Annotated in this window: 41 protein-coding genes and 1 pseudogene (1 of these 42 only partly in view); 25 read left to right on the forward strand and 17 right to left on the reverse strand. The window is 71.6% G+C overall.

The window, feature by feature from the left end; all coding sequences use genetic code 11:
• Nucleotides 1-1126, forward strand: partial view of an asparagine synthase (glutamine-hydrolyzing) gene (asnB, locus tag PUR53_RS17335; protein WP_329900298.1) — the 3' portion only. 719 nt of this gene lie to the left of the window's left edge; only the last 1126 of its 1845 coding nucleotides appear in the window; the start codon falls outside the window, past its left edge; it ends in the stop codon at nucleotides 1124-1126.
• A 75-nt stretch (nucleotides 1127-1201) separates the two neighbouring features.
• On the opposite strand, the gene PUR53_RS17340 is transcribed toward asnB, so the two are convergent.
• Both PUR53_RS17340 and PUR53_RS17345 read right to left on the reverse strand, forming a co-directional pair.
• Nucleotides 1202-2620 carry a cation:proton antiporter gene (locus PUR53_RS17340; RefSeq protein WP_329908799.1) on the reverse strand — a complete coding sequence of 473 codons (1419 nt, stop codon included), beginning with the start codon at nucleotides 2618-2620 and terminating at the stop codon, nucleotides 1202-1204.
• A gap of 25 nt (nucleotides 2621-2645) precedes the next feature.
• The gene (locus tag PUR53_RS17345) at nucleotides 2646-3251 is read right to left on the reverse strand and encodes a response regulator transcription factor (RefSeq protein ID WP_329900300.1); all 606 of its coding nucleotides are present in this window, start codon (nucleotides 3249-3251) and stop codon (nucleotides 2646-2648) included.
• 1077 nt (nucleotides 3252-4328) lie between these two features.
• Between PUR53_RS17345 and PUR53_RS17350 the strand changes: the two genes are divergently transcribed.
• The gene (locus PUR53_RS17350; protein WP_329908800.1) at nucleotides 4329-5033 is read left to right on the forward strand and encodes a DUF5134 domain-containing protein; all 705 of its coding nucleotides are present in this window, start codon (nucleotides 4329-4331) and stop codon (nucleotides 5031-5033) included.
• Nucleotides 5034-5341: 308 nt separating this feature from the next.
• Here PUR53_RS17350 and PUR53_RS17355 read toward each other — a convergent pair whose 3' ends face one another.
• The 6 genes from PUR53_RS17355 to PUR53_RS17380 all read right to left on the reverse strand — a co-directional run bounded on the left by PUR53_RS17355 (nucleotide 5342) and on the right by PUR53_RS17380 (nucleotide 8675).
• Nucleotides 5342-5710: a BlaI/MecI/CopY family transcriptional regulator gene (locus PUR53_RS17355; protein WP_329900303.1), complete on the reverse strand. Its 369-nt coding sequence runs from the start codon at nucleotides 5708-5710 to the stop codon at nucleotides 5342-5344.
• 97 nt (nucleotides 5711-5807) lie between these two features.
• Nucleotides 5808-6257 carry a hypothetical protein gene (locus PUR53_RS17360; RefSeq protein WP_329900304.1) on the reverse strand — a complete coding sequence of 150 codons (450 nt, stop codon included), beginning with the start codon at nucleotides 6255-6257 and terminating at the stop codon, nucleotides 5808-5810.
• Complete coding sequence (locus tag PUR53_RS17365) at nucleotides 6241-6741, reverse strand: RNA polymerase sigma factor (RefSeq protein ID WP_329900305.1); 501 nt, start codon at nucleotides 6739-6741, stop codon at nucleotides 6241-6243. The genes PUR53_RS17360 and PUR53_RS17365 overlap by 17 nt, the downstream gene beginning before the upstream one ends.
• A gap of 62 nt (nucleotides 6742-6803) precedes the next feature.
• Nucleotides 6804-7442 carry a class F sortase gene (locus tag PUR53_RS17370; RefSeq protein ID WP_329900306.1) on the reverse strand — a complete coding sequence of 213 codons (639 nt, stop codon included), beginning with the start codon at nucleotides 7440-7442 and terminating at the stop codon, nucleotides 6804-6806.
• Nucleotides 7439-7813: a sortase-dependent protein gene (locus PUR53_RS17375; protein WP_329900307.1), complete on the reverse strand. Its 375-nt coding sequence runs from the start codon at nucleotides 7811-7813 to the stop codon at nucleotides 7439-7441. The genes PUR53_RS17370 and PUR53_RS17375 overlap by 4 nt, the downstream gene beginning before the upstream one ends.
• Before the next feature lie 187 nt (nucleotides 7814-8000).
• Complete coding sequence (locus PUR53_RS17380; RefSeq protein ID WP_329900308.1) at nucleotides 8001-8675, reverse strand: DUF6010 family protein; 675 nt, start codon at nucleotides 8673-8675, stop codon at nucleotides 8001-8003.
• A 273-nt stretch (nucleotides 8676-8948) separates the two neighbouring features.
• On the opposite strand from PUR53_RS17380, the gene PUR53_RS17385 reads away from it, so the two are divergent.
• Together PUR53_RS17385 and PUR53_RS17390 are read left to right on the forward strand one after the other, a co-directional pair.
• Complete coding sequence (locus PUR53_RS17385; protein WP_329908802.1) at nucleotides 8949-10280, forward strand: sensor histidine kinase; 1332 nt, start codon at nucleotides 8949-8951, stop codon at nucleotides 10278-10280.
• Entirely contained in the window at nucleotides 10277-10879 is a 603-nt protein-coding gene (locus PUR53_RS17390; RefSeq protein WP_329900310.1) for a response regulator transcription factor, read from the forward strand. Before PUR53_RS17385 ends, PUR53_RS17390 begins: the two co-directional genes overlap by 4 nt.
• Before the next feature lie 49 nt (nucleotides 10880-10928).
• Here PUR53_RS17390 and PUR53_RS17395 read toward each other — a convergent pair whose 3' ends face one another.
• A complete protein-coding gene (locus tag PUR53_RS17395) occupies nucleotides 10929-15194 on the reverse strand; it encodes a bifunctional nitrate reductase/sulfite reductase flavoprotein subunit alpha (RefSeq protein ID WP_329908803.1) in 4266 nt (1421 codons plus the stop codon).
• Between the two features lie 488 nt (nucleotides 15195-15682).
• On the opposite strand from PUR53_RS17395, the gene PUR53_RS17400 reads away from it, so the two are divergent.
• From PUR53_RS17400 to PUR53_RS17415, 4 genes are all read left to right on the forward strand, one after another.
• A complete protein-coding gene (locus tag PUR53_RS17400; RefSeq protein ID WP_239757879.1) occupies nucleotides 15683-16072 on the forward strand; it encodes a cell division protein SepF in 390 nt (129 codons plus the stop codon).
• A gap of 135 nt (nucleotides 16073-16207) precedes the next feature.
• Nucleotides 16208-17383, forward strand: a complete 1176-nt coding sequence (locus PUR53_RS17405; RefSeq protein WP_329900312.1) for an ATP-binding protein — start codon at nucleotides 16208-16210, stop codon at nucleotides 17381-17383.
• Nucleotides 17384-17495: 112 nt separating this feature from the next.
• Nucleotides 17496-17804: a nucleotide pyrophosphohydrolase gene (locus PUR53_RS17410; RefSeq protein WP_329908821.1), complete on the forward strand. Its 309-nt coding sequence runs from the start codon at nucleotides 17496-17498 to the stop codon at nucleotides 17802-17804.
• Between the two features lie 193 nt (nucleotides 17805-17997).
• A complete protein-coding gene (locus PUR53_RS17415) occupies nucleotides 17998-18474 on the forward strand; it encodes a DUF6099 family protein (RefSeq protein ID WP_033525220.1) in 477 nt (158 codons plus the stop codon).
• Nucleotides 18475-18741: 267 nt separating this feature from the next.
• On the opposite strand, the gene PUR53_RS17420 is transcribed toward PUR53_RS17415, so the two are convergent.
• Complete coding sequence (locus PUR53_RS17420; protein ID WP_177261818.1) at nucleotides 18742-18909, reverse strand: hypothetical protein; 168 nt, start codon at nucleotides 18907-18909, stop codon at nucleotides 18742-18744.
• A gap of 239 nt (nucleotides 18910-19148) precedes the next feature.
• Here PUR53_RS17420 and PUR53_RS17425 point away from each other — a divergent pair, with 239 nt between their 5' ends.
• The 10 genes from PUR53_RS17425 to PUR53_RS17470 all read left to right on the forward strand — a co-directional run bounded on the left by PUR53_RS17425 (nucleotide 19149) and on the right by PUR53_RS17470 (nucleotide 32478).
• Complete coding sequence (locus PUR53_RS17425; RefSeq protein WP_329908804.1) at nucleotides 19149-20072, forward strand: LLM class F420-dependent oxidoreductase; 924 nt, start codon at nucleotides 19149-19151, stop codon at nucleotides 20070-20072.
• 360 nt (nucleotides 20073-20432) lie between these two features.
• The gene (locus PUR53_RS17430; protein ID WP_329900347.1) at nucleotides 20433-21806 is read left to right on the forward strand and encodes an amidohydrolase; all 1374 of its coding nucleotides are present in this window, start codon (nucleotides 20433-20435) and stop codon (nucleotides 21804-21806) included.
• Nucleotides 21796-22851 (forward strand): LacI family DNA-binding transcriptional regulator, encoded by a 1056-nt coding sequence (locus PUR53_RS17435; RefSeq protein ID WP_329900348.1) that lies wholly within the window; start codon nucleotides 21796-21798, stop codon nucleotides 22849-22851. Before PUR53_RS17430 ends, PUR53_RS17435 begins: the two co-directional genes overlap by 11 nt.
• Nucleotides 22852-22937: 86 nt before the next feature.
• A complete protein-coding gene (locus PUR53_RS17440) occupies nucleotides 22938-23687 on the forward strand; it encodes a glutamine amidotransferase (protein ID WP_329908806.1) in 750 nt (249 codons plus the stop codon).
• Entirely contained in the window at nucleotides 23684-24472 is a 789-nt protein-coding gene (gene deoD, locus PUR53_RS17445; RefSeq protein ID WP_329900350.1) for a purine-nucleoside phosphorylase, read from the forward strand. Before PUR53_RS17440 ends, deoD begins: the two co-directional genes overlap by 4 nt.
• A 153-nt stretch (nucleotides 24473-24625) precedes the next feature.
• Complete coding sequence (locus PUR53_RS17450; protein WP_329900351.1) at nucleotides 24626-25717, forward strand: BMP family lipoprotein; 1092 nt, start codon at nucleotides 24626-24628, stop codon at nucleotides 25715-25717.
• A gap of 29 nt (nucleotides 25718-25746) precedes the next feature.
• On the forward strand, nucleotides 25747-27402 hold the full coding sequence (locus PUR53_RS17455; protein WP_329908807.1) for an ABC transporter ATP-binding protein: 1656 nt from the start codon (nucleotides 25747-25749) through the stop codon (nucleotides 27400-27402).
• Nucleotides 27399-28532: an ABC transporter permease gene (locus PUR53_RS17460; RefSeq protein WP_329900353.1), complete on the forward strand. Its 1134-nt coding sequence runs from the start codon at nucleotides 27399-27401 to the stop codon at nucleotides 28530-28532. The genes PUR53_RS17455 and PUR53_RS17460 overlap by 4 nt, the downstream gene beginning before the upstream one ends.
• Complete coding sequence (locus PUR53_RS17465) at nucleotides 28529-29464, forward strand: ABC transporter permease (protein ID WP_329900354.1); 936 nt, start codon at nucleotides 28529-28531, stop codon at nucleotides 29462-29464. The genes PUR53_RS17460 and PUR53_RS17465 overlap by 4 nt, the downstream gene beginning before the upstream one ends.
• A gap of 149 nt (nucleotides 29465-29613) precedes the next feature.
• Nucleotides 29614-32478, forward strand: a complete 2865-nt coding sequence (locus tag PUR53_RS17470) for an esterase-like activity of phytase family protein (RefSeq protein WP_329908808.1) — start codon at nucleotides 29614-29616, stop codon at nucleotides 32476-32478.
• An 85-nt stretch (nucleotides 32479-32563) separates the two neighbouring features.
• Here the strand turns inward: PUR53_RS17470 and PUR53_RS17475 are convergent, their stop codons facing one another.
• Both PUR53_RS17475 and PUR53_RS17480 read right to left on the reverse strand, forming a co-directional pair.
• Nucleotides 32564-34057 carry an NAD(P)/FAD-dependent oxidoreductase gene (locus PUR53_RS17475; RefSeq protein ID WP_329908809.1) on the reverse strand — a complete coding sequence of 498 codons (1494 nt, stop codon included), beginning with the start codon at nucleotides 34055-34057 and terminating at the stop codon, nucleotides 32564-32566.
• Between the two features lie 2 nt (nucleotides 34058-34059).
• Nucleotides 34060-34740 carry a hypothetical protein gene (locus PUR53_RS17480; protein ID WP_329900357.1) on the reverse strand — a complete coding sequence of 227 codons (681 nt, stop codon included), beginning with the start codon at nucleotides 34738-34740 and terminating at the stop codon, nucleotides 34060-34062.
• Nucleotides 34741-34988: 248 nt separating this feature from the next.
• Between PUR53_RS17480 and PUR53_RS17485 the strand changes: the two genes are divergently transcribed.
• The 3 genes from PUR53_RS17485 to uppS all read left to right on the forward strand — a co-directional run bounded on the left by PUR53_RS17485 (nucleotide 34989) and on the right by uppS (nucleotide 41125).
• Nucleotides 34989-36491: a 3' terminal RNA ribose 2'-O-methyltransferase Hen1 gene (locus tag PUR53_RS17485; RefSeq protein WP_329908810.1), complete on the forward strand. Its 1503-nt coding sequence runs from the start codon at nucleotides 34989-34991 to the stop codon at nucleotides 36489-36491.
• Nucleotides 36488-39034, forward strand: coding sequence for a polynucleotide kinase-phosphatase (locus PUR53_RS17490; RefSeq protein ID WP_329900359.1), 2547 nt, complete (start codon nucleotides 36488-36490; stop codon nucleotides 39032-39034). Before PUR53_RS17485 ends, PUR53_RS17490 begins: the two co-directional genes overlap by 4 nt.
• Before the next feature lie 264 nt (nucleotides 39035-39298).
• Nucleotides 39299-41125 carry a polyprenyl diphosphate synthase gene (uppS, locus tag PUR53_RS17495; protein WP_329900360.1) on the forward strand — a complete coding sequence of 609 codons (1827 nt, stop codon included), beginning with the start codon at nucleotides 39299-39301 and terminating at the stop codon, nucleotides 41123-41125.
• A gap of 234 nt (nucleotides 41126-41359) precedes the next feature.
• Here uppS and PUR53_RS17500 read toward each other — a convergent pair whose 3' ends face one another.
• On the reverse strand, nucleotides 41360-42259 hold the full coding sequence (locus tag PUR53_RS17500; protein WP_329908811.1) for a hypothetical protein: 900 nt from the start codon (nucleotides 42257-42259) through the stop codon (nucleotides 41360-41362).
• Nucleotides 42256-43329, reverse strand: a complete 1074-nt coding sequence (locus PUR53_RS17505; protein WP_329900362.1) for an SPFH domain-containing protein — start codon at nucleotides 43327-43329, stop codon at nucleotides 42256-42258. Before PUR53_RS17505 ends, PUR53_RS17500 begins: the two co-directional genes overlap by 4 nt.
• Before the next feature lie 146 nt (nucleotides 43330-43475).
• Here PUR53_RS17505 and PUR53_RS17510 point away from each other — a divergent pair, with 146 nt between their 5' ends.
• The gene (locus tag PUR53_RS17510; RefSeq protein ID WP_329908812.1) at nucleotides 43476-44699 is read left to right on the forward strand and encodes an arginine deiminase; all 1224 of its coding nucleotides are present in this window, start codon (nucleotides 43476-43478) and stop codon (nucleotides 44697-44699) included.
• A 137-nt stretch (nucleotides 44700-44836) separates the two neighbouring features.
• Nucleotides 44837-45844, forward strand: coding sequence for an ornithine carbamoyltransferase (gene argF, locus PUR53_RS17515; protein WP_329900364.1), 1008 nt, complete (start codon nucleotides 44837-44839; stop codon nucleotides 45842-45844).
• 129 nt (nucleotides 45845-45973) lie between these two features.
• Here the strand turns inward: argF and PUR53_RS17520 are convergent, their stop codons facing one another.
• Nucleotides 45974-46426, reverse strand: a complete 453-nt coding sequence (locus PUR53_RS17520; RefSeq protein WP_391809110.1) for an ATP-binding protein — start codon at nucleotides 46424-46426, stop codon at nucleotides 45974-45976.
• Between the two features lie 322 nt (nucleotides 46427-46748).
• Between PUR53_RS17520 and PUR53_RS17525 the strand changes: the two genes are divergently transcribed.
• Nucleotides 46749-47576, forward strand: a complete 828-nt coding sequence (locus PUR53_RS17525) for an enoyl-CoA hydratase family protein (protein WP_329908813.1) — start codon at nucleotides 46749-46751, stop codon at nucleotides 47574-47576.
• A complete protein-coding gene (locus PUR53_RS17530) occupies nucleotides 47576-49951 on the forward strand; it encodes a bifunctional salicylyl-CoA 5-hydroxylase/oxidoreductase (protein ID WP_329908814.1) in 2376 nt (791 codons plus the stop codon). The genes PUR53_RS17525 and PUR53_RS17530 overlap by 1 nt, the downstream gene beginning before the upstream one ends.
• Here PUR53_RS17530 and PUR53_RS17535 read toward each other — a convergent pair.
• Together PUR53_RS17535 and PUR53_RS17540 are read right to left on the reverse strand one after the other, a co-directional pair.
• Nucleotides 49948-51192, reverse strand: coding sequence for a sulfate adenylyltransferase subunit 1 (locus PUR53_RS17535; protein WP_329908816.1), 1245 nt, complete (start codon nucleotides 51190-51192; stop codon nucleotides 49948-49950). The genes PUR53_RS17530 and PUR53_RS17535 overlap by 4 nt on opposite strands.
• 2 nt (nucleotides 51193-51194) lie before the next feature.
• A pseudogene (locus PUR53_RS17540) lies at nucleotides 51195-51483 on the reverse strand (sulfate adenylyltransferase subunit CysD); the annotation flags it as partial.

Genomic DNA, 51483 nt, shown 5'->3' on the forward strand with positions numbered 1-51483 from the left:
GCGGGAACTGCTCACCGGCATCGTCGACCGGCAGCTGATCTCCGATGTGCCCCAGGGCGTCCTGCTCTCGGGAGGTCTGGACTCCAGCGCGATCACCGGGCTGGCGGCGGAACGGCTGGGCCTGCGCGGTGAACAGGTGCGCAGCTTCTCGGTGGACTTCGTCGGCCAGGAGAAGAACTTCGTCCCGGACGAGATGCGCGAGACGTCCGACGCGCCGTTCGTCCGTGACGTCGCGGCCCATGTGGGCTCCGCGCACCGGGATGTGATGCTCGATCCGTCCGACATCTCGGATCCCGCGGTACGTCGCGCGACCGTCGGCGCCCGGGACATCCCGAACGGGTTCGGGGATCTCGACAGCTCCCTGTATCTGCTGTTCAAGGCGATCCGGGAGCACTCGACGGTGGCGTTGTCGGGCGAGTCGGCCGACGAGCTGTTCGGCGGCTATCCCTGGTTCCACCACCCGGAGGCCCTGCGCGGGGACACCTTCCCGTGGATGATGTTCATCCCGCCGATGAGTCTCGCGGCCCGGACCGATCACATCGAACCCGGCCTGCGGGCCCGGCTCGACGTGGCGGCCTACACCGCCGACCAGTTCGCGACGGCGCGCGCGCAGGTCGAGTATCTCGACGGCGAATCCGAGTTCGACCGGCTCATGCGCATGACGAGCCATATGCATCTCACGCGATTCGTCCGAGGGCTGCTGGACCGCAAGGACCGGCTGTCGATGGCGGTCGGGCTGGAGGTGCGGGTGCCCTTCTGCAGTCATGAGCTCGTCGAGTACGTCTACAACACGCCCTGGGCGATGAAGTCGTTCGACGGTCAGGAGAAGAGCCTGCTCCGCCGGGCCGCGGCGCATGTGCTGCCGCGATCGGTGCTGGAGCGGCTCAAGAGCCCGTTCCCCTCGCCCCAGAATCCGGGGTACGCCGCTCATCTGCAGCAGCAGGTGAAGGAGTTGGTGTCGGAGCCGGACGCGCAGGTGTTCGCACTGGTCGACCGTGTCTGGGCGCAGCAGATCGGGTCACAGGATCCGGCGGCCATGTCGATGGCCGTACGGTCCAACGTCGAGCGGATGCTCGACCTGCATGTCTGGCTGGAGCTGCACAGGCCCGAACTCCTGCTGGACTGAATCGACTTCGTACAACGAATCGCCGCCATGGCATCCACTGCCATGGCGGCGACCGCTCTGTGTGCCGGCCACCCCCTAGGGGATCGCCCCGGCCAGTTCCTCCGGGCGGGTCCGGAGTCCGGCCTGGCCGACGCGTACCGAGGGCTTCGGGAGGAACGGTCCGGTGAGCGCGGTCGTGAACAGCGCCATCACGACCATCATGGTGAACATCCGGCTGTCCAGGACGCCGAGGCTGACGCCGGCATTGAGGATGATCAGTTCGGTGAGGCCACGGGTATTCATCAGGATGCCGAGGGTGCCGGCCTCCCGCCACGGCATTCCGGACAGTCTCCCGACCATGGACGCGCCGATCATCTTGCCGGCGCAGGCGACGGCGATGACGGCGGCCAGTTCGATCAGATCGCGTCCGGACAACGCCCCGATATCGACATTCAGTCCGGTGACGATGAAGAAGACCGGCAGCAGCACCATGCTGATCCCCGCGAACGGCTTTCTGGCCTCTTCGCCGAACACGCCGCGATACTCGCTCGGCATGATGAATCCGAAGGCGAATGCACCGAATATCGCGTGTATCCCGATCCAGGTCGTCGCATAGGAGGACAGGAACAGCCCGGCGACGAGTGTGACCATGATCTGCGGTGTCATGCGGTCACGGCCCCAGCGGCGCATGAGGAATGACAGGAACGGGCGCACGAAGACCAGCATCGCCGTGACGTAGAGCGCGGAGAATATCACCGTCTGTGCGAGATCCCCGGCGCCACCGGACGCCGTCACGATCGCCGCGACCAGAGCGAGCAGGCACCAGGCGATGACATCGTCGATGGCCGCGCTGGCCAGTGCGAGTGCGCCGACCCGTGTTCTCAGCATTCCGTGTTCGGTCAGCATCCGGGCCAGTACGGGAAAAGCGGTGATGGACATGGCCGCACCCATGAACAGGGCGAACGCGGTGAAGGAGACCTGATCTCCGTTGACGGTGTCGTGCCGCTGGTGCAGCAGCGCCGCAAGTCCGATCGCCAGGCTGAACGGGACCACGACCGAGGTGACGGAGACCGCCGCCGCGGTACTGCCCCGGCCCTTCAGCAACTTCTTGTCGAATTCCCAACCGATGCCGAACATGAAGATGAGCAGCCCGACCTGGGCTATCGCCGACAGATACGGCCGTGCCTCGCTCGGGAAGATCTGGGAGGGGAGATCCCCGGGTAACAGGCCGAGAAGACTCGGCCCCAGGGCGATTCCGGAGATGATCTCGCCGACGACGGGCGGCTGGCGTACGTAACGGACCAGCCAACCCAGGACGGATCCGACGACGAGGATGATGGCGATATCGGCCATCGTGACGGCGATGATCAGTTCTTTGCTGCGAGAGATATCCGCCATGATCGGCCCTTCGTACGTATGAATGGGAACTCCCGAGGTTCTGCCTGGCGCGGAGCATCGCCGCACCTCAGCGGCGCACACAAAGGAACCCCGAGACATGACCGCGAGGTGATCCATACGTGGCCTCGAGGTGTCCTACATGTCAGATCCAGTGCGCTTCCTGTGCGATACGCAGCGCGTCGATGCGGTTACGCGCGCCCAGTTTCGTCACTGCGGAAAGGAGATAGTTCCGCACGGTCCCGTCGGAGATGTGCAACTGCGCCGCGATCTCGCTGAGCGGGTCACCCTGGGCTAGCCGCTCAAGTACGGAGAGTTGCCGCTGGGAAAGCGGGCAGTCGTTGTTTCCCAGCACGGCCACGGTCAACTCCGTGTCGAAGACTCTTTCTCCTTGATGTACCCGATGGACGGATTCGAAGAAGCGGTACGGGGAGGCACTCTGCTGTACCATTCCGGCGATTCCGCCGGTGAATGCCTGACGTATGACCGACCGGGTGAATGTTTCGGCGAGCAGCAGGCATCGACATCTCGGAAGGCCGGTGATCTTCTCGGCGGCGGTGATGACGTTGCCGTCCGCGCCGTCGAAGCTGAAGATCACGACATCCGGATGGTGTGTATCGGCGAACTCGATGGCATCGAGATTGCCGGCCACCGATCCGACGACCTGTATCCCCTTGCCCTGTTCGAGCAGGGCGGTGAGCGCGTAGCGGGACACATTTTTCTTGTCGGACACCAGTACGTTGATTCCCATTCCTTCTCCCCTGTTGCCGATGCTGAGGTAGAATTTCTGGACTCTCGCCGAGCACGCGCATGATTTCGGGACCGGGCCGGCTCCTTGAGCGGTCCAGCTATCACGCGAGGGGAGTGACGCGGTGTTAGGGGAATAACGTCATGGACCTTCGCGGCGGCGTCACGCCGTTTCCCGCTGAAGTGTTCTGTCCCGGACGTCAGGACTCCCCCGTCGTGACCGCCCTGAGTCCCCCGCAGTCAGACGATCAAACCGAAAACAGATACTACAATAGTCATGGGGGAAAGCAAGGGCGGGAATCATCGCCTCGGGTCGCTCTAAACGTGACTCATTAGCACCCCTTGACGCCCAGGTCGTCGCCTTTTTCTGGACAAGTGCGAAGCCGGATTCCGGAAAGTGCGGAGCTCTATCAGCGGAAACGTGGTGAAGGCGGTGCTCGGCCACGGCAGACGCCGGAAGGTTTATCCCGTACGCGTACGAATTTAAGCCAGTCAGCGAGATCGTGCCGCCGACCGGGGCGCGGCGGAGGGTGTCCACGCCACCGGACCGGCGCCCGTGCGGTGCGCCCCATCGGTGAGCGCGAGCCTTCGGGCTGAACCAGGACTGACGCCGACGGGCTGAACCAGGACTGAACCGGCACTGCGCTCCGGCTGTACCGCCGTCGCCCACAGCGAGGGGCAACGAAGCAACAGGACCCGACCAAGGGGGAAGAACCCGATGCGCAAGCCCACCATCGCGACTCTGTCCGCCCCCACCGCCCTGGCGGCCGGCGGCCGGAGGCTGGCGGCCGGGGAGCCTTCTGCATCTACTCCAGCCCGGATCAGACCGGTTCACTGCTCGTGGTGAGCCAGGGCAACTGGTCCGGCAGTGTCAGCGGCCGGTCCGTCCTCGACAACGGCCGCTCGGCCAGGATATACCCCTAGGGGGTATAGGGGAAAGGGCTGCCCGAGTGCTCCGGGTGCTCCTCGGTGCGGCCGTCGCTCCCCCTTGAGTCGGACGGGCCACCGCTACGTACTAAGCAGTTACGTGGTGGTCGACGATCGGTGAGCCGGATCTCCGGGTGCCGTGAGGGGTGGCGACGTGGCTGGACACCTTCTTGGCTGGACGCTGGTGGTGCTGGGAGCGGGGGTGGCTGTCGGGAACCTCGTGCGGCTGGCGCTGGTCAGAGGCTGGGGCCGGTACGAGGCGGGGGCCGAGGTGGTCATGGGCGGGGGGATGGCCGTCATGGCGGCGCCGCCGACCGCCACCTTGTACGGCACGTACGGCGTGTGGTGGGCGGCCGTGTTCGGACTGCTCTGTCTCGGGGGCGTGGCCCGGTCGGTACGGCATGCCGTACGCGGCGGTGTGCGGCAGGTGCGGCGCGGCGCCCATCTCGTGATCGGCAGCGCGGCCATGGTGGTGATGACCCTGGCCATGCCCGGCGCCGCCTCGGGACCGACGCTCGCCCTGGCCGGCTCCTCCGGGCACGGCCACGGGGGCACGGGCGGGACGGAGGCCGTGGGCGCCGCCCACGGTGTCGCCGAGGCCGCCGCGACCTCGGGCTCCGCGCTCGTGTGGCGGGTCGCCTTCTGGGCCCTGGCCGCCTACTTCCTGGTGTCCGTCGCCCTGGCCGTACGCGCGCGGATGCGGGAGACGGGCGGATCGTCCGCCGGGGCGGTCGCCCAAGCCCGCCACCGTCGAGCGACCCGTACCCCGGCCGTGCTGTCCGTGCCGAACGCGCGCCTGGCCGGCCACATCGGCATGGGCGGCTCGATGGCGACGATGCTGCTGATGATGACCGTCTGACGCCGGGTGGGCAGGCGACGAGGAGCGACAGCAGTGGCGGGCCAGGGGGAGCAGCGGGAAGACCGACCGGAACGCCGCGGCGGCGGCGATCACCAGATGGGGGCCGCCCGCGATGTGCGCCCGTTCGTGCGCCAGGACCGCCGTGAGTTGCTCAAGCCGACCAGATCCAGGCCGAGGAGTCCCTCGTGGGTGTGCTCGGTGGGCATGAGCAGGTGGTACGCGGTCAGGGCGGCCCCGCGGCACGCGGCAGCAGGGGAGGGGCTGCGAAGCCCACCATCACCGTGTAGCCGAGCAGGAGCGAGCCGCGTTCACGACTTCGCCTGCCGTCCCACCGCGCGCAGGGCTTTGCGCAGGGCGGCCTGCTCCTCCTCCGTCATGTTCTCGACAAAGTGGATCAGTGCGGCCGGCCGGTCCTTGCTCGCGTCCAGACCGTCCTCCATCAGCGCGGCGGCGTACGCCTCGCGGCTGCGCACGGGGGTGTAGAGCCAGGCGCGGCCCTGCTTGCCCCGGAGCAACCAGCCCTTGTTGTAGAGGATGTTGGTCACGGTCATCACCGTGGTGTAGGCGAGCGGGCGGGTCTTGTTGAGATCGTCGACGACCTCGCGCACCGTCGCCGGACGGTTCCACGTCCAGAGGCGGTCCATGATCTCCGCTTCCAGTTCCCCCAGCCGTCGCATGCCCCTGACTCCTTCCGGCTGTTGACGCGCACGCGTATACGCAGGGGCATAGTAGATGGCATGCGGGACCAAGCGATTTCCTGGCGAAGGTCACGCGTCAGGGCGTGCCGGGGGTGCCGTCCAGGGCCGAGGGCTGGGGGGCCTGAGTCGGGGTGGCCGACGGGGCGGTGGTGTCGGTGCCGCTCTCGGTGGGCGGGTCCGAGGGGGCCGGACTCGCGGGGTTCTCGGCGGGCGATGGGCTGTCGAGGGTGCGGGACGGCTGCGGGGACGGGGAGGTGCTGGTCGCGGGGGGCGGGGCGAGGGGGACCGAGGGGGGTGCGGGGGTCTGGTCCCCATTGAGGTGCGCCGGGAGGACGATGAGGACGACGACCGCGCAGGTCGCGGCGGCACCGGCCGCGGCCCGGACCAGACGGCGGCGGGCGGCGCCGCGGCGGATCGACTCGTAGCGGCCCGGCGGTGGACCGAGCCGGTCGGACGGGGGGCGCAGAAGGACGGTGAGCGGGTCGTCGGGCTCGAAGTCCGGGCCCTCGTCAGGGCGTGTGATCAAGGCTTCTCCTCAGATGGGCGCGGAGCAGTTCGCGGGCCGCGTGGAGGTCGGCCTTGACGGTTCCTTCCTTGCGTCCGGTCAGCACGGACACCTCCCGGATCGGCATGTCAGCGTAGTAGTGCAGCAGGATCGGCACACGCAGCCGTTCCGGCAGCGACTGCACGAGCAGCCGGACCGAGGGGTCGGACTGCTCGGCGTGGTCGTACGGCGGGAGCACCGCGGCCTCGGCGGTGGCCCGGTGCATCGCCTTGCGTTCGCGTTCGAGTTTGCGCCAGTGGTCCCGCACGAGGTTGGCCGCGGTGACGTAGAGGAAGCCGTGCGGCTCCGCCACGGACGTCCACCGGGCCCAGAGCCGGGTGAACGCCTCCGACGCGATCTCGTGGGCCGTCTCGTCGTCGTCGACCAGCCGACGGCACCAGCCGGCGAGGCGTGGGTAGAGGGCGGCGAACAACTCGGACGCGGCCTTCTCACGGGACCGTTTCAACGCTCTCCATGGTCGTGATGGTGCGACAAGCGGCAGGGGGGCGGGGGCGGGTGGGGTGTGGGTCACCGGACCGTGGAGCTCGGTGCGCTCAGTGTCGCGAAGACGATCACGTTGTCCCGGTACTCCTCGCCCGTGCGTGGGCCGCCGCAGGTGATGAGACGCAGCGCGGGTCGGTTCACGTTGCCGTAGACCTCGTCCGCGGGGAAGTCGGCCTTGGCGATCGTTCGTACGGAGTCGACGCCGAACTCCGCTGTCGTGCCGTTCTCCAGGCGCGCCTCGATCCGCTCGCCCCGTCGCAGCCGGGCGAGTTCGCGGAAGACGCCGTCGCCGTGGCGCCCGACCGTGACATGGCCCAGGATCACCGACGGGCCCGTCTGACCGGGCGTCGGCGAGTGCTCGTACCAGCCCGCCCTGTCGTGCTCCGTGATCGGCGGAACCTCCACCGTGCCGTCCGGGGCGAGCCCCAGTCGGATGACCGGGGTGTCGACCTCGATGGCAGGGATCAGCAGTCGCACCGGGACGGAACGGGCCAGGGGGCGCACGGTGCCACCGGTCGGGGGCGAGGACGGTGAGGACGGCGGCGGGGTCGCCTCGTCCTCGGGAGGCGCGGTCGTGGCGCGGCCGGTGCGGCTGTCGTCGCAGCTCACCAGCAGTGACGCCGCCGCCGCGACGGCGAAGGCGCGCCTGGAGAGCGGTGTCACGCCTCGTTCGCCCGCTTGCGGCGCACGAGAACGACGGCCGCGCCGCCGCCGAGGAGCAGCGCGGTGGCGCCCGTGCCCGCCAGCACCGCGCTGCCGGATCCCTCCGACTTCGGCGCCGTACCGGTGTCGGGAGCTCCGCTGGGGACGACGGAGACCTGACTCGGCACCGGGCTCGCGTCGGTGCCCGTGCCCTTGGTGGGCTCGGTTTCCGACGGGTGGTCCGTGGCGGGGGTGGACGGGGCCGGGGTCGGCGCCTGGGAGGCCTCCTGCGGTACGGCGGTCGGGCTCGTGTCGTCGGCGAGCGCGGGCAGCGCGGTCGCCAGCACGGCGGTGAAGGCGAGTGCCGTGGCACTGAGGACGGTTCGGCGCATGGGTCGCTCTCTCTGGTCGGGTCGGTCGGGCCGCCCTCCCGGCCGGGGTCGGCGGGGGACGGCTGCGTGGATCGGTTCCGTGGGCCGCGCCGCCCGGTCGGTTGCCCGGCCTGCGGCGGCTTCACGTACCGAGCGGAGAGACGAGACAGCGGGGGAACGCGTTGTAAAGAGATGGCAAAGTCGTCCGTCAGGCGAGGAACAGCAACTCAACGGCGACCACCACGTCCACGACGGCGCACCATTCGGCGAAGGTGGGCGCCACGACGCCCCGGAGTCGGCGCAGCCTGAGATGGGCCAAGTCCCATACGCCGTGGCAGAACCAGCCGGCCGCGATCAGATAGCGCCCCAGGTCCGGGTCCAGGAGCAACCCGGTGACGGCAAGGGCCCCGAACACGACCGTCCCGGCGGCCTGGACCGCGAAGACCGCCGTGCCGTGCGGAGTCGCTCCGGCCGTGCCCCGGGCCGCGCTTCGGGTCGTTTCCCGGCGCGCGTGGCGGACCGTGTGTCGGACCGCGCCCCACAGCAACACCGCCAGCGCGGTGCCGACCATGACGCCGGCCGGTGAGACGAGGTCCAGGGCCTCGAGGGCGAACGCGAACGACGCGCCCGCCGCGAGCACCGGCCAGGTCACCCGGGGCGTTCCGATCTGGTGGACGATCACGTACAGCAGGGGCAGCAGCGGCAGGAACTCGGCGTAGGCGTCGACCGTCGCGGCGGATTCGGCGGGCGTCGGGTCGGCCGACGCGCCCAGGGCCAGGCCCGGGACGGTCAGCGCGAGAGCGAGCACTGTGGGCCAGCGGCGCGACAGCGCCCGGACCGGGCTCCGCTCCGCGTAGGCGCTGGTGGAAGGCGTGGCGGACATGGCTGTTCTCCCGAGGAGTGAGGAGTGAGGAGGGATGGGGACGGGGGGAAGGAAGGCCGCGGTGGCGTGCTGCTGCAAGCCTGCTGGGGGAGAGGGGGCGTCAGTAGTGCCGTATGCGCACGTGCCTGTGTGGCGGTGTCACGTCTCGGCGTGACATCTGTCATGCGGGGCGGTTCGACCCTGCGAGGTGGGTGCCACCACGTGAGGTCGGTTCGGTACGACTGCTTGTGCGATTGCCCTGGTCCCGAGGGCCCTGGCTGCGACAATGGCCGGATGCGTGAGGGGGCGGGCGGCGAGCACGGGGTGGGGCTGACGAGCTTTCGTCGTTTCACCTGGTGGACCGTGCCGGGGACCAGCGTGTGTCTCCTGGTGCTTTTCTACGGCGAATGGCTCCTGGACCCGGATGTGCCCGTCAGACTTCGCGTCCCCGCCGCCGGGGCCCTCGTCGTCGACGTGGTGGCGAGCGCGGTGCTGCTGGGAGGGCGGCTGACGCCCCCGGCCGCCGCCGACGGCGCACCTCCCGTACGGCTGCCGAGGGTCTGGACGGCGGTCGCGGTCGCCGCCACGGTCGTGCTCGCGGTGCTGCCTCTGGCCCGGCGCAACTACGAACTGTGGGCGGTCGCGCCCGCCGTGACCGTGGCGATCTGCGCGGCCCACCTCGGCCCGCGTCACCGCCGGACACTGATCGTCGGCGCGGTGCTGCTCGCCCTGTTGCCGGGCGGTGCGGTCAGTCTGGCCGCGGGGGACGGGGAGTTGGCGCACGCCGCGCTCTTCCCGGCCGGGCTCGTCGCCTTCACCGTGTGGATGGTGCTGGGCCCGCTGTGGGCGTGGAACATCGCCGGACGACTGGACCGGGCGCGCCGGCTGGAGGCCGAGTCGGCGGTCAAGGACGAACGGCTCCGGTTCGCCGCCGACCTGCACGACATCCAGGGCCACCACCTCCAAGTCATCGCGTTGAAGAGCGAGTTGGCCGCCAGGCTGGTGGAGCGGGACCCTGCGAGGGCCGCCGCCGAGATGCGCGAGGTACGGCAGTTGTCGGCGGACGCCCTGCGGGACACCCGGGCCGTGGTGCGGGGCTACCGCCGTACGACGCTCGACGACGAGATCGCCAACGCCGGGAAGGTGCTGGCCGCCGCCGGTATCGACGCCCGTACGGCCCTCGAACCGGCCTCCCTCCCGGCCGACCTGACCGACACCGGACGGCATCTCCTCGGGCTGGTCATGCGGGAGGCCACCACCAACGTGCTGCGCCACAGCCGGGCCCGGTACGCCGAGGTCGACTGCCGTGTCGTCGACGGCCGGGTCCGGCTGCGCATGACCAACGACGGCGCCGACGGGCAGCCCGCCGGCACGGACGGTACAGGGCTCACCGCGCTCGACGAGCGACTACGGGCGGCCCAGGGCGAGTTGACGTGGCACCTCGACGGTGACCGCTTCGAGGTGACGGCCTCGCTGCCGCTCGGACCCGGGAGCGAGCGGAGCGAGCCGGGCTCACGGGACGCACACGACGGCGCGAGCGAGCCGCACGCAGGGGATCCGCACCACCACGCGAGCGAGCCGCGCGGACGGGATCCGCGCGACCGGACGAAGGGAGCGGCGCGATGATCCGGCTGCTCATCGCCGACGACGAGGACCTCCTCAGGAGCGCCCTGGCCGCCCTGCTGGCGCTGGAGGACGACCTGACGGTCGTCGCCGAGGCCGCCACGTCCACCGAGGCGGTGCGGCTGGCCCGCGAGTTCCGCCCGGACATCGCGGTGCTCGACCTGGAGATGCCGCCGACGGACGGGCTGCGCGCCGCCGAGGAGATCGGGGCCGAACTGCCCACCCGCGTCGTGCTGGTGACCCGGCACGCCCGCCCGGCGGTGTTGCGCAGGGCGCTCTCCGCCGGGGTGCGCGGCTTCGTGCCCAAGACCACCCCGGCCGCCCGGCTGGCGGAGATCATCCGCGATGTGGCCGCCGGCCGCCGCTACGTCGACCCCGACATCGCCGCGTCCGCCCTCACCGAGGACGACTGCCCGCTCAGCGACCGCGAGCTGCAGGTGCTGCGCGCGGCCCGCACCGGCGCCTCGGTCGCCGAGATCGCCGCCGAGGTCCACCTGGCCCAGGGCACCGTCCGCAACTACCTCTCGGCCGCGATGGCCAAGCTGGGCGCCCCCACCCGGCACGCGGCGGCGCACCACGCGTGGCAGCAGGGCTGGATCTGAGCGCCAGGGCGCCCGGTTCCGCCGAGCGGCGCGCCGAACCGGGACCCGCTCAGTACACGTCCCGCACGTACCGCTTCTCCGTGGCCAGCTGCTTCACGTACGCGGCTGCCTCGTCCTCGGTCATCGCGCCGTGGGTGACCGCGATGTCCCGCAGGGCCCGGTCGACGTCCTTCGCCATCCGGGAGGCGTCGCCGCACACGTAGAAACGGGCGCCGTCCCGCAGCCAGTGCCACAGCTCGGGTCCGTGTTCGCGCATCCGGTCCTGGACGTAGACCTTGGCGCGCTGGTCGCGGGAGAAGGCGGTGTCCAACCTGCTGAGCACACCCGACTCCTGAAGCTCCGTCAGCTCGTCCTGGTAGTAGAAGTCCGTCGCCCGGTGCTGTTCCCCGAAGAACAGCCAGTTGGGCGCCCGGTGGCCGAGGGCCCGCCGTTCCTGGAGGAAGCCGATGAAGGGCGCGACGCCGGTGCCGGGACCGACCATGATCATGGGGGTCACCGGGTCGGCCGGCGGCCGGAAGTGCGGCGAGCGCTGGACGAAGACCGGCACCTCCAGGTCCGCCTCGCCGTCCGCGAGGAAGGGGGAGCAGACCCCGCCGCGCGGGCGCCCGCGCAGGTTCTCGTACCGCACGACCGACACCGTCAGGGAGATGTGGTGCGGGTCGACGAGCGGGCTCGACGAGATCGAGTACAGGCGGGGCTGGAGCTTCCTGAAGACGCCGGCCCACTCCTGGGCGGAGGCCCGCACGGCGAACTCGGTGACCACGTCGACGGCCTGCCGCCCCCATGACCACTGGGCCAGCCCGTCCTTGTTGTCCGGACGCATGAGCTTCTTCAACTCCCGGTTGTCCCGGGTGCGTTCGGCGACGAAGCGGAGCAGGTCCGATGTGATCCGGGTGATGTCGAAGTGCCGGTGCAGTGCCTCGGCGAAGGGCACCTCGCCCAGTCCGTCCACGGTGACGGGGGTCGAGCCGTCCAGACCGGTCACCGCCAGCCACTCCGCGACCAGGTCGAGGGAGTTGACCGGATGCACGCCGAGCGCGTCGCCCGCCTCGTAGGACAGTCCCGTCCCGCTGGTGTCGAAGGTGAACCGGCGCACCTCCTTGCCCGCTCCCGGCAGGCTCAGCAGCCGGTTGCCGACCAGTCGGGCGGCGGCGGGCGCGGGCCTCGCGGAGCGGGGGGCGGGGGGTGCGGACGGGGCGGCGGGCGAGGTGACCGGGGGCGCGGTGAGCGTGGCGGAGCCCTGCGGTGTCGTTCCGGGGGCCGTGGGAAGGCCTCCGCCGTCGCCGCCCTCGCCGCCGTCCGTCCCGGTGCCGAGCGCGGTGATGACCTGGCCCAGCCAGGCGTCCGCCGACGGTTCGTAGTCCGGCTCGCAGTCCGTACGCGGGGCCAGACGTACCGCGCCCAACTCGTCGAGCCGGGCGTCCAGTCGGCGGCCGTGGCCGCAGAAGTCGTCGTACGAGGAGTCCCCGAAGGCCAGCACGGCGTAGCGCACCCCGTCCAGGCGGGGGGCCTCCTGCCGGGACAGCGCGTCCCAGAACCCGGAGCCGTTGTCGGGCGCGTCGCCGTCCCCGAAGGTGCTGGTGATCAGCAACAGGTCGGCGCCGCGCGGCAGTCGGTCCGGGGCTGCCTCGTCCATCCCGACGAGCGTCGCCCGGTGCCCCGCCGCCCCCAGATGCTGGGCGGTCGCCATGGCGAACTCCTCCGCCGTCCCGGTCTGTGAGGCCCACAGCACGACGACCTCACGTCCCGCCGGTGCGACGGGGGCGGGGGGCGCGGCCGGTGCCGCCGACCGCGAGTACATCCCGGCGAGCACGCCGTTCACCCACATCGCGTGCTCGGGCGCGAAGGGCGCGTCCGCCGGCAGCACGGGCACCCCCTGCACCCCGGACCCGAGCCCGGCGAGGAACCCGGTGAGGTACTGCCGCTCCTGGGCGGAGAGGACGGGCGGTGGCGAGGGTTCGAGCCCGAACGGGTTGGCACCGAGGGCGACCTGAGTCGGCACGGTGACCGACGCCGGCACGGGAAGTGGGGACGCCGGTCCGGAGGCTGTCGTCGGGGCCGTCGTCGGCGTCCCCGCGGGTTCGCTCCCGGCCGGCGCCGGGACCCTCGCCGGTGCCGCCACCTTCGCCAGGGACACCGCGCACACCTTCAACTCCGGCTGGAAGGACAGCGGATCCACCGCGTCGCTCGTCACCGCGTTGATGCTCAGATACTCCCCGAACAGGTCGTTCCAGTGGAACGGCGCGAACACGCACCCGGGCATCACCCGGTCGGAGACCACCGCCGGGAGGACCGCGCGCCCCCGCCGCGAGGCGACCTCCACCGAGTCACCGTCCTGGACGCCCAGTTCACGCGCGTCCCGCGGATGCACCTCCACGAACGGCCCGGGGTTCAGCTTGTTGAGCTTGGCGACCCTGCCGGTCTTCGTCAGCGTGTGCCACTGGTGCTGCAACCGCCCGGTGTTGAGCACGAACGGGTAGTCGTCGTCCGGCATCTCGGCCGCCGGCAGGTGCGGTCGGGCATGGAACACGGCCCGGCCACTGGCCGTCGGGAAGAGCAGCCCCCGGCCCGCCGCCCCGTCGACGCCCGCCGCGGCGTCGTCGCTCGCCTCACCGTCGCCCACCACGTAGCGGATCGGATTGCGTGCCGGCCCGTCCTCCGAAGCCGCGGGCCACTGCACGGACCCCGACCGCAGCCGGTCGTACGTCACCCCACGCAGATCCCACCCGGTCTTCGGGTTCCACGCCCGCTTGATCTCCTCGAAGACCTGCTCGGCGCTGTCGTACGAGAACCCCTTCTCGAAGCCCATCTCCCGGGCGACGGCCGCGATGATCCGCCAGTCGGCCATCGCCTCGCCGGGCGGGTCGGCGGCGGGCGCGGCCAGCGTGAGGTTGCGCTCGCTGTTGATGAGCACGCCCTCGGACTCGGTCCACAGCGCACCGGGCAGTACGACGTCGGCGTACGCGTTGGTCTCGGTGTCCGCGAAGACGTCCTGGGTGACGACGAACTCCGCGGCCTCCAGCCCCTCGATGACGGTCCTGCGGTTGGCGACCGAGGCGACCGGGTTGGTGCAGATGATCCAGCAGGCCTTGATCTCCCCGTCGGCCATCTTCTGGAACATCTCGACCGTGCCCTTGCCGACGCCGTCCGCGCGCAGGGAGTCCGGCGCCAGCCCCCACAGCTCCTCGACGAACGCCCGCTCCTCCGCCACGAGCACGGACCGCTGACCGGGCAGCCCCGGCCCCATGTAGCCCATCTCGCGCCCGCCCATGGCGTTGGGCTGGCCGGTGAGCGAGAACGGGCCGCTGCCGGGGCGGCAGATGGCGCCGGTCGCCAGATGCAGATTGACGAGCGCGTTGGTGTTCCAGGTGCCGTGTGTGGACTGGTTGAGCCCCATGGTCCAGCAGCTCGTCCACTCGGCGGCCTCGCCGATCAGCCGGGCGGCCGCCCGGATGTCGTCCGCCGGAATGCCGGTGATCTCGGCGACGGCGTCCGGCGCGTAGTCGGCGAGGAAGTCGGGCATCGCCTCCCAGCCCTCGGTGTGGGCGGCGATGAAGTCCGGATCGGTGTGCCCGTTCGCGTGCAGCAGGTGCAGCAGGCCGTTGAGGAGGGCGAGGTCGGTCCCCGGGCGGATCCGCAGGAACAGATCGGCCTTCTCCGCCGTCGCCGTGCGGCGCGGGTCGACGACGATCAGTTTCGCGCCCGCCTTGACCCGGTCCATCATCCGCAGGAACAGGATCGGATGGCAGTCCGCCATGTTCGAGCCGATGACGAGGAAGACGTCCGCCCGATCGAGATCCTCGTAGGAGCCGGGCGGGCCGTCGGCGCCCAGCGACAGCTTGTAGCCGGTGCCGGCACTCGCCATGCACAGCCGGGAGTTCGACTCGATCTGGTTGGTGCGGATGAAGCCCTTGGCCAGCTTGTTCGCGAGGTACTGGGCCTCCAGGCTCATCTGGCCGGAGACGTAGAAGGCGAACGCGTCGGGCCCGTGCTCGTCGATGATCGCGCGCAGCCGCCGGGCGGTCTCGGTGATCGCGTCGGAGACGGGCGCGGGCACGGGTTCGTCGCCCCGGTCGTCCCGGACGAGGGCGGTGGTGAGGCGGCCGGGCGCGGCGAGCAGGTCGGCGGTGGTCGCGCCCTTGGTGCAGAGGCGGCCGAAGTTCGCCGGGTGAGACTTGTCGCCGGATGCCTTCAGGACCGTGCGGCGGCCGTCGGGACCCATCCCGACGTCCAGGAGCATGCCGCAGCCGACACCGCAGTACGAGCACACGGTCCGCACCTGGGTGGTGGTGCTCTGCGGGCCCTGTGCGGCCACGGCGGCCCCTCTCTGTCGGCGTCCGGGGTCTCCGGTCGGTCGTCCGTGCGGTCGTCCGGTCGGTCCACCGGTCGCGGTCGCGGTCGCTGTCGCTGTCGGTGCGGCGGTCGGCGCTGTCCGGCGTGACAGCCGTTCGCTGTCCGGCGCGGTGGCCGGTCGCCGTCCGGTACGGCAGCCGGTCGCCGTCCGATACGGCAGTCGGTCACCGTTCGATACGGCAGCCGGTCGGCTTCCGCTCAGCTGGCGGATCGTCGCCCGGCAGGCTCGATCGTACGAATTGCCCGTTACGCCTGTGTCACATGATCCGATCATGAGGCGTTACGCCCGCCACACAGGGCCGCGCAAGGGGCTGTGAGGGCGGGTTTCGGCTGTCGCCCGGACCGTACGCGTCGCGGTCCGTGTCGCTGTTGGGCCGAACGGGTGACCATGCGTAAGAATTGGCTGATGCAGTCATTCAGTGCGAGCCAGGGGGAAGGCCGGTGAACAGGGTGAACAGCCACGATGTCACCGACGAACAGTGGGAGGGGCTCGCCCAGGTCGTGCCACTGCGGGGCCGGGACGCCTGGCCGTCCGCAGTCGGCCACCGGACCATACCGGAAGCCGAGACCGAGGCCCGGCGCCGCTTCGTGGTGCTGCGCGTCAACGTCTTCGCGGACGCCCGCGAGGTGGCGGAGACGCTGATGGCGGGCGTTCCGGTGCTGTTGGACCTGTCGGGCGCGGAGACCGACACCGCCAAGCGGGTGCTCGACTTCAGTACGGGTGTCGTCTTCGGCCTGGCTTCCGGAATGCATCGGGTCGACCGGAACGTGTTCCTTCTCACGCCACCGGGAACCGAGGTGCGGGGGCTGATGGAGGGCGCTGGGATTCCCGGGGTGTGATGCACGGCGCGCCCCGTGGTGCGGGGCGCGCACGCAGTGCAGGGCGCGCCCCTGCGGGTGGGGCGCTCCCTCGATCGTAGGAAGATCCACTTGGCGGAACGGTTTGCCTGTGGGGCGGGACCCTAGTGTCCGCATATGACCGTGTCATCCCTGTCGCCGATGGTGCCCGCGGCGGACGCCGGGGCGCGTCCGGAGCGGCCGAGCGTCACCGAACTCCGGCTCTCCGCCTTCGCCGGGCACCGGAACGTCTTCCTCCCGCTCGGCCCGCTGACCCTCCTCGCCGGACGCAGCGGCAGCGGCAAGACCACCGCGCTCAGGGCGTACGAGGCGCTGGCCGGGCTCGGTGGCGGCGCCCGCCTCGACGAGGCCTTCCCCGACCCGCTGGGCTGCGTCCCCGAACGGGCCCGCCCCGACGCCCAGCGGCGCCGGGGTTTCCGCATCGGCTGCACGGCCGACGGCCCCGAAGGTCCCGTGCACCTCGATGTCGCCGTCCAGGCCGAGCCCGAACTCCGTGTCGTGGGCGAGCGGTTGACATGCGGTGGGCTCACCCTGCTGGAGACGGCGCTCGTCGACCCGAGCCGCCCCGTGGTCCAGGCCGCCTGGCACACGGCCGGCTCCTCGCCGGTCACCCGCGGGCCCCTGCCCGACGACCGCCTCGGCACCGCGCTGCTTCCGCTCCGCGTGGCAGGCAAGACGGACGGACAGCGCCGGGTCCTCGCCGCCGCCGAGCAGATGGTGGTGGCCCTCCGCTCGGTCTACGCCTGCGATCCGCGCCCCGGCCGCATGCGCGCCGCCGTGCCGCTCGGCTCCGGACGGCTGCTCCGGGGCTGCGACAACCTCGCCGACGTGCTGTGGCGTACGCGGGTGGAGTGCGGCCGGCGGCACGCGCTGCTCGTCGGTGCCGTGCGCGAGGGCTGCGCGGGACCCGTCCTCGATCTGCTCGCCGAGCCGCTCGGGGAGGGCGCGGTGCGGGCCGTGCTGGACCGGGGGAACGGGGTACGGACGGCCCTGGGGCTGCTCGGGGACGGCGAGTTGCGGTACCTCGCGCTGGCACTCGTGCTGTTCACCGGTCCCGGCGTGCTGGAGGTCGACCAGGCCGCGGAGGTGCCGGCGGCCCTCCAAGCGCTCACGGTCCTCGCCGACGGCTTCGACCGGGCCCTCGACCCCCGGCAGGCGGGGGAGTTGGTGCGGCTGGCGGCCCGGATGTGCGAGCGCGGGCACATCCGGCTCGTCGGCGCGGTGAGCGACGCCTCCTGGGCCGCCGGAGTGGCGGGGGTGACGGTGGTAGACCTGAACCGTGAAAGATCCTGAATCCGAAACGGGGCACGGTCCTGAATCCGAAGCCGTGCATGATCCCGGCACCGGCACCGGCACCGGAGCCGCGTCGGGTCCCGGGCCCGGGGGGAAGCCGGACGTTGCGGCGCTGCAGCGGCGGCTCGCCGAGTTCGCCGCCGCCCGTGACTGGCAGCCGTACCACACCCCCAAGAACCTGGTCTCCGCGCTGAGCGTCGAGGCGTCCGAACTGGTCGAGATCTTCCAGTGGTTGACCCCGGAGGAGTCGGCGCGCGTGATGTCGGACCCGGAGACCGCCCACCGCGTCATGGACGAGGTGGCCGACGTACTCGCCTATCTGCTCCAGCTCTGCGAGGTGTTGGGGATCGATCCGTTGTCAGCGCTGGATGCGAAGATCGACCGCAACGAACGGAGATTCCCGGCGCCGGGGCGACCCTGAGGACCCTCGACGCTGAGCGCCTCCATCCGGTTGTCACTCTCCGGAGTTGAAAAGTTGTCCACAGCCGACTTGTTATCCACAGATTTCAGGCTTCCTCTGGCTTTCTGTCTCAGCGGCCCTCACTGTGGGTAATGAACAGGCAGGAGTTCGGGCGGACGTGTGAGAGCGCGTCGGGGAAAGTCGGGGGCAGCGCATGGATGCGGTGCGGCTCATCTTCGCGAGTAGGCGTGCTCTGGCGGGCAGCGTCGAGGGACCTCAGATCATGGCGGAGGCGTGGCAGTCCTATGCCCTCGCCCAGGCGATCGGGAGCCGCCTCGCGGTCTCGGGACCTCCCGAACTGCGCGGTGAGGCACTGGGGTTGACCGAGCTGGCCGGCAGTGGCTGCGGCATACTCGGCGCCCCGCCGCTCGGCGTGGGCGATTTACGCGCCGCCCAGCTCACCGAGTTGGGCGACGCCCACGAGTCGCTGCTGCGGCTCGGGGGTCTGCTGGGCGAGGTCGGTATCGCGCTCGTGGGCCTGGCGAGCGGGGCGGACGACGAGGCGACGTACTGGCAGTGCATGGAGGCGATCGACGCGGCGGACGAGGCGCGGGACCGGGTGCTGGAGATGCTGCGGCGCCTGGCGGTGAGAGACCAGGTCCTGTCGGAGAGAGACGCGGCGGCGGGGTGAGCCGTTCGGCCGCGAGTGGTTCGTGGTCGCTCGCGAGCTTTCCCGCAAGCACGAAGGAAGGGACGCCACCCCCGTCCTTCAAGGGGCGCGGGGAACTGCGCGACCAGCCCCCACCCACCCGCAGCCGAACAACTCACCTCAGGAAGCCGAAGGAGATCGAGGGGGTTCGAGGGGGATCGAAAGGGGCGCAGCCCCTGAACACGGGGCGAACGCCCGGCCGGGAAGGCGCGGCCGGGCGTCGGGGTCCATGGCTCGGAGAGCTCCGGCTCAGGCGGGTTCGCTCTCCTCCGCGGCGGCGGCACGCGGCGCGGAGAACTCCGCGTCGAGCTGGGACAGGTCCGCGTTCAGGGCAGCCATCAGCTCCTCCATCTGCTGGAGCAGACCCTTCGGCTGCGCAGGCACGGCAGCCTGCTCCGGCACGGCTTCCTGGGACATGTGACGGCCTCCTCGGCCCTCGCCCCCCGAGGGGGCACATGGTGCGGGCGCCCCGGCAGCGACCGCCGGCGACGGGTGCCGGGCGGTCCGGCTCCTCCCGAGCAACGATCACCGTTCCGGCCGGTCACTGACCCCGCCCGTCCCGGGCGCCGGGTTGACGGATTTTCACCCGACCGTGGCCCCAAGGCACCGGTGGGACCGATGCCGTTGACCGGGGGGCGAGCGTGCAGGATGGAGGCATGGATCTTCGCATCTTCACCGAGCCCCAGCAGGGGGCGACCTACGACACCCTCCTCGCCGTCGCCAAGGCCACCGAGGACCTCGGCTTCGACGCGTTCTTCCGTTCCGACCACTATCTGCGCATGGGTTCGTCGGACGGTCTGCCGGGCCCCACCGACGCCTGGATCACCCTGGCCGGACTCGCCCGCGAGACCAAGCGCATCCGCCTCGGCACCCTGATGACTGCAGGAACCTTCCGCCTGCCGGGTGTGCTGGCCATCCAGGTCGCGCAGATCGACCAGATGTCCGGCGGCCGTGTCGAACTCGGGCTGGGCGCGGGCTGGTTCGAGGAGGAGCACAAGGCGTACGGCATTCCGTTCCCCAAGGAGAAGTTCGGGCGCCTGGAGGAGCAGCTGGCCATCGTCACCGGTCTGTGGGCCACCGAGGTCGGCAAGACGTTCTCGTACGAGGGCACCCACTACCAGCTGACCGACTCGCCCGCGCTGCCCAAGCCCGCGCAGGCCAAGGTGCCGGTCCTCATCGGCGGCCACGGCGCGGTCCGCACCCCGCGGCTCGCCGCGCGGTACGCCGACGAGTTCAACATGCCGTTCGCGTCGATCGAGGACAGCGAGCGCCAGTTCGGCCGGGTCCGTGAGGCCGCCGAGGAGGCGGGCCGCAAGGGTGACGACCTCGTGTACTCCAACGCCCTGGTCGTCTGCGTGGGCAAGGACGACGCCGAGGTCGCCCGGCGTGCCGCCGCGATCGGCCGTGAGGTCGACGAGCTCAAGGCCAACGGTCTCGCCGGCTCTCCGGCCGAGGTCGTCGACAAGCTCGGCCGCTACGGGGCCATCGGCTCCCAGCGCGTCTACCTCCAGGTCCTCGACCTCGACGACCTGGACCACCTGGAACTGATCTCCACCCAGGTGCAGTCCCAGCTGCCGTAACCCGGGAGGCGTCCCGCGCCCCGCCCGGGCCGCGGGACGCCACCGTCCGCAACGATCACAGCCCTGGGCCCCGGCCCCCAGCCCTCGGCCTCCGGCCCCAGCCCCTGGCCTTCCGGCCGCTCGGCTCCGGCCTTCGTCCCTTTCCGGCCCACGGCCTTCCGTCCCCAGGCCCCTGCCCTCCGCCCTCGGCCCCCAGGCCCCTGCCCCCAGGCCCCTGCCCTCCGGCACTCAGCCCTCCAGCCGCCCAGGCCCTCCGGTCGCCAAGGGCCCCCGGATCCCCGCCCCTGACTCCCAAGCCGTTCCGATACCCGAAGCGTCTCCTTGTTGTGCAAAACGTTTTGGATATCTAGCTTGTGCCGCATGAGCGACGACACGTCCCCTTCCGTCCCCCGCCACCGCCTCCTGGTGCGCGGCTGTGACGTGCTGCGCGTGCCGGTGGAGGGTGAGTGCGACGTGCTGCCCGGGCGGGACATCGTGGTGGCGGACGGTGTCATCGTGGACGTACGGCCGACGCGGGCGGAACGGCCGGAGGAGCCGGGCACCGAGGTGGTCGACGGGCGGGGGCTGCTGGCCCTGCCCGGGCTGGTGAACGCCCACACGCACAGCCCGATGGTGCTGATGCGGGGCGCGGCCGAGGACGTCACGGTCGAGGGATGGTTCAACGACCGGGTGTGGCCGATGGAGTCCAATCTGACCGCCGAGGACGTGCGGGCCGGTGCCCTGCTGGCGTGCGCGGAGATGATCCGGTCGGGCGTCACCACCTTCGCGGACCACTACTTCTTCCCCGAGGGGATCGCCGGGGCGGTGGCCGAGACAGGGCTGCGCGCCGACATCGCGCCCACCTACTTCAGCAGCGGCGGCGCGCCGGCGCTGGAGGCCGGCGTCGCCTTCGCCGAGACCTGGCACGGCGGGGCCGGCGGCCGGGTGACCGTCTCGCTCGGGCCCCACGCCCCGTACACCGTCGACGACCGGGATCTGCGGACCCTGGCCGACCACGCCCGGCGCCTCGGGGTGCGGACGCACATCCACGCCGCCGAGCACCTGGAGCAGACGCAGTCCAGCCTCGAGCGGCGTGGGATCACCCCGGTCCGGGTGCTGCACGACACCGGTGTCCTGGACGCGGGCGCCCTCATCGCGCACGGCTGCGGAATCGTCGAACAGGACCTGCCGCTGCTCGCCGAGTACGCGGACCGGACCGCCGTGGCCTGCTGCCCCAAGGTGTATCTCAAGCACGCGCTGTCCCCACTGACGCCGGTCCGCGACCTGTCGGCCGCCGGGATCACGGTGGCCGTCGGCACGGACGGGGCCGCCGGGCACAACACCCTGGACGTGTGGGAGGCGCTGCGACTGGTCGCGCTCACGCAGAAGCAGGCGGTGCGGGACGCGACCTGGATGACGGTGTCCGACACCCTGCGGATGGCCGTGCGCGGCGGAGCCAGGGCCCTGGGGCTCCAGGACCGGATCGGCGCGCTGGAGCCGGGCATGCGCGCCGACATCGTCCTCACCGATCTGTCCGGCCCGCACTGCCGACCGCTGCACGACCCGCGGGCCGCCCTCGTGTACAGCGCCCGCGCCGCCGACGTCCGCACGGTGGTCGTCGACGGGCGGGTGCTGATGCGCGACGGACGACTCCTCACCGTCGACGAGCCCGCACTGCTCGCGGACGTCGACGCACGCGTGGCCCGCATCCTCGACACCTCCCACGGGAGAGCGGTGCAGCACTATGACCCGTGACCTGACCCGTGACACCGCCCACGACCGCTCCGCCGTGCGCCGGGCCGCCTCCATCAAGGACGTGGCCGCGGCGGCCGGGGTCAGCCCCACCACCGTCTCGCACGTGCTGAGCGGGAACCGCCCCGTCAACGAACAGACCGCCGCCCGGGTGCGGAGCGTCGTCAACCGGCTGGGGTACGTGCCGGCGTCGCTGGCCCGCAGCCTCCAGGCCGGTGCCACCTCCGTGATCGGCCTGCTGATCCCGGACATCAGCAACACCTTCTTCGCCGAGCTGGCCAAGGGCGCCGAGGACGCCGCCCACGACCTCGGGTACGGGCTGATCCTGTGCAACACCGAGTTCGACGCCGACCGCGAGGACCGCTACCTCGGCATGATCCGCAGCCGGTTCATCGACGGCATGGTGTACGCCTCCGGATCGCCCCCGTCCCGGAGGCGGCTGGAGGCGCTGATGGGCAAGTTCCCGATCGCGCTCGCCGACGAGGAGGTGGAGGGCCTGCACGGGGCGCTCATCGCCAGCGCCGACCACGAGGCCGGCGGGCGGCTGATCGGTGAGCATCTGCGGGAGCTCGGCCACCGCCGGGCGCTGATGCTGACCGGCCCCCGCGACCTGCGCAGCGGGGCGGCCCGCGCGCAGGGCTTTCGCCAGGCCTTCCACGGCGATGTCGTCGAGCGGACGGGCGACTTCAAGGAGGAGTCCGGCTACCGGTTGGTCGCCGAACTGCTCGACGACGGCGGGCTCGCGGACCGCACGGCCGTGTTCGCGGCCAACGACCTGATGGCGTTCGGCGCGCTCGCCGCGCTGCGGGAGGCCGGGCTGTCCGTGCCGGAGGACCTCTCCGTCGTCGGCTTCGACGACATCCGGGCCGCCTCGCTGATCAACCCGCCGCTGACCACCGTCCACCAGCCCGCCTACGACGTCGGGCGCACGGCCACCGCGCAACTCCTCCAGTACGTCTCCCGGGGCGAGGTCCCGCCCGCGTCCCGGCACACCCTCCCCGTGGAGCTGAAGGTACGGGCCAGCACGGCGCCGCCCGCCGCCCGCTGAACCACGCCCCTCGTCAGTACCGCCGCCGCGCCACGCGGCCATGTCCCTGTGCCCCGAAACCCCCCTGAGAGAAAGGCGGTTCGCCCATGCCCCGAGTTCTCGTCGTCGGCGAGTCCTGGTTCACGTACACGGTCCATCAGAAGGGCTTCGACGCCTTCCACACCGCCGAGTACACCGAGGGCGGCGGCGTCTTCCTCGACGCGCTGCGCTCACGCGGCCACGAGGTGACGTACGTGCCCGCGCACGAGATACCGAGCCGGGTCCCGGACACCGCCGACGGCTTCGACGCGTTCGACGTGGTGGTCATCAGCGATGTCGGCGCGAACAGTTTCCAACTGCCGCCGGAGACGTTCAACCGGTCCGAGCCCGCGCCCGACCGCTCGGAGCTGGTGCGGGACTTCGTCGAGCGGGGCGGAGGTGTGCTGATGATCGGCGGCTATCTGACCTTCAGCGGTATCGACGCCCGTGCGCGCTGGGGGCGTACGCCGCTGGCCGCCGCGTTGCCGGTGACGATGCTCGACCGCGACGACCGGGTGGAGCTGCCGGCCGGGGCCGTTCCCGAGGTGGTGGGCCGACACCCGGTGGTCGCCGGACTCGACCGGACCTGGCCGGCCCTCCTCGGCCTCAACGAGGTGGCCGTACGACCGGGGGCCGCGCTGCTCGCCGAGTGCGCCGGACATCCGCTGCTGGCCGTCGGCGCCCACGGCAGGGGCCGCTCGGCCGCGTTCACCTCCGATGTCGCCCCGCACTGGGCCCCACCCCCGTTCCTGGCCTGGAACGGCTACCCCGACCTGTGGGACCACCTCGTCCACTGGCTCGCGGGGGAGGAACTGTGACGGCCACCGAGGCCGCCGCCGACGCTCCCGTGTCCGCCGGCACCCCCCACATCTCCGCCGCCCCCGGCGACTTCGCGCCGCTCGTGTTGATGCCCGGGGATCCGCGGCGGGCCCGGCGGATCGCCGAGACCGTGTTCGACGACGTGCGGCTGGTCACCGAGGTGCGCGGCATTCTCGGGTACACCGGCACGTACCGGGGCGTGCCGATGTCGGTGCTCGCCTCCGGCATGGGCATCCCGTCGGTGTCGATCTACGCGACGGAGCTGTTCCGGCACTACGGGGTCCGTCGGATCGTCCGGGTCGGCACGGCGGGCGCGCTGCCCGCCTCGGTCGCCCTCCGGGACGTCGTCATCGCCTCCGCCGCGCACACCGACTCCAGCGTCAGCCGTCTCCTGGTGGACGGGGTGACCCTGTCCCTCGCCGCGTCCTACCGGCCGCTGCGCGCGGCCGTCGACGCCGCGGACTCCTCCGAGGCGGAAGGACCGGGCGCACTGGCCAGCCCTCGGCGCCCGGCCGTGCACATCGGGCCGGTGTTCTCCAGCGACCACTTCTACCTCGACCGTCCCGCCGTCCTCGACGGCCTCGAACGCCGGGGCACCCTCGCCGTCGAGATGGAGGCGGCCGGGCTGTACGCCGTGGCCGCGGCGGAGGGCGGCGAGGCGCTCGCCGTGCTGACCGTGTCGGACCACGTCCGCACCGGTGAGGCCCTGTCCGCCACGGACCGGGAAACCGGGTTCGACCGGGCGGTCCGCATCGCCGCGGCCGCACTGTCGGCCGACGGCTGAAATTCCCCTGGAAGAAATCAAACAGAAACCGTGCGGCGTAGCCAAAACGTTTTGCACTTCCTACTGTCACTGTCAGCGAGGACAGAAGACAGAAGCCAGAAGAGAAGACAGAAGACCGGGAAAGCAGGGAAAATGATCAGGAGGTCGACGACGATGAGAAGTTACGGACCGGGAGCCGCCGTCGCGGTGGCGGGAATGCTCGTGCTGAGCGCGTGCGGAGGATCGGGCTCCGACGATTCGGGTGCGGCCTCCTCCGGAAAGCCCCGGATCAAATTGGTGGTCAATGGCGGACTCGGCGACAAGTCGTTCTTCGACTCCGCCTACGAGGGCCTGAAGCGGGCCGAGAGCAAGCTCGGCTACGAGCTGAAGGTGGTGGAGCTCGGCTCGGACCGCACCAAGTGGGAGCCGGGATTCGAGGACGCGGCGGCGGCCGACGACTACGACATCCTCGCGGCCGGCACCTTCGACGTCACCGACTACATCGGTGAACTCGCCCCGCAGTACCCGGACAAGAAGTTCTGGGTGTTCGACTCCGCTGTCGACTACACCGGCAAGAACGGCTGTTCCAACAAGTGCGAGAACGTCTACTCGGTGACGTTCAAGCAGAACGAGGGCGGATATCTGGCCGGATTCCTCGCCGAGAAGCTGGTCGCCGAGAAAGCCCTCAAGGGCGCCGAATCCCTGAACAAGGTCGGCGTCGTCGGAGGCGTGAAGATCCCCGTCATCGAGGACTTCATCGTCGGATTCAAGGCCGGATTCAAGGCCGCCGGCGGGAAGAACTCCGACGTCCTCACCCAGTACGTCGGCGGCGACAAGCCCTTCGGTGACCCGGCGAAGGGCAAGGAGATCTCCACCGCGATGTACGGGCAGGGCGCCGCCCTCGTCTGGCCGGTCGCCGGGCTCTCCGGACTCGGCACCTTCGAGTCGGCCGCGAGCGCGGGCCGCTACACCTTCGGTGTCGACTCCGACCAGTACCAGACCCTCACCGACAACGCCCAGAAGAACACCGTCGTCACCTCGATCCTCAAGAACGTCGGCAACGCCCTCTACCAGGCCGCCGAGGACGACAAGAAGGACGCCGTGAAGTACGGCGCCGTGCAGAGCGTCGGTCTCGCCGAGGACGCGGTCGGCTACGTCGACGACGCCCACTTCCAGGAGATCGTGCCGGAGAAGATCCGCACCGAACTCCAGGAGGCCGCCGACCGCGTGAAGTCCGGTTCCCTCACGGTCCCCAGCGCTTTCTGACCCCCGCACCCACCCCGAACGGCCTTGAGATGAACGAGTCATGGGACCCGGCCGGGCCCGCCGTCGCCACCCGCGCGGTCACCAAGACCTACGCCAACGGCGTCCGCGCGGTCCGGGGCGTCGACCTCGACGTACCGGCCGGTGAGATCCGCGCGGTCGTCGGCGAGAACGGCGCGGGCAAGTCCACGCTGATGAAGCTGTTCTACGGCCTGGAGCAGCCCACCTCCGGCGAGATCCTGATCGGCGGCCGGCCCCGCGTGCTGCGCGGTCCGGCAGCCGCGATCGCGCTCGGCGTGGGCATGGTCCACCAGAACCTGATGCTGGTGCCGTCCTTCACCGTCGCCCAGAACGTCGTCCTCGGCGTCGAGCCGGGCCGGCGGGGCCTGGTCGACGCCGGGGCGGCCGTCGAGGCCACCGCCCGGCTCGCCGAGGACGCCGGTCTCGCCGTCGACCCGCTGGCCCGTATCGACGAGGTCTCGGTCGGCATGCGCCAGCGCGCCGAGATCCTCAAGGCTCTCCACCGCCGAGCCCGGACCCTGATCCTGGACGAGCCCACCGCCGTGCTCACCCCCCAGGAGACGGAGGACCTCTTCGCCGCCGTGCGACGCCTGCGCGACGGCGGGATGACCGTGCTGTTCATCTCCCACAAGCTGCGCGAGGTGCGGGAGATCAGCGACCGGGTGAGCGTGATGCGGGCCGGCGCCCTCGTCGGGACCGTCGCCACCGCGGACACCTCCGAGCGCGAACTCGCCGCGATGATGGTCGGCCGCGAGATGTCCCTCGATGTGGACCGGGCCCCGGCCCGGCGCGCCGGGACCACGCTGCGGGTGCGGGACCTGGGATACGCCGCCCCGACCGGTCAGTCCCTGCACGGCCTCGACTTCGACGTCGCCGCCGGCGAGATCGTCGGCGTGGCCGGCATCGAGGGCAACGGGCAGACCGAACTCGCCGAGATCCTCGCCGGTTTGCGCCGACCGAGCACGGGGACCGTACGGGTCGGCGACACCGACACCGCCGGGCTGGACGTCGCGGGACACCGCCGGGCCGGCATCGGATACGTCCCCGAGGACCGCCTCCACGACGGGGCCGCGCTGGACGAGTCCATCGCCGACAACCTCGTCGTCGACCGGCACGACCGCCCGCCCCTCGCCCGCCGGGGCGTCCTCAGCCCGGCCGCCGTACGCGCCCACGCCGAACGCCTGGTCGCGGACTACGCGATCCGTACCCCCGACCCGTCCGTCCCCGTACGCGCGCTGTCGGGCGGCAACCTGCAGAAGGTCGTGGTCGCCCGCGAACTCTCCGCCGGGCCACGGCTGTTGATCGCGGCCCAGGTCACCCGGGGCGTGGACATCGGCGCGATGCGCTTCATGTACGAGCGTCTCGTCGCCGCCCGCGACGAGGGCGCCGCGGTCCTCCTCATCTCCGCCGACCTCACCGAACTCCTCGCCCTCTCCGATCGGTTGCTCGTCCTGAAGGACGGCCGGCTCGTCGGCCGCTTCGACGACACGACGGGCCTCACGGAAAGGCAGGTCGGCCTCTACATGCTCGGCGTCGAACACCACGCACCGGAACGGCTGAAAGCCGGGCCGGCCGACGAATCCGGCTCAGGCGACTCCGGCTCCGGCTTTGGCTCCGGCTCCGGCGACTCCGACTCCGGCGACTCGGGAAAGGCGGCGGCCTCGTGACCGGCACCCTCATCGAGAGCGAGGACCGCCGGGAGTACCGGGCCACCCGGCGCCGCGGCCTCGCCGTCGACCTCAGCATGACCCTGGCGACCATTCTGGCCGCCCTCGTCATCGGCTTCCTCGTGATGCTCGCGACCGGCAAGGACCCGGTCGCCGCCTACGAGGCCCTGCTCACCGGCCCGTTGGAGCGTTCCTTCCGCGTCGGCCGCTGGCTGGAGGACGCCACCACGCTCACCCTGCTGGGTCTGTCGGTGGCCATTCCCTTCCGGGCCCGCCAGATCAGTCTGGGCGCCGAGAGTCAGCTGTACGCGGGCGCGCTGGCGGCGGCCATGGTCGCGATCCTCCTGCCGCTGCCGCCCGTCGCCGCGGTGATCGTCCCGCTGGTCGCCGCGGCGGTGGCCGGGGCCGGCATGGGCTTCGTACCCGGCTCGATGAAGGCACGGCTCGGCGCCAACGAGATCGTCGCGACGCTGATGCTCAACGCCATCGTCGTCCGCGTCTACGACTACCTGGTGAACGGCCCGTTGAAGGAGCCCGGCAGCAGTGCCGTCCACTCGGAGCGCATCCAGCCCGACTCCGCGCTCACCCCGCTCACCGAATGGCTCGGCGTCCCCTTCGGCCGCGCCAACGTCGGCTTCCTCCTGATGCTCCTCACCGCCGTCGCCCTGTGGCTGCTCGTCACCCGTACCCCGCTCGGCTACCGCATCCGCATGACCGGGTCCAATCCGCACTTCGCCGAGTACGGCGGTATCCGCGTGCCCCGCGCCATCGAGTGGAGCTTCGTGATCGGCGGGGCCGTCGCGGGCCTGGCCGGAGCGCATCTCGTGCAGGGCGTGTACGGGCGCCTCGAACCCGGGCTCGCCGGGAGCCTCGCCTTCGAGGGGATCGTGGTGGCGCTGCTCGCCCGGAACAACCCGCTGGTCGTCGTGGTCGCCGGCCTCTTCTACTCCTACCTGCGTGCCGGGGGAGACATCATGGAACAGCAGACGGACGTGGGCACGGAGATCGTGGTCGTGATCCAGGCGGTCATCGTCCTCCTGGTCACCGCCCAGGCCCTCCCGAACCTCCTCAAACGCCGCCTCGCCCGCCGACCGGCGACAGCCCCGCACGGCGAGGGGGCCGCCCGATGAGTTCCGTCGTGGACGTCGTCCTCAGCAGTGCCTTCCTCGCTGCCGTGCTGCGCGTGGCGACCCCCTATCTGCTCGCCGCCATGGGCGGACTCGTCGCCGAACGCGCCGGCATCAGCAACATCGCCCTGGAGGGCCAGATGCTGAGCGCCGCCTGTACGGGCGCGCTGGTCGCCGGCTACAGCGGCTCGGTCGCGGCCGGCGCCCTCGCGGGCGTGACGGTGGCCGTCCTCCTCGGTCTCCTCCTCGCCGCGCTGCGGCTCGAACTGGGCGCCGACGCGATCATCGCGGGCATCGGCCTCAACCTGCTCGCCTCCGGCGGCACCGCCTACGCCGTCTTCACCCTCCTCGGCGACAAGGGCGGCACCTCGGGCCTGAAGAGCGGCACCCTGCCCACGGTCCCCCTGCCCGGCATCGAGGACATCCCGGTGGTGGGTGACGTACTGAGCGGCCAGAACATGCTGACCTGGCTGGCCTTCCTCGCGGCGCCCTTCGTCGCCTGGCTCTTCTACCGCACCCGCTTCGGCTTCCACCTCCGCGCGGTCGGCGAGATGCCGGACGCCGCCGCCTCCGTCGGCATCGCGGTACGGCGCGTGCAGTACGCCGGCCTTGCCCTCAGCGGCGCGCTGGCCGGCCTCGCCGGGGTGTTCCTCAGCATGGGGTATGTCTCCTTCTTCGTCCGGGACATGACCGCCGGCCGCGGCTTCATCGCCCTCGCCGCGGTCTTCCTCGGCGGCCTGCGCCCCTGGGGCGTCTTCCTCGCCGCCCTCGGCTTCGGCGCGGCCGAGGCCCTGGCGGTCCAGCTCGGCACCCTCGACGTCCCTCCGCAACTGGTGTCGACCATCCCGTACGCCATGACCCTGGTCGCACTGGCGGCGTACGCATGGCGAAGGAAGCGCCGGGGCGTGGGGCAGGTGGCCCCGGCATCCCTCTGACCGGCCCGCTTCCGGGCGGGGCGAGCCTGGAAAGCACGGGGCGCAGCCCCTGCTTTCCAGGGGCGCGGGGAACTGCGCGACCAGCCCCCACCGGACCCGCACCCCGCGACGCAACACATCGGACCCTCACCCTCCCGGAAGGAACACCCATGCCCAGACACAGACGGCTCGTCGGCAGGCGCAGACGCGCCGCCCTCGCCGCCCTCACCACCTCCGCCCTCCTCGGCGGCCTGGCCCTCACGGGCGGTCTCGCCGCCGACGCCGCACCCGAAGCGGACGCCACGCCGAAGAAGACCCAGAACGGCATCACCCTCCTCGACACCCTCACCGTCCCCGCCGGAACCACCGAGCTCGGCATGCCCTTCGGCGGCCTGTCCGGCATCGACTACGACCCGAAGTCCCGGACGTACGCCGCCCTCAGCGACGACCGCTCCGAGAACGGCAAGGCCCGCTTCTACTCCCTCCAACTCCCCCTGCAAGGAGAGAAGTTCGCCACCGACAAGCCCACCCTCGACGCCCTGACCGTCCTGAACGACACCACCGGCGAACCCTTCGCCGCCAAGGCCGTCGACCCGGAGGCGATCCGCTGGAACCCCGGCGGCAAGGGCCTGCTGTGGACCAGCGAGGGCGCCTCCGCCTCCGGACAGCCGGCCTTCGTCCGCGAGACGTCCGGGTCCGGCGCGTACGTACGCGAACTGCCGCTGCCGAAGGCGTACGCCCCCGTCCGCTCGGAGTCGGGCACCCTCACCGCGGGTGTCCGCAACAACCAGGCCCTGGAAGGGCTGACGCTCTCCCCGGACGGCCGAAAGGCCGTCACGATCACCGAGAACGCGCTCGTCCAGGACGGCCCGGCGGCCGGACTGACCGCGAAGAGCCCCTCCCGCCTGCTGGTCATGGACCGCCGCACCGGCAGCGCCGAGGCCGAACACGTCTACGAGGTCGACCCGATCTCCGCCGCCCCCACCGCCCCGCTGCCGGCCCCCGTCGGCACGTACTCGGCCGACCGGGGTGTCTCCGAGATCCTCGCGATCAACAAGACCGACTACCTCACCGTCGAACGCTCCTTCGCCTCCGGCGTGGGCTTCGCGATCTGCCTGTACTGGACGACCACCCGCGGCGCGACGGACGTACGCGGCGAGCGGAAGCTGTCCGGCACGGAGCGGCCCATGCCGAAGAAGCTGCTCTACGACTTCACCCTCTCCGGCACGGACGCCGACAACGTCGAGGGCATCACCTGGGGCCCGACCCTCCCCGACGGCTCCCGCACCCTCGTCCTCGTCGCCGACGACAACTTCGGCTTCAACGGCAGCGTCACCAAGTTCCATCTGCTGTCGGTCCGCCCCGGCGCCCTGACCGACGGCGTCCCCGCCCCCCCGAAGCAGCCGGACACCGTCGACGTCCAACTGCTCTCCTTCAACGACTTCCACGGCAACCTCGAGCCGCCCACGGGCCGCGACGCCACCCTCGGCTCCAAGCTGGACCCGAAGTCCACCCAGGTCGGCGGCTCCGAGTACCTGGCGACCCGGCTCGCACAACTCCGTGAGGGCACCGACGCCTCCCTGACCGTCGCCGCCGGCGACCTCATCGGCGCCAGCCCCTTCCTCTCCGGCCTCTTCCACGACGAACCGACCGTCGAGGCCATGGAGAAACTCCACCTGGACGTCACCGGCGTCGGCAACCACGAGTTCGACGAGGGCACCGAGGAACTGCTGCGCATCCAGCACGGCGGCTGCCACCCCGAGGACGGCTGCTACCTCGACGGCGAGCCGTACGACGGCTCCGCCTTCCCCTGGCTCGCGGCCAACGTCCTCGACCGCACCACCGGCGAGCCGCTCCTCGCGCCCACCTGGGTCAAGAAGGTCGACGGCGTCAGGGTCGGCTTCATCGGCATGACCCTGGAGGGCACCCCGGCGGTCACCGGCCAGTCCGGCATCACGTCGGTCCGCTTCGCCGACGAGGTCGAGACCGCCGACGCCGCAGCCCGCGCGCTGCGCCGGCAGGGCGTCGAGGCGATCGTGGTCCTGCTCCACGAGGGCGGCGTCCAGGCCGGCTCGTACGGGCAGTGCGACGGCATATCCGGTCCGATCGTCGACATCGCCGAGCACCTGGACCCGGCCATCGACGCCGTCGTCACCGGCCACACCCACCAGCCCTACATCTGCACCCTGCCCGACCCGGCAGGCCACCCCCGCACGGTCACCTCGGCCTCCTCCTTCGGCCGGGTCGTCACCGAGACGCGCCTGCCCGTGGACCGCCGCACCGGCGACGTCGTACGGGACCGGGTCGCCGCCATGAACCACCTCGTCACCCGCACGGCCGCCAAGGACATCGACCAGACCGCCGTGATCGACAAGTGGAAGGCCCTCTCGGCGCCCCTGGCCAACAAGGTCGTCGGCAGCGTCACCGCCGACATCACCCGCTCCGAGACCCGCGACGCCGAGTCGGACCTCGCCAACCTCGTCGCCGACGCCCAACTGGCGGCGACATCGGCATCGGAACGGGGCGGCGCGCAGATCGCGTTGATGAACCCCGGCGGCGTACGGGCCGACCTCGTCCACGCCTCCTCGACGGGCGGCGAGGCACCCGGCGAGATCACCTACGCCGAGGCCTTCGCCGTGCAGCCCTTCGCCGGGTCCCTGGTGTCGGTGGACCTCACCGGAGCACAGATCGAGAAGATCCTGGAGGAACAGTTCAACAACTCCGGCACCCGCGCGCCGACCCTGATGCTGGGCGTCTCCAAGGGCCTGACCTACTCCTTCTCCCGCAGCGCCCCCGTCGGCGACCGCATCGACCCGTCGTCGATCGAACTCGACGGCGAAACCCTGGACCCGGACGCCACCTACCGGGTGACCGCCAACACCTTCCTCGCGGCGGGCGGCGACGGCTTCACGACCTTCGCCGAGGGCACGAACACGGTCGGCGGCGGCGACGACATCACCGCCCTGACGGACTACCTCACGACCGAAAGCCCGGTGGCACCACCGGGGACGGATCGGGTGACCGAACTGCCCTGACGGCAGCGGCGGTTGACCAACGGATAGGCCGTGGCCGGGGAAGGACGCCCGTGGGCGTTCTCTCCCCGGCCACGGCCGTGGTGGGCTACGGCAGTCGAGGACGCGCTGCCTCCGCGCCGATCGGCGGGCGGGGGCTCGCCGGGGGCAGCCCCAGGAGGCGGGCGCGGGCGGCGGCCGTGAGCAGGGCCGGATGGAGGAGGCCCGCCGGTGAGCCGACGAGGTGGTAGACGCGGTCCAGGGCGCGTTGGGCCCGGAGGTCGCCGTGTACGGCGAGTCGGTCCACCTCGCCGGACCAGCGGCCGAAGAGAGCGTCCAGTGCGTCGAGGGGCCTTGGGATGCCCGGGGTTTTGGGGGCGCCCGCCGTGTCCGGGGCGGCCTGCGAGGCTTTGCCCAGGTGGCGGCGGTCCTCGCCGGTCGCGATGGCCCAGGGGAGGTCGGCGGCGCGGTGCAGGCGTCGCATCAGCCGTCGTTCCCATCCCGGGCGGGGGCGCGTGGCCAGGGCCTCCCGCAGGAGCAGCGCCTGGGTCGCGGCGACGGTGATGCCCTGGCCGTACACCGGGTTGAAGGCGCACAGCGCGTCGCCGAGGACCAGCAGACCGTCCGGCCAGTGCGGCAGGCGGTCGTAGCGGCGGCGTACGTTGTGGGTGCGGCGGTGGACGGTGATGTCGCCGACCGGCCGTGCCGCGCGGGTGAAGTCGGCCAGCGCCGGATCCCGCAGCCGGCCGAGGAACGCGTCGAAGCCCGCCGGGTCGCGCGGCGGCCGCGACTCCCCGGCACCCACGGCCGCCACCATCCAGCGACCCTCTTCGACGGGCAGCGCCACCCCACCGGCCGGCGCCCCCGGCACCGGCAGCATCACGATGCCCGCGACGCGGCCGAGTCGGTCCGGCGGCGCGGCGTAGACCCGGCCCGCGTACCCGAACCCGGCGTCGACGACGCTGGTTTCCGCCCGCTCGATCCCCAGCCGGCCCAGCCACTCGGGCAGTCGGGAACTCCGTCCGGAGGCATCGACGACGAGTCCGGCGCGGAGGGACGGGCCGTCGAAGCACTCGACGAGCCACCCTCCGTCGGCGTCGGCGTCGGCGTCGGCGTCGGCGTCGGCGTCGGCGTCGGCGTCGGCGTCGGCGGCGGTGGCAGCAGTCCCTGTACGGCTCAAGCCCCGCACCCGGACACCACCGCGCACCTCCACCCCGGGCAGCTCCACCACCCGCCGCCGGACCGTGTGCTCCACCAACGGGCGTGTCGCCGAGACCAGTTCGAACGCGGGCGTGCCGAAGGGAGCCCAGCCCCGTTCGCCCAGCCACGCCAGGTCACCCGTGTCCAGCGGCACTCCTCCCGCCGCGATCAGCTCCGCGCGCAGCCCAGGAAGAAGCCCCTCGATCGCGTGCAGCCCGCTGTACAGCAGTACATGCGGCTGACGGCCTTGCGGGACACCACCACGCGGCTCGGGTGTCGCCCAGGCACTCACGGGGTCCTGTTCGAGGAGCGTGACGCAGCGGCCCGTGGTCGCGATGACCGCCGCCGACAGCAGCCCGGCCATGCCCGCCCCGATGACGACGACCTGCTCGTCGCTTCCCACGGCTACACCAGCCGGAAGAGCAGCCGCCGCAGCAGGCCGAGCCACGGCAACGGCACGAGACGCCACAGCGGGGCGGCGGTGGACAGCGGTACGCGGCCGCGGAGCACGGCCCCGTGGTCGAGCGAAGGGGCGTGCGGGAAATAGCCGGGCTTGCAGGAGATGATGTCCTTGAATCCCTTGCGGTGGTAATAGCGGAGCTGCGGATCCCGGGGAAGGCCGTGCCGTCTTTCCCGCATGTACACCTCGGCCGGCACCTCGGGGTTGGCGCGTTTCCATGTCCGGAGGCCGGGCATCGGGGAACCCAGGTATATCTCACGCCACCCGTGCTTGAGCGCATAGGGCCAGAAGAATTCGAAAATGGCCGTCACCGCGTCCCCGTCGACACTGCTGAGACTGATTCCGAACAGCGATCCGCCGGATGGCGCGGCGGTCCTCTCCACGCGCGCGCAGTCGGCCCAGGTGGCCGCCGACGCCAATTCCGCCCTCGTGATCGGCTTCATGAAGAGCGAGGCCAGCGCCGCACCGGTCGACGGATCGAAAGCCCCGATGCTCAGCTCCGGATATGCCTGAATGCGTGCGTTCAATTCCGCCCGCCCGGCCGCCTGGTCACCGTCCCACTTTTCCCACTCCAACGCGATGAGTGCGTCAACGTCATTCGACCGTAGGAAGCGGACCACGGACATGCTTGTTTCTCCCGGACAACGAACGGACGTGTCCCTGTAATCATTACTACCGACCGTTTGTTCGGGGAAGTGTTCCGCTGTTTTGTACGTGATTTGGACATCTGTCGTTCGTCTGTGTGCCGGGTGCCCACCCTCGGCCCTCACGGCCGGGAGCGGGCGGCGGCGTCACAAAATGCCTGAGTGCGCCCTGGGTCTTCGCTGTACGTTGGGGCGTCCATCACAGACACCCACCACGAGGCAACCCCACTGTGTTCCTGACGATCAGTACCACCGGCACCCCAGAGCGCCCCGCGACCGATCTCGGTTTCCTGCTGCACAAGCATCCCGAGAAATCGCAGGCGTTCTCCACCTCCTACGGCAAGGCGCACGTCCTCTATCCCGAGGCGGACGTCGAGCGGTGCACGGCCGCGCTGCTGCTGGAGGTGGACGCGGTGGCACTGGTCCGCCGGGGCAAGGGCAAGGGCCGCGGCGGCGCTCCCGACGCGGCGCTCGCCCAGTACGTCAACGACCGCCCCTACGCGGCCTCCTCCCTGCTCGCGGTCGCGCTGAACGACGTCTTCTCCAGCGCCGTGCGCGGCCAGTGCAAGGCCCGCCCCGACCTCCCGGCACAGGTCCGCCCGCTGCGCGTCGAGATACCGGCGCTGCCCGCCCGCGGCGGCCCGGACCTCGTCGTCAAGCTCTTCGCGCCGCTCGGCTGGACCGTCACCGCCGAGGCGGTGCCGCTGGACACCCAGTTCCCCGAGTGGGGCGCCTCGCGCTATGTACGGCTCGTCCTCGAGTCGGAGTCGCTGACCCTCGCCGAGGCGCTGCGTCACCTCTACGTCCTGCTGCCGGTCCTCGACGACGCCAAGCACTACTGGGTGTCGTCCGACGAGGTCGACAAGCTGCTGCGGGCGGGCGAGGGCTGGCTCCCGGCCCACCCGGAGCACAAGCTGATCACCAGCCGCTATCTGTCCCGCCGCTGGTCGCTGACCCGGCAGGCCATGGAGCGCCTGGAACTCGTACGGCTGGCCGAGGCCGACGACAGCGAGGTCGAGGACATCGACAACGCCGTCGAGGAGCCCGCGGACGACGAGACCGAGGAGAAGCCGACGCCGCTCGTCGTGCAGCGCCGGGACGCGATCATCGCCGCGCTCAAGGACTCCGGGGCCGCCCGCGTCCTCGACCTCGGCTGCGGCCAGGGCCAGTTGGTGCAGGCGCTGCTCAAGGACGTCCGCTTCACCGAGATCGTCGGGACGGACGTGTCGATGCGCGCGCTCACCATCGCCTCCCGCCGCCTCAAGCTCGACCGCATGGGCGAGCGCCAGGCCTCGCGCGTCCGGCTCTTCCAGAGCTCCCTCGCCTACACCGACAAGCGCCTCAAGGGTTACGACGCCGCCGTGCTCTCCGAGGTCGTCGAACACCTCGACCTGCCTCGGCTGCCGGCCCTGGAGTACGCGGTGTTCGGCTCGGCCCGCCCCCGCACCGTCCTCGTGACCACCCCGAACGTCGAGTACAACGTCCGCTGGGAGTCCCTCCCCGCCGGGCACGCCCGGCACGGCGACCACCGCTTCGAGTGGACCCGTGAGGAGTTCCGCACCTGGGCGACCACGGTCGCCGAACGGCACGGCTACGACGTCGAGTTCGTCCCCATCGGCCCCGACGACCCGGAGGTCGGCCCGCCCACCCAGATGGGCGTGTTCACGATGAGGACCACGGACGACGAGAACAAGAGCAGCGACAAGGCCGAGAAGGAGGCGAAGGCGGCATGACCGAGACCCAGCTGAAGCAGGGGCGCACCCTGCCCGTCACCGACCTCTCCCTCGTGGTGCTGATCGGCGCCTCCGGCTCGGGCAAGTCCACGTTCGCCCGGCGCCACTTCAAGCCCACCGAGATCATCTCGTCCGACTTCTGCCGGGGCCTCGTCTCGGACGACGAGAACGACCAGAGCGCGACGAAGGACGCCTTCGACGTCCTCCACTACATCGCCGGCAAGCGCCTCGCGGCCGGCCGCCGCACCGTCGTCGACGCGACCAGCGTGCAGCAGGAGTCCCGCAGGCAGCTGATCGAACTGGCCCGCGCCCACGACGTGTTGCCGATCGCCATCGTGCTCGACGTACCGGAGGAGGTGTGCGCCGCGCGCAACGCGACCCGCACCGACCGCGCCGACATGCCGCGCCGCGTCATCCAGCGCCACACCCGCGAACTCCGCCGTTCCCTCAGGCACCTGGAACGCGAGGGCTTCCGCAAGGTGCACGTCCTGCGGGGCGTCGAGGAGGTCGACCACGCCACGATCGTCACCGAGAAGCGCTTCAACGACCTCACTCACCTCACCGGCCCGTTCGACATCGTCGGCGACATCCACGGCTGCGCGAACGAACTGGAGGCGCTGCTCGGGAAGCTGGGCTACGTCGACGGCGTCCACCCGCAGGGCCGTACGGCCGTCTTCGTCGGCGACCTCGTCGACCGGGGCCCGGACAGCCCGGGCGTGCTGCGCCGCGTGATGTCGATGGTCGGCTCAGGCAACGCGCTCTGTGTGCCGGGCAACCACGAGAACAAGTACGGCCGCCACCTCAAGGGCCGCAACGTCCAGCACACCCACGGCCTCGCCGAGACCATCGAGCAGATGGAGGGCGAGAGCGAGGAGTTCAAGCAGGAGGTCCGGCGGTTCATCGACGGGCTCGTCAGCCACTACGTCCTCGACGGCGGGAAGCTGGTCGTCTGTCACGCCGGTCTGCCGGAGAAGTACCACGGCCGCACCTCCGGCCGGGTCCGTAGCCACGCCCTGTACGGCGACACCACCGGCGAGACCGACGAGTTCGGCCTGCCCGTGCGCTACCCGTGGGCGGAGGACTACCGGGGCCGCGCGGCCGTGGTCTACGGCCACACCCCGGTGCCCACCGCCACCTGGCTGAACAACACCATCTGCCTCGACACGGGCGCCGTCTTCGGCGGCAAGCTGACCGCGCTGCGCTGGCCGGAGCGCGAACTCGTCGACGTACCGGCCGAGAAGGTCTGGTACGAGCCGGCCAGGCCGCTGGCCACCGAGGCGCCCGGAGGCCACGAGGGCCGGCCGCTGGACCTGGCGGACGTGCACGGCCGTCGGGTCGTCGAGACCCGGCACGCGGGCCGGGTGTCGGTCCGCGAGGAGAACGCGGCCGCCGCCCTGGAGGTGATGAGCCGTTTCGCGGTCGACCCGCGGCTGCTGCCGTACCTGCCGCCGACCATGGCCCCCACCGCGACCTCGCACATCGAGGGCTACCTGGAGCACCCGGCGGAGGCCTTCGCGCAGTACAAGGAGGACGGTGTCGCGCGGGTCGTGTGCGAGGAGAAGCACATGGGGTCGCGGGCGGTCGTCCTGGTCTGCCGTGACGCGGACGCGGCCCGCGCCCGCTTCGGCGTCGAAGGGCCCACCGGTTCCCTCTACACCCGTACCGGCCGCCCGTTCTTCGACGACGAGGCGCGCACCGAGCTGGTCCTCGCCCGGATCCGCGAGGCCGTCACGGCGGCCGGGCTCTGGGAGGAACTCGACACCGACTGGCTGCTGCTGGACGCCGAGCTGATGCCCTGGTCGCTGAAGGCGTCCGGGCTGCTGCGCACCCAGTACGCGGCCGTGGGCGCCGCCTCCGCCGCCGTGTTCCCGGGCGCGCTGACCGCACTGGAGAGCGCGGCGGCACGCGGTGTCGACGTGGGCGACCTGCTGGGCAGGCAGCGTGAGCGGGCCGCCGACGCGGCCGCGTTCACGGAGGCCTACCGGCGCTACTGCTGGCCCACCGAGGGCCTGGACGGCGTCCGGCTCGCCCCCTTCCAGATCCTCGCCGTCCAGGGCCGCAGCCTCGCCGCGCTCCCGCACGACGAGCAGTTGGCCCTCCTGGACCGGCTCGTCGAGTACGACGTCAGCGGCCTGCTGCAGACCACCCGGCGCCTCTTCGTCGACACCGGGGACGAGGCCTCGGTGCGCGCGGGCATCGACTGGTGGCTGGAGATGACCGGCCGGGGCGGCGAGGGCATGGTCGTCAAGCCCGTCGGGGCGGTCGTCCGCAGCACCCAGGGGCGGCTGGTCCAGCCGGGCATCAAGTGCCGGGGCCGGGAGTACCTGCGGATCATCTACGGCCCGGAGTACACCCGTCCGGAGAACCTCGCCCGGCTGCGCGGCCGGTTCCTCAACCACAAGCGGTCCCTCGCCCTGCGTGAGTACGCCCTGGGTCTGGAGGCGCTGGACCGGCTCGCCGAGGGGGAGCCGCTGTGGCGGGTGCACGAGGCGGTGTTCGGGGTACTGGCCCTGGAGTCGGAGCCCGTCGACCCCCGACTGTGAGCCCGACGCCCGCCGCGGCCGACCCCAGGGCCTGTCCGACAATTCCCGTCTGCCTCGCGACGGCAATTGTCGGACAGGCCCTCGCCCGCGGCGGGCGGACCCGTGCCCGTGACGTGACATTGCGGCTGATAATGTCGCGAGCAGGCGTGGCCGTGTTCCGCGTTCGAGAGGTTCCGGCGGTGCTCGGGGGGACAGCGATCGCAGGCGACCGCTGCCACCCGAGTCGGTCCCATCGGTCCCAGTCGAAGGTATGTGGGGTTTCCCATGCGTCGCACCACCGCACGGTCCGGACGAGAGCTGTCGGCACTCGACGCCGCGTACGACGAGTGCCGCCGCCTGGTCCGCACGACCCGGCCCACCGAATACGCCCTGATGCAGCTGATGCCGCCGACGGTGCGCCCCGCGTGCTGGGCCCTGTACGCCGCCCTCGCCTCCGCCGACGACCTCCTCGACTCCACCGAGGGCACCCCGCAGGAGCGGAGCCGGCGGCTCCAGGAGTGGCGGACCGCGCTGGAGGCGGACCTGGCCGCCGGGACCAGCGACGACCCGGTACGACACGCGCTGACCGACGCGGTCTGGCACTGGGGGCTCGACCTCGGAGACCTGCTGGGCTCCCTGGACGCCGTCCAGGGCGACGAGGCCCGCGAGGGCGTCGCGACCTGGCAGGAGTGGCGGGAGCGTGCCCACGCCCAGAACGTCAGCTGGCCCGAACAGCTGATGCGCATGCTGGTCCGCTCCGGACTGCCCGTCCCCGTGCGGCTCCGCGACCTGCCGGGCTTCACCCGGTTCGTGGACGGTCTGTTCCTCGCCGACATGCTCCGTGACCTCCCCGAGGACCTCGACGGCGGACACGTGTGGTTTCCCACCGAGGTCCTCGACCGCTTCGGCGTCACCCCGGCCGAGTTGGTCTCCCGCGCCTGGACCCCCGCCGTCCGGCGGCTGGTCGCCCACCTCGTCGACCAGGCCCGGCAGTGGCTGGAGAGCTCCCGCCGGGCGCTGCGGAACACGCTGCCGCTGGGCCCCGCCATCGTGCTCGACACCGCGGTCGAACTCTTCGGCGCGGAGCTGGACGCGATCGCGCGCTCCGGCTCGGCCGTGCTGCACCGCCCGGTACGCGTTCCCCGGCACACCCAGTGGCGGATCGTCGGCCCGGCCCGGGCCCGGGCCGCCCTGGTGTGGCGGCTGACGCTGCCGCCCGGCAGGGACGACGCCCCGGCGCGGCCGGCCGGCGGCGCGTCACCGCGCGGCGGCACCGGGGACGACTCGGCACCGGGCCTGCTCGCCGGCCCCGAACGGCCCGTCACACGCATCGCCGAGCCGCCGCTGCCGCCGCGCCCGCACCGCGACGGAGCCCGCCCACCGGCCATAGCCGAAGAGCTCCTGCCCCAGCACGTGGCGATCGTCATGGACGGCAACGGACGCTGGGCCACCGGGCTCGGTCTGCCCCGCGACGAGGGGCACCGCGCCGGAGCGGTCGCCCTGCGCGACGTCGTCCAGGGCGCGCTGGAGATCGGCCTCGCCCATCTGACGGTCTATGCCTTCTCCACCGAGAACTGGAAGCGGTCGCCCGACGAGGTCTCCAAGCTCTTCGCGATCATGCGCGCCGAACTCCTCGACGGCGAACTGCTCGACCACGACGTACGCCTGCGCTGGGTGGGGTCCCCCGACGGGCTCCCGGAGGACGTGGTGGAAGTCCTCCGCGCCCAGGAGCACGCCACGCGCCACCGCACCGGCCTCACCCTCAACGTCTGCGTCAACTACGGCGGCCGTGCCGAACTCACCCAGGCCGGCGCGTCGTTGGCCCGCGCCGCACTCGCCGGTGACATCGATCCCGCCCGGATCTCCGAGCAGCTCTTCGCCGCCCACCTGCCCCATCACGCCCTGCCCGACGTGGACCTCCTCTGGCGCACCAGCGGCGAGATCCGCACCTCCAACTTCCTCCCCTGGCACGCCCACTACGCCGAACTCCACTTCACCGACCAGCCCTGGCCCGACGTGGACCGCCGCGACCTGTGGGAGGCGATCACCGCCTACACCCACCGCAAACGCCGCAAGGGCGCGGCGCCTGCTCCGCCGGAGGGCGCCGAGTAGGAACTCGGGGCCGCGGGTGGGTTGTCGGGTGCGGGTGCGTGGGGCGTCTCGCGCAGTTCCCCGCGCCCCTGAAAAAGCGGGGCTGCGCCCCTGCTTTTTCGCCCCGAAATGGCCGTAGGCCTTTCAGGGGCGCGGGGAACTGCGCGACCAGCCCCCACCGGGCGGACGCCTGGGGGGCGAAGGGGCGCAGCCCCTGGGACGGGGACGGGTAGGGGCGGCGGGGGCGAAACCCCGTCAGCCCACCAACCGCAACCGAACCCCCGCCACCCCCACCCGCACCGTCTGCCCCCACGTCAACTCCAGCGCATCCCCCTCCATCCCGTCCCCGAACACGATCAACCGATCCGACTCCACCGTCAGCCGCAGCCGGCCCCCCGCCCCCAACTGCCCCGCCACCAGAGACGTCCCGGTCGCCGGAGACGGCCACGCCTCCCGCACGAACCACAGCAGACGACCTTCCGCAGGCCCCGGAAGGGGCAACGCACTCGCCCGCTCCTGCCAGACGGACCGAATCCACCCACTCGCCCCGGTCCCCGTCCCCACGAGCACCCCGGACGAGGCCTGGGGCTCGACGACACCCCTGTCGCCGTCGAGCCCCAGCCGGTACCGGGCGGTCTGGTGCCCCGCCGCGCCGAGATAGATCTCGTTGAGCGCCACCAGCCGCTGCGTGTCGTCCGCGACGGCCTCGACCATCGTCAACTCGTCCACCGAGCAGTCGCTCCGGAGCGAGGCGGCCAGCAACTTCCCCGCGTGCGAAGGCAGATGCCGTACCAGCACCCCCGGATTGCGCCGGGGATCGGGGTTGATCCCCACCACCGGCTGCCCCGCGAGGTACTTCGCCGCGTTGGCCACCAGCCCGTCCTGCCCGACCACGACGACCACGTCCTCGGGGGCGAACAGGAACCGGTCCAAGTCACCCCGCTCCACCTTGGCCTGACGCCAGGCCAGCGGCACGGAGGCGGTGACCTCGGCCAGCGCCCCGCGCTCCCGCCGGTGCCGCTCGGCCACGTCCTCGATGTCCCGCCCCCGAGAGCGCAGGAAGAAGGCGGCCTGCCCGTGCGTACCGTGCCGGGCCACCAACTCCTCGTACTCGGTGGTGCGATGGACCAGCACCACCCGCGGCGCGAGACTCACGCCGAGCCCTCGCCGCCGCTACCTGATCCGCCGCCGCTGCCCGCCCCGCCGCCGAGCCTGGCCAGCAGTCCGGTCAGTACGTCCGGCGACACCGTCACGCTCTCGATCCGCGGCAGGTTCTCCGCGAGCCGGGCCCCGGTCAGCGCGTGCAGCGTCGCCGCGTCCACCTCGGCGTGCACCCGCAGCCACGCCGCCTGCGCCTCGGCCCGCGCCGCCCCCACCTCCCGCGCGGCCCGCGCCTCCGCCTCGGCCAGCTTCACCTGCCGCACCGCCTCGGCCTCCGCCAGCTTCACACTCCGCGCCGCCTCCGCACCCGCCTTCACCGCGTCCGCCGCGGCCTTCTCCTCCGCCTCCCGCCGCGCGTTGGTGCCCCGCTGTTCGACCAACTGCTCCTCGCGGCGGGCGAGTTCGATCTGGCTGGCCAGCTCGTTCTCGGCGATGGCCCGCTCCCGCTCGACGGCCACGGCCCGGCGCTCGTACGTCGCCCGGTCGGCCTCTTGCTGGATCTGTTCCCGCGCCGGTGTGCGCAGCGCCCGCTCCACCTCGGGCTCGGGCCGCAGCGCCACCACGCGGACGGCCACGATCTCGATCCCGGTGGCCGGCAGCCGTGGCTCGGCCGCCAGCCCGTCCGCCACCCGCTCCCGGACCGCCGCGACCCCGTCGACGAGGGCCGAGGCCAGCGTCGTACGGGCCAGGACGTCCAGCGCGTGCTGCTGGGCCGTCTCGGTCAGCAGGGTCGACAACTGCTCCAGGGGAGCACCGCGCCAGACCCCCGTGTCGGGGTCGATGGAGAAGTCGAGCCGGGCGGCGGCGGTCGCCGGGTCGCTCACCCGGTACGTCACCGTCGCCTGCACCGCCACGTCTTGGAAGTCGGACGTACGGGCGTGGAAGGTCATCGCAAGCTCCCGGTCGTCCACCGGGATCTCGGAGAGCGCGGCGCTCAGCGACCGGTACCAGAAGCTCAGCCCCGGGCCGTCGTGCGCGAGCCGCCCGGAGCGGTGGTGACGGATGTGCGCGGTGGGCGCCCCGCGCAGATGCCGCCAGCCGAGCCGTCTGGTGATGTCGGCCATGGATGATCCCCCTCCTGCGGTTAATGTCACTTAGACGATAATGGCGAGACCTACTTATCGTCAAGAGGACGCAATAGAAGCGGCGAAAGGACTTCGATTCGGCCGACCGGTGGGTGAACACGCGCCCGAATGGTCAGGATGAGGGCATGGGATTCCATGTCGACTCCGAGGCCGGGCGTCTGCGCCGCGTCATCCTGCACCGGCCGGATCTTGAGCTCAAAAGGCTCACCCCCAGCAACAAGACCGCGCTGCTCTTCGACGACGTGCTGTGGGTGCGCCGGGCGCGCGCCGAGCACGACGGATTCGCCGACGTGCTGCGTGACCGAGGCGTCGCCGTCCACCTCTTCGGCGACCTCCTCACCGATGTCATGCGGATTCCCGAGGCCCGGCAACTCGTCCTCGACCGCGTCTTCGACGAGAAGGAGTACGGCCCGCTCGCCACGGACCACCTCAGGGCCGCCTTCGAGTCGCTGCCCGTGCGCGAGCTGGTCGAGGCGCTGATCGGCGGCATGACCAAACGCGAGTTCCTCGACGCGCACATGGAGCCGGCCTCCGTCCGCTTCCACGTCATGGAACTGGACGAATTCCTCCTCGACCCGCTCCCCAACCACCTCTTCACCCGCGACACCTCCGCCTGGATCTACGACGGGGTCTCCATCAACGCCATGCGCTGGCCGGCCCGTCAGCGCGAGACCGTCCACTTCGAGGCGATCTACCGGCACCATCCGCTGTTCCGCGCCGAGACGTTCCATACCTGGTCGGAGGGTCAGGCCGACTACCCGTCCACCATCGAGGGCGGCGACGTCCTCGTCATCGGCAACGGGGCCGTCCTCATCGGCATGAGCGAGCGCACCACCCCGCAGGCCGTCGAGATGCTCGCGCACAAGCTCTTCGCCGCCGGTTCCGCGCAGACCATCGTGGCCCTCGACATGCCCAAGCGCCGGGCCTTCATGCACCTTGACACCGTCATGACCATGGTCGACGGCGACACCTTCACCCAGTACGCCGGCCTCGGCATGCTCCGCTCGTACACCATCGAACCGGGCGTCGGCGAGAAGGAGCTCAAGGTCACCGACCACCCGCCGGAGCACATGCACCGCGCGATCGCCGCCGCGCTCGGTCTCGACGCGATCCGGGTGCTCACCGCCACCCAGGACGTCCACGCCGCCGAACGCGAGCAGTGGGACGACGGCTGCAACGTCCTCGCCGTCGAGCCCGGCGTCGTCGTCGCCTACGAGCGCAACGCCACCACCAACACGCATCTGCGCAAGCAGGGCATCGAGGTGATCGAGATCCCGGGCAGCGAGCTGGGGCGGGGGAGGGGCGGGCCACGCTGCATGAGCTGCCCGGTCGAGAGATCGGCGGTGTAGGGATCCGCGCGTCCCCGTATCCCCGCTGGATCCAGCCGGGAGGGCGCCAGGAGGGGGCTGTATAGAAATGTGGAACATCGTATAGACTTCCAGTCTTCCTATCGCTGTCCCCTGTCCCGTCGACCCAGGAGCGCCCCATGGCGACCGTTCCCCACGCCCTCGCCGGGCGCCACTTCCTCAAGGAGCTGGACTTCACCGCGGAGGAGTTCCGCGGGCTGATCGAGCTGGCCGTGGAGCTGAAGGCGGCCAAGAAGGCCGGGAGGGAGACCCAGCACCTGCGGGGGAAGAACATCGCGCTCGTCTTCGAGAAGACCTCGACGCGCACCCGCTGCGCGTTCGAGGTCGCCGCGGCCGACCAGGGCGCCCGTACCGTGTACCTGGACCCCACCGGCTCCCAGATGGGCCACAAGGAGTCCGTCAAGGACACCGCACGAGTGCTCGGCCGGATGTTCGACGCGATCGAGTATCGGGGCGACAGTCAGGCGAACGTCGAAGAGCTGGCGGCGTACGCCGGAGTGCCGGTCTACAACGGCCTCACCGACGACTGGCACCCCACCCAGATGCTGGCCGACGTGATGACCATGACCGAGCACAGCGACAAGCCGCTGGACGAGATGGTCTTCGCCTACCTCGGCGACGCCCGCTTCAACATGGGCAACTCGTACCTGGTGACCGGGGCCCTGCTCGGGATGGACGTGAGGATCGTCGCCCCGCAGGCCTACTGGCCGACCGAGGAGATCGTCATCCACGCCCGCAAGCTCGCCGAGATCAGCGGCGCGCGGATCACCCTCACCGAGCACATCCACGACGGGGTCGAGGGCGCCGACTTCGTCGCCACCGACGTGTGGGTCTCCATGGGTGAGCCCAAGGAGGTCTGGGACGAGCGGATCGGGGCGCTCTCCCCGTACGCCGTGACCATGGACGTGCTGCGGGCCACCGGCAACGCGGACGTCAAATTCCTGCACTGCCTGCCGGCCTTCCACGACCTCGGCACCAAGGTGGGGCGCGAGATCCACGAGCTGCACGGACTGGACTCGCTGGAGGTCACGGACGAGGTGTTCGAGTCGTCGCACTCCGTCGTCTTCGACGAGGCGGAGAACCGGCTGCACACGATCAAGGCGATCCTGGTGGCGACCCTGGCCTGAGGCCGACGCCCGGCGACGCCGGGCCGGGGACCACGGGTGGCGGTGCTGTGGCGGTACCGGCGACTATGCGTGGCGGTGCTGTGCTGGTGCCGACGACTACGCGTGGCGGCGCTGTGCTGGTGCCGACGACTACGCGTGGCGGCGCTGCGGCGGCACCGTCGGCAACCGGAACCACACCGCCTTGCCGGAGTCCGTGGGGCGGTGGCCGCAGGCGGAGCTGAGGGCCCGGATCAGCAGCAGACCGCGGCCGTGCTCCTGCCAGGGATCGGGGTCGAGGTGTCCCGGGGTGGTGAGGTCGCCCGGGGGAGCGGGGTCGGGGTCGTGGACCTCCACCTTGCAGCCGCTCGGCACCAGCTCGACGACCAGCTCTATCGGGCCCTCCCCGGCGGCGTGCTCGATCGCGTTCGCGACCAGTTCCGCGGTGAGCAGCTCCGCCGTGTCGCAGTCCGCCCCGTGCTCCAGCTCGGTCAGCGCCGTCCGCACCAGCGCGCGGGCCACGGGCACGGCCGCGGCGGTGTGCGGCAGCGCGATGCGCCAGGAGGCGGGGGCGGAGGGTTCTTGCAAGGTGGCTGATCCGTTCATGGAGCAGGTCATGGCTCGTCCTGCTTTCAACGTGACGAATGGTACGGCGCGGACCGGCGAAGCCGCTCGGCGGGCGCCGCGGGGGACCGTCGGCCCCGTTGACGGCGGTCTACCCACGCCAACGTCCGGCCGCGCCCGACCGAGCCCGCCGTTACCGGCTTGTCGAACGTCCGTGACCGAGTCACGGAGCCCCGTCGGCCCCTTCCCGCAGCGGCCCGATCGACCTATCGCGCACTCGTGACGACAGTCAGATAACGGTGATAACTTCGTGAGGTGGGGAAGGAGCCGCGGCACCGCGGCAGCCCCCGAGGAGGCCTCCCGTATGAGTCCCTTCACCGGCTCCGCCGCCCGCACCTCCGACTGGCGGCATCTGCGGTGCGAGATCACCGACGGCGTCGCCACCGTCACCCTCGCCCGCCCCGAGAAGCTGAACGCCCTCACCTTCGGCGCCTACGCCGACCTGCGCGACCTGCTCGCAGAGCTCTCCCGGGAGAGGTCCGTACGGGCCCTGGTGCTGGCCGGCGCCGGCCGCGGCTTCTGCTCCGGCGGCGACGTCGACGAGATCATCGGCGTCACCCTCGCCATGGACACCGCCCAGCTGCTCGACTTCAACCGGATGACCGGACAGGTCGTACGGGCCGTCCGCGAGTGCCCCTTCCCCGTGATCGCCGCGGTGCACGGCGTGGCGGCAGGCGCCGGCGCGGTCCTGGCCCTGGCCGCCGACTTCAGGGTGGCCGATCCCACCGCCCGCTTCTCCTTCCTCTTCACCCGCGTGGGGCTCTCCGGCGGGGACATGGGCGCCGCCTACCTCCTGCCCCGCGTCGTCGGCCTCGGCCACGCCACCCGCCTCCTCATGCTCGGCGACCCCGTCCGCGCCGCCGAGGCCGAACGCATCGGCCTCATCAGCCAGCTCACCGACGAGGGCAGCGGCGACGAGGCCGCGCACACCCTGGCCCGCCGCCTGGCCGAGGGCCCGGCCCTGGCCCAGGCCCAGACGAAGGCCCTGCTGACGGCCGAGCTGGACATGCCCCTGTCGGCCGCCGTGGAACTCGACGCGTCGACCCAGGCCCTCCTGATGACCGGCGAGGACTACAAGGAATTCCACACGGCATTCACCGAAAAACGCCCCCCGAAATGGCAGGGCCACTGATGCCGCCCTCAACGGTCATACCGACCTCAGGTGCAGCCACCCCAGGGGCGCGGGGAACCGCGCGACCAGCCACGACGCACCCGCAGCCGCCAGAGCACCTCAACCACCCCACCCGAATAGCGATCATCGGCGGCGGCCCAGCCGGCCTCTACGCCGCCGCCCTCCTCAAACGCCTCGACCCCACCCGCGACATCACCGTCTGGGAACGCAACCCCCCGAACGACACCTTCGGCTTCGGCGTAGTCCTCTCCGACGAAACCCTCGGCGGCATAGAACACGCCGACCCAGCCGTCTACGAGGCCCTACAAGCCCACTTCACCCGCTGGGACGACATCGACATCGTCCACCGAGGCACCCGCCACACCTCCGGAGGACACGGCTTCGCCGCCCTGGGCCGCCGCACCCTCCTCCAGATCCTGCACGCCCGCTGCCGCGCCCTCGGCGTGGACCTCCGCTTCGGCACCGAGGCCCCCTACCCGTCCTGGCTCTGCGAGACGTACGACCTGGTCATCGCGGCGGACGGCGTGCACAGCGCGACGCGCGAGGCGTACGCGGAGGTGTTCCGGCCGACCGTCGAGACGCACCGCTGCCGTCACATCTGGCTCGCCGCCGACTTCGCCTTCGAGGCGTTCCGTTTCGAGATCGCCGAGACCGAGCACGGCGTGGCACAACTCCACGGCTACCCATATGCGCCGGACGCGTCCACCGTCATCGTGGAGATGCGCGAGGAGGTGTGGCGGGCCGCCGGGCTGGACCGGGCGGACGAGCGGGAGTCGGTCGAGCGGTGCGCGAAACTCTTCGCGGACGCGCTCGGCGGACGGCCCCTACGCTCCAACAACTCCACCTGGACGACGTTCCGCACGGTCGTCAACGAGCGCTGGTCGCACGGCAACCTGGTCCTGCTCGGCGACGCCGCGCACACCGCGCACTTCTCCATCGGCTCCGGTACGAAGCTGGCCGTCGAGGACGCGCTCGCGCTGGTCGCGTGTCTGGAGGAACAGCCAGACCAGGAACGGGCGTTGAGGGCGTACGAGGAGGAGCGGCGCCCGGTGGTCGCCTCCACCCAGCGCGCGGCGCGGGCCAGCCTGGAGTGGTTCGAGAACATCGGGCTCCATCTCGACCAGCCCTCCCGGCAGTTCGCCTTCAACCTCCTCACCCGCAGCCGCCGCGTCACCCACGACAACCTCCGCCTGCGCGACGCGCGCTTCACCGGCGCGGTGGAGCGGGAGTTCGGCTGCCCGCCCGGCACACCCCCGATGTTCACCCCCTTCCGGCTGCGCGGGCTGACCCTGCGCAACCGGGTCGTCGTCTCCCCGATGGACATGTACTCGGCGACCGACGGTGTCCCCGGCGACTTCCACCTCGTCCATCTGGGCGCCCGGGCCCTCGGCGGTGCCGGGCTCGTGATGACCGAGATGGTGTGCGTCAGCCCCGAGGGGCGGATCACCCCGGGCTGCGCCGGGCTCTGGAACACCCGGCAGGCCGAAGCCTGGCGGCGCACCGTTTCCTTCGTGCACGAGCAGGCACCGGGCACGGCCGTCGGCGTGCAGCTCGGGCACTCCGGCCGCAAGGGCTCGACCAAGCTGATGTGGGAGGGCATCGACGAGCCCCTGGACACCGGCAACTGGCCCCTGGCGGCGGCCTCCCCGCTCCCGTACAGGCCGGGCAGCCAGACGCCGCGCGCGCTCTCCCGCGCCCAACTCACCGACATCCGGGAGCAGTTCACGTCGGCCGCGCTCAGAGCGGCCCGCAGCGGTTTCGACCTCCTCGAACTTCACTGCGCGCACGGCTACTTGCTCTCCGGCTTCCTCTCGCCGCTGACGAACCGCCGCACCGACCGCTACGGCGGCTCCCTCGACCACCGGCTCCGCTTCCCGCTCGAAGTCTTCGACGCCGTACGGGCGGTGTGGCCGGAGGAGCGGCCCATGACCGTCCGTATCTCCGCGACCGACTGGGCGGACGGAGGCACCACCGCCGAGGACGCCGTCGAGATCGCCCGCGCGTTCGCCGCGCACGGCGCCGACGCGATCGACGTCTCGACGGGGCAGGTCGTCGCCGACGAGCGGCCCGAGTACGGCCGCTCGTACCAGACCCCGTACGCGGACCGCATCCGACACGAGGTGGGGGTGCCGGTGATCGCCGTCGGCGCCATCTCCTCCTGGGACGACGTCAACTCCCTGATCCTGGCCGGCCGCACCGACCTCTGCGCCCTGGCCCGCCCGCACATCTACGACCCCCACTGGACGCTCCACGCGGCCGCCGAACAGGGCTACGAGGGACCGGGCGCGCCCTGGCCCGCCCCCTACCGTGCCGGCAGCCGCCGCCCCAACACGGGCCGCACCGACGCCCCCAAGCCCCGGCTCACCCTGTCCTAGGCCGGGGGTCGGGAGAGGTCCACCATGCCCGCCGTCAGGGTCGCGCCGTCCGCCGGGTCGACCAGGATGAACGCGCCGGTGCGCCGGACCGCCGTGTAGTCGTCCAGGGCCAACGGCTCGGCCGTGCGCAGGACGATCCGACCGAGGTCGTTCGTGGTGAGCTCGGTCAGCTCGGTCAGTTCGGAGTGTCCGCCGAGGTCCTTGACGACGGCCTTGACGGTGCGGGTGGTGTGCCGGAGCAGTACACGGTCCCCCACCCGCAGGGGCCGCTCTGCCAGGTGGCAGACGGCGGCGTGGACGTCCTGCGTGAGCGTCGGCGCGTCGGGCCCGGCCCTCGTGATCATGTCCCCGCGCGACACGTCCCGCTGGTCCGCCAGCCGCACACTGATCGACTGCGGCGCGTACGCGGCCTCCGCCGCCTCGCCCAGGACGTCGATGCCCGTGATCTCGGAGGTCTCGCCGAACGGATGGACGGTCACCCGGTCACCGACCCGCAGAGTTCCGGACACCAACTGCCCAGCGTAGTACCGGACTTCGCCGTGCCGGATCACGTACTGCACGGGGAAGCGGACCGGGGCGTCCGTCGCTTCCACCCCCACCGGCACGGTCTCCAGGAACTCCAGGAGTGCCGGACCGTCGTACCAGTCCATCCGCCCGGAGCGGTCGACGACGTTGTCACCGACGAGCGCCGAGACGGGGGTCGACGTGAAACCGGACAACCCCAGTGCGTCGGCGTGCCGGGTGAAGTCCTCGACTATCCGCCGGAACTCCCGCTCCTCGTACCCGACGAGGTCCATCTTGTTGACGGCCAGCACGACGTGCGGCACCCGCAGCAACGCCGCCACGGCGGCGTGCCGCAGCGTCTGCTCGACGACCCCGTTGCGCGCGTCGACGAGGACGATCGCCAGCTCGGCGGTGGAGGCGCCGGTGACCATGTTGCGGGTGTACTGCACGTGGCCGGGGGTGTCGGCGAGGATGAACCGGCGGCGGGCGGTGGCGAAGTAGCGGTAGGCCACATCGATGGTGATGCCCTGTTCCCGCTCGGCGCGCAGGCCGTCGGTGAGCAGCGCGAGATCCGGGCCTTCCAGCCCACGACCGGCCGATACCCGTTCCACGGCCTCCAGTTGGTCGGTGCGGATCGACTTGGAGTCGTGCAGCAGCCGTCCGACCAGGGTGGACTTGCCGTCGTCGACCGACCCGGCCGTCGCGAAGCGCAGAGTGTCGATGGTGAGCGTGCTCATGGCTAGAAGTACCCCTCGCGCTTACGGTCTTCCATCGCGGCCTCGGACATCTTGTCGTCGGCGCGGGTCGCACCCCGCTCGGTGAGCCGGGAGGCGGCGATCTCGGCGATGACCTGGTCGAGCGTCACCGCGTCCGAATCCACGGCACCTGTGCACGACATGTCGCCGACCGTCCGGTACCGCACCCGCCGTTTCTCCACGGTCTCGTTCGCGCGCGGCCCGCCCCACTCGCCGGCGGTCAGCCACATCCCGGCCCGCTGGAACACCTCGCGCTCGTGGGCGAAGTAGATC

It is taken from the genome of Streptomyces sp. SP18BB07 (assembly GCF_036322545.1).
Lineage (GTDB): Bacteria > Actinomycetota > Actinomycetes > Streptomycetales > Streptomycetaceae > Streptomyces > Streptomyces deccanensis.

Excerpts from the sequence above, each read along its gene's own strand:
- PUR53_RS17510 (WP_329908812.1), top strand. The coding sequence starts at position 43,476 with ATGGGATTCCATGTCGACTCCGAGGCCGGGCGTCTGCGCCGCGTCATC.
- PUR53_RS17425 (WP_329908804.1), top strand. The coding sequence starts at position 19,149 with ATGGATCTTCGCATCTTCACCGAGCCCCAGCAGGGGGCGACCTACGAC.
- PUR53_RS17520 (WP_391809110.1), bottom strand. The coding sequence starts at position 46,426 with ATGAACGGATCAGCCACCTTGCAAGAACCCTCCGCCCCCGCCTCCTGG.
- PUR53_RS17525 (WP_329908813.1), top strand. The coding sequence starts at position 46,749 with ATGAGTCCCTTCACCGGCTCCGCCGCCCGCACCTCCGACTGGCGGCAT.
- PUR53_RS17430 (WP_329900347.1), top strand. The coding sequence starts at position 20,433 with ATGAGCGACGACACGTCCCCTTCCGTCCCCCGCCACCGCCTCCTGGTG.
- PUR53_RS17440 (WP_329908806.1), top strand. The coding sequence starts at position 22,938 with ATGCCCCGAGTTCTCGTCGTCGGCGAGTCCTGGTTCACGTACACGGTC.
- PUR53_RS17435 (WP_329900348.1), top strand. The coding sequence starts at position 21,796 with ATGACCCGTGACCTGACCCGTGACACCGCCCACGACCGCTCCGCCGTG.
- PUR53_RS17465 (WP_329900354.1), top strand. The coding sequence starts at position 28,529 with ATGAGTTCCGTCGTGGACGTCGTCCTCAGCAGTGCCTTCCTCGCTGCC.
- PUR53_RS17345 (WP_329900300.1), bottom strand. The coding sequence starts at position 3,251 with ATGGGAATCAACGTACTGGTGTCCGACAAGAAAAATGTGTCCCGCTAC.
- uppS (WP_329900360.1), top strand. The coding sequence starts at position 39,299 with ATGCGTCGCACCACCGCACGGTCCGGACGAGAGCTGTCGGCACTCGAC.
- PUR53_RS17385 (WP_329908802.1), top strand. The coding sequence starts at position 8,949 with ATGCGTGAGGGGGCGGGCGGCGAGCACGGGGTGGGGCTGACGAGCTTT.
- PUR53_RS17470 (WP_329908808.1), top strand. The coding sequence starts at position 29,614 with ATGCCCAGACACAGACGGCTCGTCGGCAGGCGCAGACGCGCCGCCCTC.
- PUR53_RS17455 (WP_329908807.1), top strand. The coding sequence starts at position 25,747 with ATGAACGAGTCATGGGACCCGGCCGGGCCCGCCGTCGCCACCCGCGCG.
- PUR53_RS17535 (WP_329908816.1), bottom strand. The coding sequence starts at position 51,192 with ATGAGCACGCTCACCATCGACACTCTGCGCTTCGCGACGGCCGGGTCG.
- PUR53_RS17530 (WP_329908814.1), top strand. The coding sequence starts at position 47,576 with ATGCCGCCCTCAACGGTCATACCGACCTCAGGTGCAGCCACCCCAGGG.
- PUR53_RS17415 (WP_033525220.1), top strand. The coding sequence starts at position 17,998 with ATGGATGCGGTGCGGCTCATCTTCGCGAGTAGGCGTGCTCTGGCGGGC.
- PUR53_RS17340 (WP_329908799.1), bottom strand. The coding sequence starts at position 2,620 with ATGGATCACCTCGCGGTCATGTCTCGGGGTTCCTTTGTGTGCGCCGCT.
- PUR53_RS17375 (WP_329900307.1), bottom strand. The coding sequence starts at position 7,813 with ATGCGCCGAACCGTCCTCAGTGCCACGGCACTCGCCTTCACCGCCGTG.
- PUR53_RS17380 (WP_329900308.1), bottom strand. The coding sequence starts at position 8,675 with ATGTCCGCCACGCCTTCCACCAGCGCCTACGCGGAGCGGAGCCCGGTC.
- argF (WP_329900364.1), top strand. The coding sequence starts at position 44,837 with ATGGCGACCGTTCCCCACGCCCTCGCCGGGCGCCACTTCCTCAAGGAG.
- PUR53_RS17450 (WP_329900351.1), top strand. The coding sequence starts at position 24,626 with ATGAGAAGTTACGGACCGGGAGCCGCCGTCGCGGTGGCGGGAATGCTC.
- PUR53_RS17405 (WP_329900312.1), top strand. The coding sequence starts at position 16,208 with ATGACCGTGTCATCCCTGTCGCCGATGGTGCCCGCGGCGGACGCCGGG.
- PUR53_RS17355 (WP_329900303.1), bottom strand. The coding sequence starts at position 5,710 with ATGCGACGGCTGGGGGAACTGGAAGCGGAGATCATGGACCGCCTCTGG.
- PUR53_RS17420 (WP_177261818.1), bottom strand. The coding sequence starts at position 18,909 with ATGTCCCAGGAAGCCGTGCCGGAGCAGGCTGCCGTGCCTGCGCAGCCG.
- PUR53_RS17390 (WP_329900310.1), top strand. The coding sequence starts at position 10,277 with ATGATCCGGCTGCTCATCGCCGACGACGAGGACCTCCTCAGGAGCGCC.
- PUR53_RS17505 (WP_329900362.1), bottom strand. The coding sequence starts at position 43,329 with ATGGCCGACATCACCAGACGGCTCGGCTGGCGGCATCTGCGCGGGGCG.
- PUR53_RS17480 (WP_329900357.1), bottom strand. The coding sequence starts at position 34,740 with ATGTCCGTGGTCCGCTTCCTACGGTCGAATGACGTTGACGCACTCATC.
- PUR53_RS17490 (WP_329900359.1), top strand. The coding sequence starts at position 36,488 with ATGACCGAGACCCAGCTGAAGCAGGGGCGCACCCTGCCCGTCACCGAC.